Origin of the sequence: Nakamurella aerolata (genome assembly GCF_013002705.1) — a bacterium.
Classification (GTDB): Bacteria; Actinomycetota; Actinomycetes; order Mycobacteriales; family Nakamurellaceae; genus Nakamurella; species Nakamurella aerolata.
This window is the reverse complement of record NZ_JABEND010000002.1, coordinates 115,344-171,543: the sequence shown is the minus strand read 5'-3', so window position 1 is coordinate 171,543 and position 56,200 is coordinate 115,344. Positions and strand designations below refer to the sequence as shown.

Annotated in this window: 57 protein-coding genes (2 of these 57 only partly in view); 18 read left to right on the top strand and 39 right to left on the bottom strand. The window is 70.1% G+C overall.

Annotated features, from left to right (window positions below; genetic code table 11):
• The 9 genes from HKD39_RS04040 to HKD39_RS04000 form a co-directional block, all read right to left on the bottom strand.
• Positions 1 to 52, bottom strand: the start of a protein-coding gene (locus HKD39_RS04040; RefSeq protein ID WP_171198564.1) for an MFS transporter. It extends 2,153 nt beyond the left edge of the window; only the first 52 of its 2,205 coding nucleotides appear in the window; the start codon lies at positions 50 to 52; the stop codon falls past the left edge of the window.
• Positions 52 to 738, bottom strand: a complete 687-nt coding sequence (locus tag HKD39_RS04035; protein WP_171198563.1) for a hypothetical protein — start codon at positions 736 to 738, stop codon at positions 52 to 54. The genes HKD39_RS04040 and HKD39_RS04035 overlap by 1 nt, the downstream gene beginning before the upstream one ends.
• Positions 739 to 807: 69 nt before the next feature.
• On the bottom strand, positions 808 to 3,699 hold the full coding sequence (topA, locus tag HKD39_RS04030) for a type I DNA topoisomerase (protein ID WP_171198562.1): 2,892 nt from the start codon (positions 3,697 to 3,699) through the stop codon (positions 808 to 810).
• A 141-nt stretch (positions 3,700 to 3,840) separates the two neighbouring features.
• On the bottom strand, positions 3,841 to 4,506 hold the full coding sequence (locus HKD39_RS04025) for a hypothetical protein (protein ID WP_171198561.1): 666 nt from the start codon (positions 4,504 to 4,506) through the stop codon (positions 3,841 to 3,843).
• A 95-nt stretch (positions 4,507 to 4,601) separates the two neighbouring features.
• Positions 4,602 to 5,426: a hypothetical protein gene (locus HKD39_RS04020; RefSeq protein WP_171198560.1), complete on the bottom strand. Its 825-nt coding sequence runs from the start codon at positions 5,424 to 5,426 to the stop codon at positions 4,602 to 4,604.
• A gap of 64 nt (positions 5,427 to 5,490) precedes the next feature.
• Complete coding sequence (locus HKD39_RS04015; protein WP_171198559.1) at positions 5,491 to 6,264, bottom strand: hypothetical protein; 774 nt, start codon at positions 6,262 to 6,264, stop codon at positions 5,491 to 5,493.
• 79 nt (positions 6,265 to 6,343) lie between these two features.
• On the bottom strand, positions 6,344 to 7,090 hold the full coding sequence (locus HKD39_RS19925) for a hypothetical protein (RefSeq protein WP_171198448.1): 747 nt from the start codon (positions 7,088 to 7,090) through the stop codon (positions 6,344 to 6,346).
• A gap of 131 nt (positions 7,091 to 7,221) precedes the next feature.
• A complete protein-coding gene (locus HKD39_RS04005) occupies positions 7,222 to 8,037 on the bottom strand; it encodes a hypothetical protein (RefSeq protein ID WP_171198558.1) in 816 nt (271 codons plus the stop codon).
• A gap of 168 nt (positions 8,038 to 8,205) precedes the next feature.
• A complete protein-coding gene (locus tag HKD39_RS04000; RefSeq protein ID WP_425488421.1) occupies positions 8,206 to 10,467 on the bottom strand; it encodes a sodium-translocating pyrophosphatase in 2,262 nt (753 codons plus the stop codon).
• A 192-nt stretch (positions 10,468 to 10,659) separates the two neighbouring features.
• Between HKD39_RS04000 and HKD39_RS03995 the strand changes: the two genes are divergently transcribed.
• Positions 10,660 to 13,107 (top strand): DEAD/DEAH box helicase, encoded by a 2,448-nt coding sequence (locus HKD39_RS03995; protein WP_171198556.1) that lies wholly within the window; start codon positions 10,660 to 10,662, stop codon positions 13,105 to 13,107.
• Between the two features lie 187 nt (positions 13,108 to 13,294).
• Here the strand turns inward: HKD39_RS03995 and HKD39_RS03990 are convergent, their stop codons facing one another.
• From HKD39_RS03990 to HKD39_RS03950, 9 genes are all read right to left on the bottom strand, one after another.
• On the bottom strand, positions 13,295 to 13,501 hold the full coding sequence (locus HKD39_RS03990; RefSeq protein ID WP_171198555.1) for a hypothetical protein: 207 nt from the start codon (positions 13,499 to 13,501) through the stop codon (positions 13,295 to 13,297).
• 5 nt (positions 13,502 to 13,506) lie between these two features.
• Positions 13,507 to 13,869: an Rv3654c family TadE-like protein gene (locus tag HKD39_RS03985; protein WP_212753926.1), complete on the bottom strand. Its 363-nt coding sequence runs from the start codon at positions 13,867 to 13,869 to the stop codon at positions 13,507 to 13,509.
• Positions 13,866 to 14,201, bottom strand: a complete 336-nt coding sequence (locus HKD39_RS03980) for a TadE family type IV pilus minor pilin (RefSeq protein WP_171198554.1) — start codon at positions 14,199 to 14,201, stop codon at positions 13,866 to 13,868. Before HKD39_RS03980 ends, HKD39_RS03985 begins: the two co-directional genes overlap by 4 nt.
• Positions 14,202 to 14,269: 68 nt before the next feature.
• Positions 14,270 to 14,440 carry a DUF4244 domain-containing protein gene (locus HKD39_RS03975; protein ID WP_425488420.1) on the bottom strand — a complete coding sequence of 57 codons (171 nt, stop codon included), beginning with the start codon at positions 14,438 to 14,440 and terminating at the stop codon, positions 14,270 to 14,272.
• Between the two features lie 204 nt (positions 14,441 to 14,644).
• Complete coding sequence (locus tag HKD39_RS03970; RefSeq protein ID WP_212753924.1) at positions 14,645 to 15,397, bottom strand: type II secretion system F family protein; 753 nt, start codon at positions 15,395 to 15,397, stop codon at positions 14,645 to 14,647.
• Positions 15,394 to 16,221, bottom strand: coding sequence for a type II secretion system F family protein (locus tag HKD39_RS03965; protein WP_171198553.1), 828 nt, complete (start codon positions 16,219 to 16,221; stop codon positions 15,394 to 15,396). The genes HKD39_RS03970 and HKD39_RS03965 overlap by 4 nt, the downstream gene beginning before the upstream one ends.
• Positions 16,215 to 17,381, bottom strand: a complete 1,167-nt coding sequence (locus HKD39_RS03960) for a TadA family conjugal transfer-associated ATPase (protein WP_171198552.1) — start codon at positions 17,379 to 17,381, stop codon at positions 16,215 to 16,217. The genes HKD39_RS03965 and HKD39_RS03960 overlap by 7 nt, the downstream gene beginning before the upstream one ends.
• Positions 17,378 to 18,469, bottom strand: a complete 1,092-nt coding sequence (gene ssd, locus HKD39_RS03955) for a septum site-determining protein Ssd (RefSeq protein WP_171198551.1) — start codon at positions 18,467 to 18,469, stop codon at positions 17,378 to 17,380. The genes HKD39_RS03960 and ssd overlap by 4 nt, the downstream gene beginning before the upstream one ends.
• An 829-nt stretch (positions 18,470 to 19,298) precedes the next feature.
• Entirely contained in the window at positions 19,299 to 20,132 is an 834-nt protein-coding gene (locus tag HKD39_RS03950) for a hypothetical protein (RefSeq protein ID WP_212753923.1), read from the bottom strand.
• A gap of 202 nt (positions 20,133 to 20,334) precedes the next feature.
• Between HKD39_RS03950 and acs the strand changes: the two genes are divergently transcribed.
• The 4 genes from acs (at position 20,335) to HKD39_RS03930 (ending at position 24,876) form a co-directional block, all read left to right on the top strand.
• Positions 20,335 to 22,335, top strand: coding sequence for an acetate--CoA ligase (gene acs, locus HKD39_RS03945; protein WP_171198550.1), 2,001 nt, complete (start codon positions 20,335 to 20,337; stop codon positions 22,333 to 22,335).
• Between the two features lie 109 nt (positions 22,336 to 22,444).
• Positions 22,445 to 23,620: an LCP family protein gene (locus HKD39_RS03940; RefSeq protein WP_171198549.1), complete on the top strand. Its 1,176-nt coding sequence runs from the start codon at positions 22,445 to 22,447 to the stop codon at positions 23,618 to 23,620.
• Positions 23,621 to 23,714: 94 nt separating this feature from the next.
• Positions 23,715 to 24,350, top strand: coding sequence for a methyltransferase domain-containing protein (locus tag HKD39_RS03935; RefSeq protein WP_171198548.1), 636 nt, complete (start codon positions 23,715 to 23,717; stop codon positions 24,348 to 24,350).
• Positions 24,331 to 24,876 carry a VTT domain-containing protein gene (locus HKD39_RS03930; protein WP_171198547.1) on the top strand — a complete coding sequence of 182 codons (546 nt, stop codon included), beginning with the start codon at positions 24,331 to 24,333 and terminating at the stop codon, positions 24,874 to 24,876. The genes HKD39_RS03935 and HKD39_RS03930 overlap by 20 nt, the downstream gene beginning before the upstream one ends.
• A 28-nt stretch (positions 24,877 to 24,904) precedes the next feature.
• Here HKD39_RS03930 and HKD39_RS03925 read toward each other — a convergent pair whose 3' ends face one another.
• The 7 genes from HKD39_RS03925 to HKD39_RS03895 all read right to left on the bottom strand — a co-directional run bounded on the left by HKD39_RS03925 (position 24,905) and on the right by HKD39_RS03895 (position 34,885).
• On the bottom strand, positions 24,905 to 25,645 hold the full coding sequence (locus HKD39_RS03925) for a MerR family transcriptional regulator (RefSeq protein WP_171198546.1): 741 nt from the start codon (positions 25,643 to 25,645) through the stop codon (positions 24,905 to 24,907).
• 15 nt (positions 25,646 to 25,660) lie between these two features.
• Entirely contained in the window at positions 25,661 to 27,631 is a 1,971-nt protein-coding gene (locus tag HKD39_RS03920) for an HNH endonuclease (RefSeq protein WP_171198545.1), read from the bottom strand.
• A gap of 379 nt (positions 27,632 to 28,010) precedes the next feature.
• Positions 28,011 to 28,994, bottom strand: coding sequence for an alpha/beta fold hydrolase (locus tag HKD39_RS03915; protein ID WP_171198544.1), 984 nt, complete (start codon positions 28,992 to 28,994; stop codon positions 28,011 to 28,013).
• Between the two features lie 35 nt (positions 28,995 to 29,029).
• On the bottom strand, positions 29,030 to 30,910 hold the full coding sequence (locus tag HKD39_RS03910; RefSeq protein ID WP_171198543.1) for an alpha-amylase family glycosyl hydrolase: 1,881 nt from the start codon (positions 30,908 to 30,910) through the stop codon (positions 29,030 to 29,032).
• A gap of 3 nt (positions 30,911 to 30,913) precedes the next feature.
• On the bottom strand, positions 30,914 to 31,786 hold the full coding sequence (locus HKD39_RS03905) for a sugar ABC transporter permease (RefSeq protein WP_212754055.1): 873 nt from the start codon (positions 31,784 to 31,786) through the stop codon (positions 30,914 to 30,916).
• Between the two features lie 59 nt (positions 31,787 to 31,845).
• Positions 31,846 to 33,453, bottom strand: coding sequence for an ABC transporter permease subunit (locus tag HKD39_RS03900; RefSeq protein ID WP_212753922.1), 1,608 nt, complete (start codon positions 33,451 to 33,453; stop codon positions 31,846 to 31,848).
• A 7-nt stretch (positions 33,454 to 33,460) separates the two neighbouring features.
• Positions 33,461 to 34,885, bottom strand: coding sequence for a sugar ABC transporter substrate-binding protein (locus HKD39_RS03895; protein ID WP_212753921.1), 1,425 nt, complete (start codon positions 34,883 to 34,885; stop codon positions 33,461 to 33,463).
• Between the two features lie 168 nt (positions 34,886 to 35,053).
• On the opposite strand from HKD39_RS03895, the gene HKD39_RS03890 reads away from it, so the two are divergent.
• The 3 genes from HKD39_RS03890 to HKD39_RS03880 all read left to right on the top strand — a co-directional run bounded on the left by HKD39_RS03890 (position 35,054) and on the right by HKD39_RS03880 (position 37,743).
• On the top strand, positions 35,054 to 36,124 hold the full coding sequence (locus HKD39_RS03890; protein ID WP_171198541.1) for a LacI family DNA-binding transcriptional regulator: 1,071 nt from the start codon (positions 35,054 to 35,056) through the stop codon (positions 36,122 to 36,124).
• 122 nt (positions 36,125 to 36,246) lie between these two features.
• Complete coding sequence (locus tag HKD39_RS03885; protein ID WP_343074583.1) at positions 36,247 to 36,774, top strand: phage holin family protein; 528 nt, start codon at positions 36,247 to 36,249, stop codon at positions 36,772 to 36,774.
• Positions 36,775 to 36,789: 15 nt separating this feature from the next.
• Positions 36,790 to 37,743: an alpha/beta fold hydrolase gene (locus HKD39_RS03880; protein WP_171198540.1), complete on the top strand. Its 954-nt coding sequence runs from the start codon at positions 36,790 to 36,792 to the stop codon at positions 37,741 to 37,743.
• Positions 37,744 to 37,748: 5 nt separating this feature from the next.
• On the opposite strand, the gene HKD39_RS03875 is transcribed toward HKD39_RS03880, so the two are convergent.
• The 5 genes from HKD39_RS03875 to nth all read right to left on the bottom strand — a co-directional run bounded on the left by HKD39_RS03875 (position 37,749) and on the right by nth (position 41,572).
• Positions 37,749 to 38,279, bottom strand: coding sequence for a DinB family protein (locus HKD39_RS03875; RefSeq protein ID WP_171198539.1), 531 nt, complete (start codon positions 38,277 to 38,279; stop codon positions 37,749 to 37,751).
• A gap of 62 nt (positions 38,280 to 38,341) precedes the next feature.
• Positions 38,342 to 38,560: a type II secretion system protein gene (locus HKD39_RS03870; protein WP_171198538.1), complete on the bottom strand. Its 219-nt coding sequence runs from the start codon at positions 38,558 to 38,560 to the stop codon at positions 38,342 to 38,344.
• A 182-nt stretch (positions 38,561 to 38,742) separates the two neighbouring features.
• The gene (locus HKD39_RS03865) at positions 38,743 to 39,933 is read right to left on the bottom strand and encodes a MarP family serine protease (protein WP_171198537.1); all 1,191 of its coding nucleotides are present in this window, start codon (positions 39,931 to 39,933) and stop codon (positions 38,743 to 38,745) included.
• 2 nt (positions 39,934 to 39,935) lie between these two features.
• The gene (locus HKD39_RS03860; RefSeq protein WP_212753920.1) at positions 39,936 to 40,742 is read right to left on the bottom strand and encodes an NUDIX hydrolase; all 807 of its coding nucleotides are present in this window, start codon (positions 40,740 to 40,742) and stop codon (positions 39,936 to 39,938) included.
• Positions 40,739 to 41,572, bottom strand: coding sequence for an endonuclease III (gene nth / locus HKD39_RS03855; protein ID WP_171198536.1), 834 nt, complete (start codon positions 41,570 to 41,572; stop codon positions 40,739 to 40,741). Before nth ends, HKD39_RS03860 begins: the two co-directional genes overlap by 4 nt.
• A gap of 102 nt (positions 41,573 to 41,674) precedes the next feature.
• Between nth and HKD39_RS03850 the strand changes: the two genes are divergently transcribed.
• The 3 genes from HKD39_RS03850 (at position 41,675) to HKD39_RS03840 (ending at position 44,038) form a co-directional block, all read left to right on the top strand.
• Positions 41,675 to 41,890, top strand: a complete 216-nt coding sequence (locus tag HKD39_RS03850) for a hypothetical protein (RefSeq protein WP_171198535.1) — start codon at positions 41,675 to 41,677, stop codon at positions 41,888 to 41,890.
• A 200-nt stretch (positions 41,891 to 42,090) separates the two neighbouring features.
• A complete protein-coding gene (locus HKD39_RS03845) occupies positions 42,091 to 42,765 on the top strand; it encodes a cyclic nucleotide-binding domain-containing protein (protein WP_171198534.1) in 675 nt (224 codons plus the stop codon).
• Positions 42,766 to 42,784: 19 nt separating this feature from the next.
• The gene (locus tag HKD39_RS03840) at positions 42,785 to 44,038 is read left to right on the top strand and encodes an amidohydrolase family protein (protein ID WP_171198533.1); all 1,254 of its coding nucleotides are present in this window, start codon (positions 42,785 to 42,787) and stop codon (positions 44,036 to 44,038) included.
• Positions 44,039 to 44,101: 63 nt separating this feature from the next.
• Here the strand turns inward: HKD39_RS03840 and HKD39_RS03835 are convergent, their stop codons facing one another.
• From HKD39_RS03835 to HKD39_RS03820, 4 genes are all read right to left on the bottom strand, one after another.
• Positions 44,102 to 45,766, bottom strand: coding sequence for a glucose-6-phosphate dehydrogenase (locus HKD39_RS03835; RefSeq protein ID WP_171198532.1), 1,665 nt, complete (start codon positions 45,764 to 45,766; stop codon positions 44,102 to 44,104).
• Positions 45,767 to 45,852: 86 nt separating this feature from the next.
• Positions 45,853 to 46,713 carry a methyltransferase domain-containing protein gene (locus HKD39_RS03830; protein WP_171198531.1) on the bottom strand — a complete coding sequence of 287 codons (861 nt, stop codon included), beginning with the start codon at positions 46,711 to 46,713 and terminating at the stop codon, positions 45,853 to 45,855.
• Entirely contained in the window at positions 46,706 to 47,605 is a 900-nt protein-coding gene (locus HKD39_RS03825) for an MBL fold metallo-hydrolase (RefSeq protein ID WP_171198530.1), read from the bottom strand. The genes HKD39_RS03830 and HKD39_RS03825 overlap by 8 nt, the downstream gene beginning before the upstream one ends.
• The gene (locus HKD39_RS03820; RefSeq protein ID WP_171198529.1) at positions 47,602 to 47,880 is read right to left on the bottom strand and encodes a hypothetical protein; all 279 of its coding nucleotides are present in this window, start codon (positions 47,878 to 47,880) and stop codon (positions 47,602 to 47,604) included. Before HKD39_RS03820 ends, HKD39_RS03825 begins: the two co-directional genes overlap by 4 nt.
• Between HKD39_RS03820 and HKD39_RS03815 the strand changes: the two genes are divergently transcribed.
• Positions 47,864 to 48,913, top strand: a complete 1,050-nt coding sequence (locus tag HKD39_RS03815) for an aminotransferase class V-fold PLP-dependent enzyme (RefSeq protein WP_171198528.1) — start codon at positions 47,864 to 47,866, stop codon at positions 48,911 to 48,913. The genes HKD39_RS03820 and HKD39_RS03815 overlap by 17 nt on opposite strands.
• Here the strand turns inward: HKD39_RS03815 and HKD39_RS03810 are convergent.
• Positions 48,906 to 49,217 carry a 4a-hydroxytetrahydrobiopterin dehydratase gene (locus tag HKD39_RS03810; protein ID WP_171198527.1) on the bottom strand — a complete coding sequence of 104 codons (312 nt, stop codon included), beginning with the start codon at positions 49,215 to 49,217 and terminating at the stop codon, positions 48,906 to 48,908. The genes HKD39_RS03815 and HKD39_RS03810 overlap by 8 nt on opposite strands.
• A 30-nt stretch (positions 49,218 to 49,247) precedes the next feature.
• On the opposite strand from HKD39_RS03810, the gene HKD39_RS03805 reads away from it, so the two are divergent.
• A complete protein-coding gene (locus HKD39_RS03805; protein WP_212753919.1) occupies positions 49,248 to 49,925 on the top strand; it encodes a P-loop NTPase family protein in 678 nt (225 codons plus the stop codon).
• Here the strand turns inward: HKD39_RS03805 and HKD39_RS03800 are convergent.
• Entirely contained in the window at positions 49,828 to 50,541 is a 714-nt protein-coding gene (locus HKD39_RS03800) for an NUDIX domain-containing protein (RefSeq protein WP_171198526.1), read from the bottom strand. The two genes, HKD39_RS03805 and HKD39_RS03800, sit on opposite strands and share 98 nt — an antisense overlap.
• A 147-nt stretch (positions 50,542 to 50,688) precedes the next feature.
• Between HKD39_RS03800 and HKD39_RS03795 the strand changes: the two genes are divergently transcribed.
• On the top strand, positions 50,689 to 51,027 hold the full coding sequence (locus HKD39_RS03795; protein ID WP_171198525.1) for a hypothetical protein: 339 nt from the start codon (positions 50,689 to 50,691) through the stop codon (positions 51,025 to 51,027).
• Positions 51,028 to 51,042: 15 nt separating this feature from the next.
• Here HKD39_RS03795 and HKD39_RS03790 read toward each other — a convergent pair whose 3' ends face one another.
• Positions 51,043 to 51,516 (bottom strand): RidA family protein, encoded by a 474-nt coding sequence (locus HKD39_RS03790; protein WP_171198524.1) that lies wholly within the window; start codon positions 51,514 to 51,516, stop codon positions 51,043 to 51,045.
• Positions 51,513 to 51,686, bottom strand: a complete 174-nt coding sequence (sp36, locus tag HKD39_RS03785; RefSeq protein ID WP_171198523.1) for a Sp36 family protein — start codon at positions 51,684 to 51,686, stop codon at positions 51,513 to 51,515. The genes HKD39_RS03790 and sp36 overlap by 4 nt, the downstream gene beginning before the upstream one ends.
• Here sp36 and HKD39_RS03780 point away from each other — a divergent pair.
• The 3 genes from HKD39_RS03780 to bagB are packed head-to-tail and all read left to right on the top strand — an operon-like array spanning position 51,685 to position 54,193.
• Positions 51,685 to 51,996, top strand: a complete 312-nt coding sequence (locus HKD39_RS03780; protein WP_171198522.1) for a hypothetical protein — start codon at positions 51,685 to 51,687, stop codon at positions 51,994 to 51,996. The genes sp36 and HKD39_RS03780 overlap by 2 nt on opposite strands.
• 11 nt (positions 51,997 to 52,007) lie before the next feature.
• Entirely contained in the window at positions 52,008 to 53,060 is a 1,053-nt protein-coding gene (gene bagA, locus HKD39_RS03775; protein ID WP_484549463.1) for an ATPase BagA, read from the top strand.
• Positions 53,057 to 54,193, top strand: coding sequence for an ArsA-related P-loop ATPase (gene bagB / locus HKD39_RS03770; RefSeq protein ID WP_171198521.1), 1,137 nt, complete (start codon positions 53,057 to 53,059; stop codon positions 54,191 to 54,193). The genes bagA and bagB overlap by 4 nt, the downstream gene beginning before the upstream one ends.
• Before the next feature lie 11 nt (positions 54,194 to 54,204).
• Here the strand turns inward: bagB and HKD39_RS03765 are convergent, their stop codons facing one another.
• Entirely contained in the window at positions 54,205 to 54,585 is a 381-nt protein-coding gene (locus tag HKD39_RS03765; protein WP_171198520.1) for a WhiB family transcriptional regulator, read from the bottom strand.
• A 250-nt stretch (positions 54,586 to 54,835) separates the two neighbouring features.
• Between HKD39_RS03765 and HKD39_RS03760 the strand changes: the two genes are divergently transcribed.
• Positions 54,836 to 56,200, top strand: the 5' portion of a protein-coding gene (locus tag HKD39_RS03760; protein ID WP_246232086.1) for a transglycosylase domain-containing protein. The gene runs 966 nt beyond the window's last position; the window shows 1,365 of its 2,331 coding nt (coding positions 1-1,365); its start codon is at positions 54,836 to 54,838; the stop codon falls past the right edge of the window.

Below are 56,200 nucleotides of genomic sequence, written 5' to 3'. Positions count from 1 at the left end.
ACGGCTGTCGGCCGGCTGCGGCGTCACCGGTGGAGCTGGGCGCGGCGCCCACTAGCGGTTTCCGAACAGGTCGCCGAGCAGCCGCAGCAGCTCCTGGCCGGCCCCTGAGCCGAACAGAATGACGAGCAGGAAGATCAGCGTCCCGACGATGTTGCCGATGCCGGTCTTCTTCGGCCCGGTCTTTCCGGCTGACCCGGACCGGGCGCGTTGTCCGGTGTCAGCCCTGGCCGCCCGGGCGGCGGTGATGATGCCGGGCGGCTGCGCTGCCGACGGTGCTGACTGGGCCGGCTGTGTTGACCGGGCCGGCGGTGTTGACTGGGGCCGCTGTGCTGACTGCCTGGCGGCGGGTGGGGCGGCCGGGCGGGCCGGCGGCCGGGTCGCTGGCGGTTGGCTGGGCCGAGCCGGCGCGCGCACCGCTGCCTTGGCTGCCGCTTGCGCCGCCGCCTGCGCGTCCCGCACGGTGGCCGCGGCCACCGCCTGCGCTTCCCGGCCGGCCCTGGCCGCCGGATCCGCGCCGCCGGGAGCAGCATCCGGAGCGGCCCCGCCGGCCCGCGCCGATCCGGCACCGTCCAGCGGCAGGAACCGCACGCTCAACGCATCGCCGAAGGCATCGGCCGGCGCCACCGCAGCGGTGCCGTCCGGGCCGGTGAGCGCGTCGGTGAAGCGGGCACCGCGCAGAGCCCGCTCGGCACGCTCAGCCCGCTCGGCACCCGCTTGCGTGCCCACCGGTGTCGTCATGGCTCGATGGTAAGAGGCCGGACCGCCGCCACGGGCAGGGACAACCCCACAAGCACCCTGATTTCGGCGCTAACTGCTCTTCTTGGCGGTGGTCTTGCGGGTGGTGGCGCGTTTGGTCCCGGTCTTGGTCCCGGCCTTCGACGCCGCGGTCTTGGTGGCGGTCTTGCGGGTGCGCTTGGGAGCCGGCCCGCGGGCCCGCCGCTCGGCCAGCAACTCGGCCGCGCGTTCCACCGCGATCGACTCCACCTCGTCACCCTTGCGCAGCGAGGCGTTGGTCTCACCGTCGGTGACGTACGGTCCGAACCGGCCGTCCTTGATCACCATCGGCTTGCCGGTGGCCGGGTCGGCACCCAGTTCCCGCAGCGGCGCGGCGGCCGCGGCCTGCCGGCCCCTGGTCTTGGGCTGGGCGTAGATCGCCAGCGCCTCGTCCAGGGTGATGGTGAACATCTGTTCCTCGGTGGCCAGCGACCGAGAATCGGTGCCCTTTTTCAGGTACGGCCCGTACCGGCCGTTCTGCGCGGTGATCTCGTCGCCGGACTCAGGGTCCTTGCCGACCACCCGCGGCAGCGACAGCAGCTTGAGCGCGTCGTCGAGGGTGACCGTCTCCAGCCGCATGTCCTTGAGCAGTGAACCGGTGCGCGGCTTGGGTCCAGCCACCTTCTTGGCGCCCTTCTTCGGCGCCTCGGCACCCTCGGGTTCGGGCAACACCTCGGTGACGTACGGGCCGTAGCGCCCGTCCTTGGCGACGATGACGTGCCCGGTGGCCGGGTCGGTGCCAAGCTCGCGGTCGCCGGCCTCGGCCCGGCTGAACAGCTCATCGACGGTCTCCGGGGTCACCTCGTCCGGCGCCAGGTCGTCCGGCAGGTTGGCCCGCTCGGTCTGCGGCGCGGCTTCCCCGGCCTCACCCCCGCCCCCGGCGGCGGCATCGGCACTGGTGTCGGTGCTGGCCAGCGCGGCCCGCTCCAGGTACGGCCCGTAACGGCCGACCCGCACGAACACCTGCCGTCCGGCGGCGTCCTTGAGCAGCGGCAGCGAGTTCACCTCGCGGGCGTCGATCTCCTCGAGGTTCTCACCGACCAGCTTCTTCAGCCCACCGGCCTTGCCCACCCCGCCGGACGGGCCGAGGTCGCCGCCGAAGTAGAAGGAGGTCAGCCACGGCACCCGGCCGATGTCGCCGTTGGCGATCTGGTCGAGTTCGTCCTCCATGGCCGCGGTGAAGTTGTAGTCGACCAACCGGCCGAAGTGCCGTTCCATCAGCCCGACAACGGCGAAGGCGATCCAGCTCGGCACCAACGCCTGGCCCTTGCGCCAGACGTAGCCGCGGTCGGTGATGGTGCGGATGATGCTGGCGTAGGTGGACGGCCGGCCGATGCCGGTGTCCTCCATCACCTTGATCAGGCTGGGTTCGGTGTACCTGGCCGGCGGGGTGGTGGCGTGCTGTCCGGGGATCAACTCACGGATGTCGAGCTGGTGGCCGACTTCCAGCTTGGGCAAACGCTTTTCGGCGTCGTCGGCCTCGCCGCCGGCCTCGGCGTCGACGGTCTCGACGTAGGCCCGCAGGAAGCCGGGGAAGGTGATGGTGCGGCCGGAGGCATTGAAGACGCAGAGCGTGCCATCCACCGCGACCTCGGTGGCGCCGGTGGTGGCGTTGATCCGCACCTGCAGCGTCAGGCCCTTGGCGTCGACCATCTGGGAGGCGATGGTGCGCTGCCAGATCAGCTCGTACATCCGGAACTCGTCGGACGAGAGCTTGCCGGTGAGCTCGCCGGGCGTCCGGAAGCTGTCTCCGGCCGGACGGATCGCCTCGTGCGCCTCCTGGGCGCTCTTGACCTTCTTGGTGTACTGCCGCGGCGCGTCCGGCACGTACTCGTTGCCGTACAGCTGCCGAGCCTGCGACCTGGCGGCGTCCAGCGCGGTCTGGCTCAACGTCGTCGAGTCGGTACGCATATAGGTGATGTATCCACCCTCGTACAGCCGCTGCGCTGTGCGCATCGCCCGCTCGGACGAGAAGCCGAGCTTGCGGCCCGCCTCCTGCTGCAGGGTGGACGTCATGAACGGCGGATAAGGCTTGCGGGTGTACGGCTTTTCCTCCACCGAGCTGACCTCGGCGGTGCCGGCCAGCAGCCCGTCGATGAGCTGCTGGGCGCCGTCGCCGTCCAGCAGCAGCACGTCGGAGGTGGCCTTGACGGCGCCGGTGGCGTCGTCGAAATCCCGGCCCACCGCGAGCCGCTTGCCGTCGACGGTGGCCAGGCTGGCCGCGAACGGCTGCGCAGCACCCTCGGCACCGGATTCCGGCAGCCGCCGCGCGAACTGGGCGTCGATGCCCCAGTAGATGCCGGAGACGAACGCCATCCTGGCGCGCTCCCGCTCCACCACCAGCCGGGTGACCACCGACTGCACGCGCCCGGCGGACAGCTTCGGCATCACCTTCTTCCACAGCACCGGAGAGACCTCGTAGCCGTACAGCCGGTCGAGGATGCGGCGAGTCTCCTGCGCGTCGACCAGGTGATCGTTGATCGACCGCGGGTTGTCGACCGCGTGCTGGATCGCCGACGGGGTGATCTCGTGGAACACCATCCGCTTGACCGGCACCTTGGGCTGCAGGGTCTGCACCAGGTGCCAGGCGATGGCCTCGCCCTCACGGTCCTCATCCGTGGCCAGGTAGAGCTCGGTCGCGCCGGAGAGCAACTTCTTCAGCTCGGCGACCTTGCCCTTCTTCTCCGGGCTGACGACGTACAGCGGCTCGAAGTCGTGTTCGGTGTTGACGCCGAGCCGGGCCCACGGCTGGCCTTTGTATTTGGCCGGGACGTCGGCCGCGCCGCGCGGCAGGTCTCTGATGTGCCCGACGGACGAGTCGACGACATAACCGTCGCCGAGGTAGCCCGCGATGGTCTTCGCCTTGCTGGGCGATTCGACCACCACCAGCCGAAGCTGGCCGTCGGGTGCCTTGCGTGCTGCCATGTCGTACGTCCTGTCGTCCTTCGTGAGATGCCGAGCCGCGCTGCCGGAGCGCGTGCGGCCGGACACCGAACGCGGTAGTGCTGTCGGCGCATGATGCCACGTGCCGCCGCGAAACGCCGAGCCAGGGCAAACGGTGCCGGATCAGCGGGAGGCCTGCTCGACGGCCGGGAACGCCCCCACCGTCAGGCCCGCCGGCGCCGTCCCGAGCAGTTCGACCAGGCGGCGCAGTCGCCGCCTGCCGACAATACGCACCCCGGGGCCACCCCCTCGGGAACCGAGGATGGAACCGGTGAGCCCGATCGCCGAGAGCGCCGCCGCCAGCGGTGGCAGCAGCTGTTCGGCCTGCGGGTCGGTCCGCAGCAGATAGCCGGCCGGCTCGCTGTGCCCGGCCGCCAACGCCCAGCAGCGGAGAAAACCGCCCGGCGGCGCCGGAAATTCCGGGACCCGTTTCACCGAACCGCGGGTCCAGGCGTCGGCGAGCGCATTCAGCTCCGGCAGCCGGTCCGTACTGACCAGCACCCGGTCACCCTCGATGCTCCGCTGCGCGCCGATCCCGCGCCGGTCACACTCGGCGACCAGCGCGTCGGCGCGCGCCAGCACCTCGTCGGTGTAGTCGGCGTCGGTGGAGCCGGTCTCGGCGGGGCCGGTGCCGGCGGCGCTGGTCGGGCCGGTGGCTGGGCCGAGCAGAATGGACAGCCGGGTACCCGCCGCTCCCCTGGCCAGTTGACCGTTGGCGGCCAACAGCCCGCCGAGGTCGTCGAGCAACGGCTCGGCGACATCAGCGGCGAACAGCGAGATCTGCTCCACCCCGGCAGCGTAAGCCAGCCCCCGTGCCCGACAGACGCCGACGGCCGGCACCCCTGGCGGGGAGCCGGCCGTCGAACCGACGCGTGGTCGGGTCGTCAGCTGTTGTTCAACTTCTGGCAGGCCGGGATGCTCCTGACGACGTCGTTGACGGCCTTGTCGGTCTGCATGCCATCGAACAAGCTGCCCATCTCCTGCATCTTGGCCGGGAAGCTGGTGGCAGCGCTGGTGTCACCGGCGGCCAACTTCTCGGCGGTGGAGCTCATCTCCCCGCCGATCTTGCTCAGCCCGTCGGTCATCTTGGTGGCGAGCGCCTCGCCACCTTCGAAGCTGGGGGGGTCCAGGTTCTTCAGCTTGTCGGCGGTGTCCGTCATTGCCGAGCCGAGCTTGCCCAGTTCGTCGCCCATGGTCTTCATCGAACCCTGCGGATCCTTCGGGTCCACCTTGGACATCAGCGAGGAGGCGTCGATCGTGGTGATCGGCGTGAGACCCTCGCACATGGTGGTGAGCCAGGTGACGGTGGCCTCGTCGGCCGTCGCGCCGGCACCGACCGTGGTGGTCGGGGTCTGCGACGTGGTGCTGTCCGAGCTGTCGGCACCGGACGCTTCGCCGCCGCCGGCAGCGCCCGCCGCGGACGATCCGGCCTCGTCGGTGGAACCCGCACCGGCGCTGTCGGTCGCCCCGGCGTCCTCCGAGGAACCGGCGCCATCGGTGCTGCCAGCGGTGTCCGAACCGCCGGCGGTGTCGCCGGCGGTGGCGCCGCTGTCGGAAGAACCGGCGGCGGCGCCGTTGTCGGTGGTCTGCTCGCTGGTGGTGGACGTGGTGGGCGCCGAGCTGGCGGTGCCGCTGTCGTTACTGCAACCGGCCAGGACGATGCTGGCAGCCGCGGCCGCGGCCACCACAACGGTGATGCGCTTGCTCATGGTGCTGCTCCTTGGGGGTCGGGGGGGCGGTACGTCCCACGCATCGGGACGTCGGCGGCAGGAATCAGCCGCCCATGGAGGACGTCAGGTTCTTGCAGGCCGGGATCGACTGGATCACCTTGGTGGCGGCCGGATCGGCGCTCATCCCGGAGAACACCTTGCTCAGCTCCGACATGGTGGTCTGCATCTCGGAGAGCTTGGCCACGTCACCGCTCTTCATGGCGTCGGCGGTCTCGGTCATCTTGCCGCCGACCTGGGTCAGCGCGTCGATGGCGGTGGTGGCGAAGTTCTCGCCGCCGGAGAACGTGGGTGCAGGCTTGTCCTTCAGCGCGGTGGCGGTGTCGGTGAAGGCCTTGCCCATGTTCTCGAAGGTGCCGCCCATCTTGGTCATCATGGCCTTCGGGTCGGTGCTGCCGCCGCTGGCGGCGCTACCGATGTTCTTGACCTCGTCGAGACCAGGCTTGATGCCCTCGCAGTAGGTGGTGAACCAGCCGACGGTGGCCTCATCGGCCTCGGCCCCTGCACCGACGGTGGTGGTGGGCGCAGCCGATCCCATGGCACCGGTGGCATCCGAACCAGCGGTGTCCTCGCCGCCGGCGGTGGTGTCGCTGCCCGCGCCGGCGGTGTCCTCGCCGTCTGCGGTGGTGTCACCGCTGGCGTCGGCGCCGTCACCGGCGTTGGTGTCGGTGGTCTGTTCGGTGCCGGTCTGCTCGTTGGTGGTCTGCTGGTTGGTGGTGGGGGACTCGCCCGAGGCGTTACCGGACGTGTCGTTGCTGCAGCCGGCCAGGATGAAGGTCGCCGCTGCGGCAGCAGCCACAACGCCCGTCATGCGCTTCATGGATAAGAGCTCCTTGTTTTGGTGGTACCTGGTCATGGGCGGTACCCGGTTTGGCGTCGGTCCGGACGGACCGGGAGGATCAACCGCCCATGGCGGTCTTGATCTCCTTGCAGGCCGGCACCGAGAGGAACACCTTCTGGGCTGCGGGGTCGGTGGTGACTCCGCTGAAGGTCTTGCCCAGGTCGGTCATGGTGCTCTGCATCTCGGCGACCTTAGCCATGTCACCGTTCTTCATGGCAGTGGCGACCTCGGTCACCTTGCCTCCCATGGTGCCCATCCCGTCGACAACGGTCTTGGCGAACGCCTCGCCACCGGAGAACGTGGGCGCCGGTTTGTCCTTCAGCGCGGCCGCGGTGTCGGTGAACGACTTGCCCATGGTCTCCATCGGGCCGGCCAACTTGGTCATCATCGATTTCGGATCGGTGCCGCTGGCGCTGGCCGCGCTGCCGAAGTTCTTCATCTGCTCCATGCCGGGCTTGATGCCCTCGCAGAAGGTCGTCATCCAGGCGACCGTGGTCTCGTCGGCCTGCGCGTCGGCGCCGAATGTAGTGGTCGGGGCATTCGCCGACGCGCCGCCGCTCGATTCCCCGCCAGGGAGCTGCCCGCCGCTGGACTCGCCGCCCGTCGAGTCACCGCCGGTCGAGTCACCGCCGGTGGAGCTGTCGGTGCCGCCGGTGGTCTGTTGGTCAGTGGTCTGCTGATCGGTGGTCTGCTCGTTGGCGGCTGGGGACGCACCGGACGCGTTGCCGCTGGTCTCGTTGCCGCATCCGGCCAGGATCACAGTGGCGGCCGCGGCCGCGGCCACGACACCTGTCATGCGCTTCATAGACGAAGACTCCTTGTCGAGGGGTGCGGCCCGCGGATCGGGCCGGCGCCGCTGTCAAACGCAGCGACATCACCTGCTCGGACGAAGACAGTAGCCGATCGGTTCCCCTGCCGTTGACCATCGCAGGATTGCTACGTGCTGCCCTTGACCAGCGGGGCACACGCCGGAACCGACGCCAACCGCTGCCGCGTCGCGGCGGAGTTGAGCTGCCCGGAGAATTGGTCGAGGGTGGCCTGCTGGGCCTGCATTGTTGTCAGCGTGTTCTGGACGGTGCGGCGCACCGCGTCGCCGCTGGTGGCGTTGCCGAGCGCACCGATTCCGGTGCGGGCGGCCTCCGCGATGTTGGCGTAGGCCGTCCTGGCCGAGCGGGCCAGCGCAGCGCCGTTGCTGACGGCCGGGTTGCCGGCCTTGGTCATGGCGGCGGCGGCCGCGTCGTACTGTTCCGCCGCCGACGTCAGCGCGCTGCTGGCACTGGCGCGGTCGACCTCACCGGATGCCGCCTTGAGCTGCTGCGTCAGATCACTGTCCAGCGGGGCGCAGAACGCGGCGAAGAAGGCGGCGTCCTTGCCGGTGAACGGCGCCGGCGCGGTGGACTTGCTGGTGCTCGGCCGCGCGGTGCTGGTGGCGGTACTCCTGGTGCTGCCGGACTTGGTGCTGCCGGCGGCGGAGCGACTGCCCGACGCCGCTGAGCTGCTGCTGGTGCCGGTGGACCCTGCCGTCGTCCCGCCCGCCGAGGCGTCCGACAATCCGGCCGCAGCGGCCGACCCGCTGGCGGCGCTGGAGGCGGCCCAGCCCATCGACTGCGGATCGCTGGAGTCGGTGCCCGAGGTGGACTTGGTCGGCGCGCACCCCGCCAGCAGCACCGTCACCATGGCGACGGCACCGGCCAGCCCAGCGGCAGGACGAGCGCGAGCGGCACCGCCGGCCGGCGCGGGGAATCGGGACAAGAACCACCTCTGGGGTGAAGCGGCTGGGGATGAGGCAACCGCAATGACGTCGCACTGAGGTGAACGGCCGCGGCGCAGCGGCCGTTCACGTCAGCGCCTACCGTACCGGCGTCGCCTGGACGGGCGGCGCCCATCGGCAGCCCCTTGCGGTATGTGGGCGCCGTCCGGTCAGGCGGCCTTGGCGGTGCTGGTCGGCGCGTCGTTCAGCCGGCTGGCCCGCCGCTTGGACACCACAACGGCCGCGACGATGATCGCCACCGCCACCAGCGCGATGATGACCCGCACGGCCGGGTTGTTGCCGTCGCCGACCGACAGTGCCACCACGGCCGGTGCGATGAGCACGCTGACCAGGTTCATCACCTTGATGAGCGGGTTGATGGCCGGGCCGGCGGTGTCCTTGAACGGGTCGCCGACGGTGTCGCCGATGACGGTCGCGGCGTGCGCTTCCGAACTCTTGCCGCCGTAGTGGCCGTCTTCCACCAGCTTCTTGGAGTTGTCCCAGGCGCCACCGGAGTTGGCCAGGAACACCGCCATCAGGGTGCCGCAGGCGATGGCGCCGCCAAGGTAACCGGCCAGCGCGCCGGTGCCGAGGCCGAAGCCGACGGCGATCGGCGCGAACACGGCCAGCAGACCGGGGGTGGCCAGTTCACGCAGCGAGTCGCGGGTGACGATGTCGACCACCCTGCCGTACTCCGGGCGCGAGGTGCCCTCCATGATCCCGGGGATCTCGCGGAACTGCCGGCGCACCTCCTGCACGACGGCGCCGGCCGCGCGGGAAACCGCATTGATGGCAAGGCCGGAGAACATGAACACCACGGCGGCGCCCAGCAGCACGCCGACCAGCACGTTCGGCACCGTGATGTCGGTGATGAACGCTCGGCCCAGGTCGCCGGCGGCGGCGCCGGCCTTGATCAGGGCGTTGGTGATGGCGTCGCGGTACGAGCCGAACAGCGCGGTCGCGGCGAGCACGGCGGTGGCGATCGCGATGCCCTTGGTGATGGCCTTGGTGGTGTTGCCGACGGCGTCAAGGTCGGTGAGGGTCTGCGCGCCGGCCTCCGACACCTCGCCGGACATCTCGGCGACGCCCTGGGCGTTGTCGGAGATCGGGCCGAAGGTGTCCATCGCGACGATCACGCCGACGGTGGTCAGCAGACCGCAACCGGCCAGCGCGATCGCGAACAGCGCCACTGGCAGGCTCGCCGAGAGCAGGAACGCGCCGAATACTGCCGCGCCGATCACCAGCGCGGTGTACACCGCCGACTCCAGGCCCAGCGAGATACCGGACAGCACAACGGTGGCCGGGCCGGTGACGGAGGTGGCGGCCACGTCCTGGGTGGGCTTGCGGTTGGTGTCGGTGAAGTAGCCGGTGAGCCACAGGATCACCGCGGCCAGCACGATGCCGATGATCACCGCGATGAAGGCGATCAGCGCAGGATTGCCGCCCTCGTCGGGGATGCCGAGGCCGGCGAAGCTGCTGGGCAGGTAGACGAATGCCGCCACCGCGCAGAGCACCGCCGAGATACCGGCGGCGATGTAGAAGCTGCGGTTGATGGTGACCAGCCCGGACTCGCCCTGCCGCGGCTTGGTGATGTAGACGCCGATGATGGCGGTCAGCACGCCGATGGCCGGCACGATCAGCGGGAAGATCAGACCTTTGGTGCCGAAGGCGGCGCTGCCGAGGATCAGGCTGGCCACCAGGGTGACCGCATAGCTCTCGAACAGGTCGGCGGCCATACCGGCGCAGTCACCGACGTTGTCGCCCACGTTGTCGGCGATGGTGGCGGCGTTGCGCGGGTCGTCCTCGGGGATGCCCTGCTCCACCTTGCCGACCAGGTCGGCACCGACGTCAGCGGCCTTGGTGAAGATGCCGCCGCCGACGCGCATGAACATGGCGAGCATGGCGGCACCGAAACCGAAGCCCTCCAACACCTTCGGGGCATCGCCGACGTACACCAGCACCACAACGGCGGCGCCCAGCAGCCCGAGGCCGGTGGTGGCGAGGCCGACGGTGCCGCCGGTGCGGAAGGCGATCTGCATCGCCCGGTCGCGGCCGGCGTGGTCGCCCTGGGCGGCGGCCGCCGCGACGCGCACGTTGGCGCGGGTGGCCAGCCACATGCCCAGGTAGCCGATACCGGCGGAGAAGCCGGCACCGACAAGGAAGAAGATGCTGCGTCCGATCCGTTCGCCCGCGCTGTCAGCTGGCAGCGCGAACAGCAGCGCGAACACGATCACCACGAAGATCGCGAGGGTGCGGAACTGCCTGGTCAGGTAGGCGGCGGCACCCTCCTGGACGGCCGCCGAGATCTCCTGCATCCGCTGGCTGCCCTGCCCGGCGGCCAGCACACCGGCCCGCAGCACGAAGGCGATGGCCAGCGCTACCAGCGCCACTACGCCGACGATCACCACGATGGTCTTGTCGCCGCCGCCCATGGTCAGGTCGGACGAGGCGGCCAGCTGCTGGGCCTGGTGCAGAACGGGCTCGGATAGTCGAGCTGTCATTACGGCGCTCCTGGGGAGGGGTAGGCGCTCGCCACGGAGCGCGTCGCTGTGCTCGCGCTCACCCTAGATCACGCCACCGCCGGTGGCCGTCATCGGCTCCCGCGCGCTGCCTCACCCTGGGTAATGACCCGGCTGTGTCGGTGCCGCGTCGCACAATGGGTGTCTGTGACTGCCGGACTGGACGCCCCAGCAACCACCGCGCGCGATCCGCTCGCGGTGATTCGCCGTGCGGTTCCGGCCTGGGAGAACCCGATCACTCACGTCGAGGAGCTGCCGGCGCGGGCCGGCAGCGCGGTGCCCTGGCCGGGCTTCGTGCCGGACGAGCTACGCGATGCCCTGCGGCGCAAGGGGATCGAGCGCCCGTGGCGGCATCAGGCGCAGGTGGCGCAGCTCGCCGCCGCCGGCACCGACGTGGTGGTGGCCACCGGAACCGCATCGGGCAAGTCGCTGGCGTTCCTGCTGCCGACGCTGTCGGCGCTGCTGGACGATCCGCGGGCGACCGCGCTGTACCTGTCCCCCACCAAGGCGCTGACGGCCGATCAGCTGGGCGCGGTCGAGTCGCTGGGGCTGCCGGGGGTGCGGCCGGCCGGCTACGACGGCGACACCCCGATCGACGAGCGCGACTGGGTGCGCGAGCACGCCAGGTTCGTGCTGACCAACCCTGACATGCTGCACCGCGGAGTGCTGCCGCAGCACCACCGTTGGACCAGGCTGCTGCGCCGGCTGCGCTACGTGGTGGTGGACGAGTGCCACGCCTACCGCGGGGTGTTCGGCTCGCACGTCGCCCTGGTGCTGCGCCGGTTGCGGCGGCTGGCCCGGCGGTACGGCGCCGATCCGGTGTTCGTGCTGGCGTCGGCGACGGTGTCCGACCCTGGGCCGGCCGCGGCCCGGCTGATCGGCAACCCCGATCCGGTGGCCGCCGTTGTCGACGACGCCGCCCCGCGCGCGGGCCGGCGGTTCGTGCTGTGGGAGCCGCCGCTGCTGCGGGAGTCGGAGACCAGCGGCGACGGCGGGTTCGGTTCCGGCGCGCCGGTGCGCCGTTCCGCCCCGGCCGAGGCTGCCAGGATGCTGGCCGATCTGGTGTCGGCGCGGGTGCGCACGCTGGCCTTCGTCCGGAGCAGGCAGGGCGCCGAGCAGGTGGCGCTGACGGCGCAGCATGCGCTGGAGCGCACCGACCCCGAGCTGGCCGGGCGGGTCGCGGCGTACCGCGGCGGGTATCTGCCGGAAGACCGGCGGGCGCTGGAACGGGCGCTGGATTCCGGGGAATTGCTGGGAGTGGCGTCCACCAACGCGCTGGAGCTCGGCATCGACATCGCCGGGCTGGACGCCGCGCTGCTCGCCGGGTTTCCCGGGACGCTGGCGTCGATCTGGCAGCAGGCCGGACGTGCCGGACGTGCCACCGGCAGCTCGGACGGCACCGGCAACGAGGCGCTGGTGGTGTTCGTCGCCCGCGACGACCCGCTGGACACTTACCTCGTGCATCATCCCGATGCGGTGTTCGGCGGCTCGGTGGAGGCGGCCGTGATCGACCCGGAGAATCCGCATGTGCTCGGCCCGCATTTGCGCTGTGCCGCAGCGGAACTGCGCCTCACCAACGACGAGCTGGCGCTGTTCGGTGCCAGCGAGCGGGTGCATTCGGTGCTGGCGGAGCTGGTGCGCGGCAAGCAGTTACGGTCTCGCCCGCAGGGCTGGTACCACACCGAGCCTGGGCATCCTGCGGCCGAGGTGGAGCTGCGCGGCACCGGCACCCAGGTGGCTATCGTCGAGTCGGACACCGGGCGGGTGCTCGGGACGGTCGGGGCATCGAGGGCCCCCGGCTCAATGCACCCTGGGGCGGTGCACCTGCATCAGGGGCGCAGCTATCTGGTGGACGAATTGCATCTGCCCGCCGATCCCGCCGCCGACGGCGCTGCCGGCATGGGCGCCGGCGGGATCGCCCTGGTACACGCCGAAGACCCGGACTGGACCACCAGCCCGCAGACGATCTCCAGCGTGCAGATCACCGGAACCACGCGGTCGCAACACTTTCCGGGCGTGACGGTCTCGTTCGGCCCGGTGCTGGCCACCGAGCAGGTGGTCGGCTATCAGCGCCGCCGCAAGCGCGGCGAGCTGCTGGACGTCGTTGAACTGGACATGCCGGAGCAGCAGCTCTCGACCATGGCGGTGTGGTACACGCTCGACGACAACCTGTTGCTGCGCAACGGATTACCCGAGGAGGCGTTCGCCGGTGCGCTGCACGCCGCCGAGCACGCCGCGATCGGCCTGCTGCCGCTGTTCGCCGGGTGCGACCGATCCGACATCGGCGGGCTGTCCAGCAATCTGCATCCGGACACCGGCCTGCCGACGGTGATCGTCTACGACGGCCATCCCGGGGGTGCGGGCTTCGCCGAACGCGGCTTCGGCGTGATCAGCCAGTGGCTCGCCGCCACCAAGGATGCGATCGCCGCCTGCGGCTGCCGCTCCGGTTGCCCGTCGTGCGTGCAATCCCCCAAGTGCGGCAACGGAAACCACCCGCTGTTCAAGGACGGCGCCGTGGTGGTACTGAACCAGGTGCTGGCCGCGATCGGCTGACCATGCCCGAACACGACGAGCTGGCGTTCTTGATGTCGGTGAGCTCCGCGACCGAGTACTCGGCGTTGGCCGGGCGGCTGCGCGCGGCCGGGTGGAGCGACTGCGGGGCCGGCGACTGGGCCTTTGCGCTGCGGTCGCCGCAGGGTGGATATGCCGCTCGCATCAGCCCTTTCGATCCAGCCGCCCGCTACACGGCGTTGCTGTACAGCAGGGCGGCAGGCACCCGCCAGGTGCCTGCGCTGGTGGCGCAACGTTCGCTGGCCGGTGGTGCCGAGTTGACCGTGATGGAGTTTCTGCGGCCGGTGCCGCAGGCCACCGCCGCGGAGTTCCTGCGGGCGATCTCCCGACGCAGCGCTGTCCGAAGACTCATCTCGGCGCTGACGAATCCGATCACCGGCCTCAGCCGAACGGTTGCTGCACCGGACCGGCCCGGGCCCGCCCCACGGCCGACGACGCCACCGGACCGAGGTGCACCGGTAGCTGCACGGTGACGAGCACATCCATGTCCTGCCAAGAACAATCGGCAACAGTTGCACCGTTCTGGTTGGCGATCGCCGCGGCTGCGGCGCAGCCGGCCTCCGGCCCGAGCAGCAACTGCCCGGCGCCGGCCAGCGCCGCCAGATCGGCGGCGGTCTCGGCCCGGTGCCGGGCGATCACCGCGCCGGTCACCTGCAAACCCAGGGTGAGCAGCACCAGCATCGCCGCCAACCCCACCGCCGCAAGGATCGTCGCGGACCCGGAGTCCGCAGGGCGGTTGCTCACGGCAGCGCACCAGGACTCGCGGCGGCATCGGGCTCCTTTGCGGCGACCGCGGTGGCGGACAACCGCACACCCGGCAACAGTCCGCCGACCGGCGTCACGGTGACGGATGCCGTCACGGTAGTCCCGCCGGTGCCGACGCTGATGCTCGCTCCTGACGGCGCAATCCGTTGTGCCGCAGCGATTGCGCCGTCGTCGCCGCGAGCGGCGAGCCTGGCGGCCTCCCGCGCGGCGTCAACACATTGGATCTGCGCAACCGCGCACCCGACCCCGGCGAGGCAGGCCGCCAGCACCACCACGATCACCGTCAGCGAGAGGGCGGCCTCCACCGTCACCGAGCCGCTCTCCCCCGTTCGGCCGTCGCGAGCGTGCGGCCGCGCCGGTAGCCGGGGCCGGGCCGCGGTCACACCACCGCCAGTGCCCGGTTGACCAGATTGGTCAACCCCGTGAGTACCGATTCGCCGGTGACGATCTGGTACAGCACGGCCGCGAGCGCCGCGGCGACCAGGGTGCCGACGGCATACTCCACCGTCGTCATCCCGGCATCGGCCCGCGTTCGCGCCCGCCGCAGCAGCGCCCGCCCGAAAGCGACCGCGCCGCGTCGGCATCGACGGCTGATCCGTTGTGTCACAACAGTTCCCCCTCTCTCTGACGGCCGAGCCCTTTGCTCGACCTGGTCCTTCGACCATGGCTGATCGCGGCGAACTCGTCAGCAGTGGACGACAGAATGTGGATGCCGAAACCGCCGGTGGACAACTCTGTCCACAACGAGCACGGCTCACAGCGGCAGCCGCTCCAACAGTCCGACCACCGCGGGTGCCAGACCCAGGCACAGGAACGCGGGCAGAAAGCAGGCGCCCAGCGGAGCCGTCATCAACACCCCCGCCCTACCGGCAGCGCTCTGCGCAGCAGCGGCGTTCTGCCGACGCAGCAGCACCGCCTGCTCGCGGAACGCCTCGGCCAGAGTTGTTCCGCCACTGGCAGATCGGCGCGCGGCGGCGGCAACCGAGGCAAGGTCGGGATGCTCGGCAGCGGGCCGCCATGCGGTCTCCGGGTCGGCACCGATCGCCAACAGCGCCGCTGTTTGATCCAGTGCCATCGCGCCGGCGCCGGCCGATTCTCCCGCGTCCGCAACGTCCCCCGCACCAACGGATTTGATGGATTCGCGCACCGCTGCGAGCGCGCCCGCGATCGGCAGCCCGGACTGCAGACACGCAGCCACCAGGTCCAACTGCGCAGCCAGCTCGGCCCGCTGCCGCACCACCGTCCGCGCCGGAACCTTGACGTCCTGCCGCAGCGACCACCAGGCCGCCAACGCACCCGCCGGCACCCCGAGCCACCAGTAGGCCGGCGCCAGCACCGCCACCACAGCGCACAATCCGGCTGCTACCGCCGTCGCACGCCAACGGGCCGACACCGAGACCTGCTGCCGCGAAGGGGGTTTCGCGGCGCGCAGACCCGGCGCCGGCCAGCTCAGCACCGCCAGCGCCAACAGCAGCGCCACCAGCGGGCCGTCCGAGTGCGGCATCATCGCGCGGTGATGCGCGCCGACCAGAGCAGCCCGGCGCAGCAGAGCAGCACCCCGACCGGCAGCAGCACCCCGCCGGGTGCCGGCCCGAGCAACACCGCAAGCGGGTCGGCGCCGATGCCGGCGCCCAGCAGCAGACCGAACACCGGCAGGGCCGCCAGCACATAACCGGAGAACCGCGGACCGGCGACCTGGGCGGCGCGGTCTTCGGCCACCCGCACCCTGGCGTCGATGTCGACCGCCGCGGATTCCACCAACGCCGCCCACGGCACCCCGCTCCGGACGGCCAGCCGCAGACCCGCCGACAACTGCCGACCGACAGCGCGCACCGGCGCCGGGCCGCCGATGGGCCGCTGCAGCCCCCACCGCGCCTGGGCCGCCAGCTGGTGCAGCTGCTGCGCCACGTCGGCACCGGCACCGGCGGCCACCAGCTCGGCAGCGGCCGCCGGCGGTGAACCGCTGCGCAGTTCCCGGGTCAGCATCCGGACCCTGGCGGCCAGCTCGGCCCACAGCCGACGCTCCCGCCGGGCGCCGCGGAACCCGCGAATCAGCGTCGCGGCGGTCGCGGCGATCAGGCCGGCGGCTATCGCCGGGAGCGCGCCGAACAGCCACCAGGCCGACGGCGCCGCGAGCAATGCAGCTCCCAACGGCAGCGGAAGTCGTTGCCAGCCAGCAACAATGCGGGCGCTCGGGCGGCTCGCACCGGCTCCGGTGCCCAGCGGCGGCAATGTCCCGGTCAGCCGGCGCCAGCGCCGCAGCGCCGGTTGTTCCGGCCACAGCACCAGCGCTGTCGCCACCACCAGCAGGGCCAGCAGTGGCCTCACCACGGCGGGTTCACCCCGCGCGCCTGCAGCAGTTCCCGCAGCATCGGGCCGCCGGGTGGCACCACCACCCCGTCGCGCACCGCAGGGACCACCCGCACCCCGCCGTCGTCCCGGCGCTGCAGCACCCCGACCTCGGCAACCCGGCGAAACCCCTTGTGGCGCCGCAGATGCAGCACCACCTGGATGGCGCCGGACAGTTGCGCCTGCGCCGCGGCGCGTTCCATGCCACCGGCGGCGGCCAACGCCTCGACCCTGGCCGGCACGTCGGCGACGGTATTGGCGTGCAGGGTGCCGGCACCGCCGTCGTGCCCGGTGTTGAGCGCGGCGAGCAGCTCGATCACCTCGGCGCCGCGCACCTCGCCGACCACCAGCCGATCGGGCCGCATCCGCAGTGCCTGCCGCACCAGCTGCCGCAGGTCGACACCGCCGGCACCCTCGATGTTGGGCGGCCTGGCCACCAGCCGGACCAGGTGCGGGTGCGGCGGCCGGAGCTCTTCGGCATCTTCCACCACGACCAGGCGCTCGTCGGCGGCCACCTCGGTGAGCAGCGCCGACAACAGCGTTGTCTTGCCCGACCCGGTACCGCCGGAGACCAGAAAGGCCAGCCGCGCCGCCACCACTGCTGGCAGCAACTGCGTGCACACCCCTGGTAGCGCACCGGCGGCGGCCAACTGCGCCAGGGTGTGCCGCACCGGCCGGAGCACCCGCAGCGACAAGCAGCTTCCGGAGGCGGCCACCGGCGCCAACACCGCGTGCAGCCGGGTGCCGTCGGCCATCCGGGCGTCGACGTACGGGTGTGCCTCGTCGAGCCGGCGATCGGCGGCGGTGGCGAGCCGGCGCGCCAGCCGCTGCACCGCGGCTTCGTCCGCGAAGCTGACGTCCGCGGTTTCCCAGCCGTGCCCGCGATCCACCCGCACGTCGCCAGGGCCGTTCACCACCACATCGGTGGTGTCGGCGTCGGCCAGCAGGTCGGCCAGGGGGCCGGCACCGACCAGCTCACGCTGCAGCACGTGCAACAACCGCAGCATTTCCGCATCGCTGACCAGCGCGCTCGACTCCGCGCGCACTGCCGCCGCCAGGGCCGCGGGGGTCGGCTCGCTGCGCTGGTCGGCCAGCCGCGCCTGCACCTTCTCCACCAGGCCGGTGGGCAGCGTTGACGTCATGCCGCGGCCAGCTGCTGCACTCCGGCCAACACCCGCTCGGCGGCCTTGGCCAGCTGCGAGCGCCGCTCCAGACCGGGTGGCCGCCCGTTGTCGAGTTCGGTGGCGAGCCTGGCCTGCGGACGCATGGTGGCCAAGACGTCGAGCCCGAGGGCCTCGCCGATCTCGTCGGCCGTCAGCCCGCCGGGCGCCGGCCCACGCACCACCAGCGCCGCCGGGACGCCGAGATCGGCCAGCCGTTGCCGTTGCCGCAGCGCTGCATAGGTGGAGCGGACGTCGGCGGGAACCACCAGCACCGCCAGCGCGGCCAGTCCGAGCACCCGGTCGGCGACCGGTTCAGGGGTGCGCGGCAGGTCGACGACCGCAAGCTCACCGGCCTGCCGGACCGAGGTCAGGACCACGTCGACCACATCCGGTGACACCTGCCGCTGGCTGCCGGTTCCGTACGTCAGCACCGGCAGTTGGTCGCGGCCGACGGTCAGCCACGGCAGGGCGCGGCGCAGCGCCGCCGTGGCGAGCCGGCCCGCCGGCGCCTTAAGATCTCGCCAGTGCAGACCGGTGTCGGGTTCGATCCCGAGCACAACGTCGAGCCCGGCACCCCACGGATCGCAGTCGGCCAACAGGGTGCGGCGGCCGGCGCGCTGCGCTGCGATGGCTGTCGCCGCTGACAGCACCGTCGCGCCGGCGCCGCCGCAGGCCCCGAGGGTGGCGACGATGGCGCCGCCCTCACCGACGGAGCTGGTCAGCCGGGAGAACCGCTCGACCAGCACCTGCTCGGCGTCGACCGCGTCGGCACTGCTGGCGGGGTGCAGGAGCACCTGTTCAACACCCAGCCGCACGCAGTGCTGCCAGGCAGCCTCGTCCGGCTGGGCACGGGCGATCGCGATCAACGCGTCCCGGCGCGGGAAGCCGGCGCCGAGCGCTCGCGGGATCTGCGGCAGGTCGATGACGATCAACGGGGCGGTCCGCCAGGCACCCCGGTTGATCGGTTCGGCCTCGTGCTGCAGTTCGACGCCGGTGGCAGCGGCCATCCGCAGCACGTCGTCGAGCAGATCGGGGTCGGACGTCACGATCAGTGGGCGATGTTCCATCGGTCCATCGCAGCGGGCAGTACCGGCGGCGTCGAGCAGCCGGCCGGAAATGTGGATCGAAATCCGGGGTGTGGACAACCCGGTGTGGACAAGCCGGTGTCGACACGGGTGACGGCAAGGGCCAGCGGACGAGCCGCGGTGGGAGAACCCGCCGGAGATAAGGGGCGGCCCCCGCCAGGGGGGAGGCGGGGGCCGCGGGGGTTCAGTTCCGGGGGGTTGAACTGAACCGGGTGGTCGGTTCCGGGGGGGATGAAACCGACGCCTCAACGATAGCGCTTCCATCCGGCGGGCGTCACCCCGCGCCGATAGTGATTCGTCAATTTTCCGTGTAGCGGAAGCCGATGTGACATGTCGCGCAAAGGACTTTACGCCGGACGGGTGAACATGGGACGAAACAGCGGCTGCCGGCCGGGCGCGAGATCGGGGTCGGCTGACGGTCCGCCGCGAACCCCACCCGATGAGCTGGTCCGGCCCACTCCCGATGACGCAATACCGTTGCAACTCTTGTCTTTTGGCTGCTCCCGGAGTATCACTACTGACACGGATCCCCGTTCCGGCCACAGTCGCGGTGGAAGAGAAATCGCGGCACACCCCGGGTGCGGAGAGTCCGTCGCGAATCGCCGGTACCCACTCACCGCCAACGCCGCGGAAGGTGCGCCGCCAGGGCCGTTCGGGAATCACCCGCTGGTCCGCTACGGCGACGAGAACTCGGTGCAGCTTGCTCGCCGGTCGTCATTCGCGTGGACGGCGCCCGGCGGTTTCGACCGCCGAGCGCCGTCTTCCTTTTCCGGTGGTTCGGACCCGGCGGCATGCGATCCGTCGGCCAAATTCACCCGTTCAGCCGTGCGATGGACTGACCCTCGGCCGCCCCCAGCTGCCACCAGCGGGCATGCTCCAGCAGCCAGCTCACCCCCGCCTCATCATCAGCCGCCCCGTCACCAGCCGGCTCATCATCGGCCGGCTCGGCGGCAGCGTCGAGATGGAGCGCACCAGCGGCGTCCCGCCAGCGCCGGTAGCCCGCACCGGCCCGCAACGCGCCCACCTCCGGGACGCACAGCCCCCTCGGGTCGAGGCCGCTGCTCATCGCGGTGAGCCGGGCGGCGGCCCTGGCGACCACGCCGTCCGCGGTGCCGAACATGCTGCCGCGCAGCAGTTCCGCGTGCACCAGTCCCACCCGCAGCAATGCCTCGACAGGATCGTTGGCGTCGCCGAGCGCCACCAGCTCGGTCACCGACGCGGCGGCGGCCCCGGCCGCCGCTCCCGCTGCCGGCCGTCCGAGCTGGTCGTCGTCGGCAACCAGATCACGGGCGGCCAGCACATGCAGCCGGGCCAGCACCTGCCGCGGCGATCGCGGCCACACCCCGACCAGCGAGCCGAGCGCCGCTGACACCCTGAGCGCCCCGGCCAGCACCGGGTCGGCGATCGACTCGGCCTCGGCGTCCAGCCGCGGATCCCCGCCGTCCAGCGCGGCGGACGCCCTGGCCGCGCGCACCGACGCGGCCGCGGCCGACCGCGCCCAGCCGCGCATGTTGCTGCGGTGGGTGTGCACGGCCCGCACCGCCGTCGCCACCCCGGCGAGCTGTTCGGCCACCTGCGGCCGGGCCGCCAGTCGCCGCAGCCGCGGCAACGCCGCCGCCATCGGAGATCCGGAAGGTGAACTCATCCGCTCAGGCTGTCACAGCCGAACCGGACCGCTGCGGGGACGGACAGCTGCGGCGGCTACCGCTGGACCCGCCCTGGCAGCGGCATCGACGGGCGGCTAGTTTCGAGCCTGCGGGCTCGCCCTGTCGGCGACCAGGCATCGACGCCACCGCCCGCACGGCAGCACGGCTGCCGCAGCGCACGTCCATCGCACAGGAGACATCGTGGTCCACAACCAGCAAGCCGCCGCTCTGGACAATCTGTTCACCGAGCAGCGCAGCTTCCCGCCGCCGCCGGGGTTCGCCGAGCAGGCCAACGTCACCGCCGAGGCGTACCAGCGGGCCGACGACGACCGCGACGCTTTCTGGGCAGAGCAGGCGAACCGGCTGGACTGGCAAACTCCCTTCTCTCAGGTGCTCGACTGGTCGGATGCACCGCACGCCAAGTGGTTTGCCGACGGCAAGCTGAACGCGTCGGTCAACTGTGTGGACCGGCATGTCGACGCCGGCCACGGCGACCAGGTGGCGATCCACTGGGAGGGCGAGCCGGGCGATTCCCGCACCATCACCTACGCCGAGCTCAAGGACGAGGTGTCCAAGGCGGCCAACGCCTTCACCGAGCTCGGCCTGAAAGCCGGCGACCGGGTGGCGATCTACCTGCCGATGATCCCCGAGGCCATCGTCTCGATGCTGGCTTGTGCCCGGCTCGGCCTGACACATTCGGTGGTGTTCGGCGGATTCTCGTCCGAGGCGTTGCGGTCCCGGATCGCCGACGCCGAGGCCAAGCTGGTGATCACCGCGGACGGTCAGTTCCGTCGCGGCAAGGCCATGCCGCTGAAGCGGGCGGTGGACGAGGCGGTAGCCGGCGACGACTCGCCGGTCGAGAACGTACTTGTGGTGCGCCGCACCGGGATTGACGCCGATTTCGGCGACAAGGACATCTGGTGGCACGAGTTGGTGCAGCGCCAGTCGGCCGAGCACACCCCTGAGTTCTTCGATGCGGAGCATCCGCTGTTCATCCTGTACACCTCCGGCACCACCGGTAAGCCCAAGGGCATCCTGCACACCACCGGCGGCTACCTGACCCAGGTGGCCTACACCCACGACGCGGTGTTCGATCACAAGGCGGGACAAGACGTTTACTGGTGCACCGCCGACATCGGCTGGGTGACCGGACACAGTTACATCGTCTATGGGCCGCTGGCCAATCGAGCGACCCAGGTGGTGTACGAGGGCACCCCGAACTCCCCGCACGAGGGCCGGCACTGGGAGATCGTCGACAAGTACAAGGTCAGCATCTACTACACCGCGCCCACCACGATCCGCACATTCATGAAGTGGGGCAAGGACATTCCGGCCCGCTACCAGCTCGACTCGCTGCGGGTGCTCGGCAGCGTCGGCGAGCCGATCAACCCAGAGGCCTGGATGTGGTACCGGGAAAACATCGGGCGGGGCAGGTGTCCGATCGTCGACACCTGGTGGCAGACCGAGACCGGCGGCATCATGATCTCGCCGCTGCCGGGCGTCACCGACACCAAGCCGGGCTCGGCGATGCGCCCGCTGCCGGGGATCAGCGCCGCCATCGTCGGGGACGACGGCCAGCCGGTCGGCAACGGCGGCGGCGGTTACCTGGTGCTGGACAAGCCGTGGCCCGCGATGCTGCGCACCATCTGGGGCGACGACGAGCGTTTCCGCGACACCTATTGGTCGCGGTTCGCCGAGCAGGGCTACTACTTCGCCGGTGACGGCGCCAAGTATGACGACGACGGCGCGATCTGGCTGCTGGGCCGGGTGGACGACGTGATGAACGTGTCGGGCCACCGCATCTCCACCACCGAGGTGGAGTCGGCTCTGGTGTCGCATCCGTCGGTCGCCGAGGCCGCGGTGGTCGGCGCCACCGACGAGACCACCGGGCAGGGCATCGTGGCGTTCGTCATCCTGCGGGGCGAGGCGGCGGCCGCGGCCAAGGAGGGCGACGACGATGCCGCCGCCGCACACATCACCGAGTTGCGCAACCACGTCGCCAAGGAGATCGGTCCGATCGCCAAGCCGCGACAGATCATGGTGGTGGCCGAGCTGCCGAAGACCCGGTCGGGAAAGATCATGCGCCGGCTGCTGCGCGACGTCGCCGAGCAGCGCCCGGTCGGCGACGTCACCACGCTCGCGGATTCGACGGTGATGGATCAGATTTCCAGCGGGCTCACCTCGGGCGGATCGAGCGAGTAACCGGTAGCGATCGACCGATAAGCGTCGACCAGGGCAGCCATGTCCGTTACTCTGTGCACATGAGCATTAGCCCGTTTGGGCTACTGTGCGAGCGCACGCGGGAGGTCGCATGTCGGAGAGCGGATCGCCGGGCCGGTCGTCCGGTCGCCGTGCGGCCGTCGTCACGCTCCGCAGCGTGCTCGCGGTGGTGGCGGTCGCGGTGCTCGCCGTTGTCGGGGTGAGCTGGGGCTTCAAACACCACGCCGAGAACGAGTTGGCGGCCCGCCAAGTCGACGCTCTGGTGCCGGACGACCCGAACATCCGGCCGGCCGACGGCGGGCCGGCGGCCGGCAACGGAGCCGGCGGTGCGGCGGGCGCCGGCAGCGGCGCAGGCGCCGAAAACGGAACCGGCACAGAGCCGAGTGCCGGGCGGCCCGCGGGCGGCGCCACCCTGCCGCCGCTGAACAGCGCGGCCGGTACCGCGCCCGAGAACATTCTGGTGCTCGGCGTCGACACCCGTGGCGACGCGACCAACGGCGTCGGCGAGGGCACCAGCCAGTCCGACGTGATCATGCTGGTGCACCTGCATGCCGGGCACCGCAAGGCCAGCGTGCTGTCCATCCCGCGCGACACCTACGTCGCGGCGCCGCAGTGCCATAACTGGGACAACGCCACCGGCAAGGTGTCGAATCAGATCTTCCGCAGCGCGGCCACCCAGTGGAAGATCACCAATGCCTACGCCGTTGGTGGGCCGCGCTGCTCGGTGCAGGCCGTGCAGGCGCTGACCGGGCTGCGCGTCGATCGGTTGATCACCTTCCAGTTCGACGGTTTCGGAGCGATCGTCAACAGCCTGGGCGGGCTGCGGATGTCGTTCCCCGGCCCAGTGATCGACAAGAACCAGGGCACCGTGATCGCGAAGGCCGGCGTTCAGCAGATCGACGGTGCGACGGCGTTGAAGCTGGCGAGATCCCGCATTGTGCAAGGCGATCCGACCGGCGACCTGGGTCGGGTCAAACGCCAGCAGCAGTTGATCGCGGCGATGATGCGCCAGTTGTCGAGCTCCGGCATGCTCAGCGATCCGGCGCGATTGAACCGCACCGTCGACACCTTCATCCAGAACTCCACCACCGCGAACGTCAGCGTTGACGGTCTGCTCGATCTGGCCCGCCAGTTGGGCGGCGGTGCCAGCTCGGTAAGTTTCTCGACCATCCCGACGACACCGTCCACCTCGTCCGACGGGCTGAATGCCGCGCCAGGTGCCGCCGACATGTTCGCCAAGCTGCGCAACGACCAGACCCTCGGCTGAAGTCCGCGCTGAACCCCGGGCCGCCGGTCGGCTCCCCGCGCCGGGCATTGGTGATAGTGTCGCTATCGATAGCGTCGATGTCGATAGGATCGTGATGACTCAAGCCCTTGATCGTTGGATCTACGCCGGCCAGGCCCGGCGGCAGCCCGCCGCCATCGGCTCGGTCACCCCGAGCGGACGCCAACTCGCCGCCCGGCTCGCGTTGCCTGCGGCCGAGCTGCCGGCCGGCGGACGCATTCTCGAGGTGGGTGCAGGCACTGGAGCGGTGACGCGGATGCTGCTGCGGCGTGCGCCGCGGGCCAGCGTCACCGCCGTGGAGCCCAACCAGCGGTTCGCCCGGCTGCTGGCGCAGCGCTACCCGCAGGTCAGCGTTTATCCGGCGGCAGTGCAGGATGCCGCGCTGAGCGGCGGCCCTTTCCCATTCGTCGTCTGCGGCATACCCTTTGCCAATCTTCCGACCGCCGAGGTGCGGGCCGTGCTGGGGTGTTTGCGGCGCCAGCTGGCCGATGGCGGCACCCTGACGTGGTTCCGCTACCTGGGAGCGGTTGCCACCGATCGGGTGCTCGGCAGACGAACCCGGGAACGGCGCGCGGCGAACCGGGTGCTGCTGCAGAACTTCTGCCGCGAGTTCCGGACGGCCCATCGGGCGGTCGTTGCCAGCAATTTGCCCCCGGCAGAGGTATTCACCTTGCGCGGTCGAGGACTCGCCGGTGCTGGCCGGATGGGCTGACGCGGTCGGGTCCTGGGGCCCGTGGGTGATCGCGGTGCTCGCCGTCACCTGCTTGGTGGCGGAAACCAGTTCTCCTGCAGGCATTCTGATGCCAAGCGCCGCGCTGCTGCTGATCCTCGGCGGGTTGACCGTTGGCCGACCGACGTTCTGGGTGGTGCTGGCGTGCTGCGTTGCGGGGTGCGTCGCCGGCGACCTACTCGGTGTGTTTCTCGGGCCGCGGTTGCGAGTGCCGGCGGCGATGCGGACCACGCGGCTATCGGCACCCAAGCGCCGACCGGCGGGACGACCCGCACGGCTGCGAGGAGCGATGGACAGGGCCGACGCCTTCGCCGCACGTCATGGCTGGTTGGCCGTCGGGCTGGCACGGTTTGTGCCGTACCTGCGGTCGGTGGTGCCGAATGTGGTGGGGCGCAGAGGTTCTCGACCATGGCCGGTAGCTGCCGCGTCGGTGCCGGCCGCGACCGTGTGGGTGACGTTGGAGCTGACGCTCGGGGGTTCGGCCGCTCGTCTGCTCGGTGGCGGGTAGCAGGGAGCTGCGTCGGCGGACGTTGGCGCTAGTGCCGGCGTCGCGCCAGTGCCCGCCGGCTGTGTGCTTCTGCCGCGAGGCGGCGCATGGCTGCGATCATGCGGTCGCCAAGCACGGTGCCCGCGACGACCCGCTCGATGATCTGCTCCTTCGCCACTCCGTGTTCCCCTGGTGTTGTCACATCGCCGAGGGTGACTGCGATGTCGGCGGCGGCGGCCGTTTCGGCAGCCTGGGCATATGCCGGCAGCAGTGGCAGCAGGTCTTCTCTGCCGATGCGGATCAAGGAGGCGATCGCCTCGACGAGTGCGCCGTACGCAGCATTCTTCTTTTTGGCTTGCCAGCCGTTGTCGGAAACCAGTTGGTTGGCGAGGTCTTTGGCGCGGCGTTCCGCATCGTCGTTGTGCAGCTCCCGATGCGCGATGGTGCCCTGCTGTGCGACGCCCATCAGGTGGAACAGGGAAGCATCATCGGCGTCGAGCGTGCTGAGCACCTCGCGGACCACGGCAACGGGCAGGCCGCCAATGTCGATCAGCGTCCGCACCAGCCGCAGCCGGCGCAGGTGGGCGTCGGTGTAGTCGACTTGGTTGTAGCCGGTGGATTCACCGGCGGGCAGCAGACCTTCCCTGACGTAGTACTTGATGGTCGCGGCCGGCACTCCGGACTGCTTTGCCAGTTCACCGATGCGCATGAAAGTAAGACTATCGATAGCGCCAAGGCCGAGCCAGGTCGATGACGTGGAGCTGCGCTCACGCGTCACCGGCAGAACCACGATGTGACGGCCCGGCTACAGCCGCCAAGCCTTGGGCGGCAGGCCCAATGGCGGGGTGCGTTCGGTGAGATATCGGTGCCCGGTTGGCGTGGTGACGACCGTGCCCTGGCGCCGCCGCTCGGTGCGCCAACCCGGGATCTCTTTCACGTAGTTGCCGGACGCGCACAGGCCCTGGCCGTTCTCCAGCGTGGTGGTACCGCCGGCGGCGTAGGGCACAACATGGTCGGCATGGCGGGACCGTGCGGAGCAGAATGGTTGGGCGCATTGCGGATCGCGATGCAGCACCAGCTCGCGCAGCACGCCGGTGAAGTCGCGGCGGCGGGCGTCCATGCCCACCGGGACGCCGTCGATGGGGTCGACGAGCATCCTGGTGAGCCGCACCTTGGCCCGCCGCCAGCTCTTCGCGCTGCCGAGTGCGCCGTTGCCGTCTACGACGGCGCTGTTGTCTTTGCTGTCTGCGGGACTGCTGGCTGCGACGGCGCTGTTGTCTCTGCTGCCCACGACGGCGCTGTTGTCTCTGCGGTGCAGGGAGTCTCCGGAGGCGAAGTCGCGAGCCAGTTCAGCCGGGATGGGTCCGTAACCGTCCAGCTTGGCGGGCCGGTCGCTGTATCCGAGCAGGGTGTCTGCCGTCATCACGATGACGAGGTGCACGTCGAGATTGGGCGGCCGGGGAACCGAACCCTCGGCCGATGCGAGCGGTGTGGCTTGGGCATCGCCGAAGCGCTCGTACAGCGGGGATCTGCGCCGTAGACGTGGTGGATCATTCTCGCCCGCAGGTGGTTCGGCGGGGTCGGAGCGCCGGGCGGTGGGGTGTGACGCCGGGGCCTCAGGTTTTGCTGTCGCAGACTCTGTCTCAGGTTCTGCTGTCGCAGACTCTGAGGTAGCACCACCATGATGCGCCGGCGGGATCACGGAAACCGACGTATCGGAATCTGATGAACGTCTTCCCGGCGTGCGGTCGGCCCGGTGAGCACGCTGACCAGGCGCGTCCGAGCGGGCTTGGCAGGCCGGATCGGAACCGGGCTCAGAGTCGTTGGCATGCGCAGCGTTTCGACCACCGCTTGCGTCGCTCTGCTTCGGAATGTGAGAGCCACTCACCTCAGCGTCTTTGACAAGGGTGAGGCCAGCGGCAGGTTCATGTGCTGAGCTGAGCAGCCGCTCGGCGAGCGCGTCGGCCCGGAGTTGATCTTTGGTGCGTTCGTCGCCGACGCCGATCGCATGCTCGGCCTGCCGGGTGAGGCTGGTCCAGATGCCGACCCCGAGCTCCATCGGAAGTAGCGCGGAGATCATCGTCATGGCATCGGGTAGTGGTCGAATGGTGACCCGTCGTTGCTTGGCCGCTCGCGCTCGCCGGTCGACGCTGCCGTGCGGATCGAGCGTGTAGACCGCCTGGCGCACAGCTTGTTCGGTCTGTTGCAGGCTCCAGCCATGCAGCTGGCCGGCAAGTCCGTTGTCGATGAGCCGAGCCTGCTCATCTTCCAGCGAAGAGCTTTCACGGCAGACGATCTGGCATTGGGCCAAGGACAGCTCCCCTTCCCTGAGGCGCGCAAACGTCTGCGGCAGCCGATCGCGCAGGGCGCGGGCGACGCCGAGCTGGTGACTTGCCGCGGCGGGCGACATCCTGCGCGCAAAGGCAATCTGCTCGGCCACTCCGCGGCCGAGCTGGCGGGAGGAGACGCCGGCGGCGACCTGTCTGGCGCGCTCGGCCTCGGCAAAGGCCAGTGACTGAGCGGCGATCGCGCCGTTGGCCGCACCGACCAGTTGCTCGAGAGCGGCGAGCCGGTCGACAGCTGCCGCCCGGTCCGGTGACGCTGCGGCACCGGCCAACAATGCGGTCAACTCCGCGCAGGCTTGGGCGATGGCGTCGGCGGCCGCGCCGGTGTCAGCAGCGGCGGGTGGGCTGGCACTGGACATGCCGAGCCCCTCACCCGAGTCGCGCCGCACGCAAGCGGAGCCGGCTTGCATCACGTCCGCGATTGCCGCCATGAGCCCTCCCCTCACCGCATCCCAGTCTCGCCTTTCTTCCCTCAGTCTACCGAGGGCAGCGGAGTCCCGCATAAGTTATAACCCAGTTTTTCGAACTTTTCTTCGAATGCCCGCACCGGCCGCTCGGATGGGGGTCGGCCGCCGCCCACCGAACGACGGCCGCACAGCCAGATGCAGGGTCGCGGCACTCAACACGAACAGGTCAGGGGGTCGGGAGACCGAGAACTCGCCGTCGGGCTCGTAGGCCACGTTCCACCAGGGCCAGCATGCTGTCGCACGATCAAACCCGTTGCCAGTTAAGCGATTCCGGGCCGATTGAGCGATTCCTGCCACCCTCTTAGCCGTCTCGCTAATCGATGGCGCACTCACAGATGGGGCTCTAAAGCAGTTGCGCAGCGTCGATCCGGTCGGCGTGCGCGTTGTTCGCAGCGCACCAAGCGTGGACCATCTCTGGGCCGCCATGGCCTTCAGACTCTTCGACGTGGAGTTCGCTGCCTGGCCAAGCTTGGTGAAGTCGCCAGGCCACAACGGCCGGCCCGCTCACATCCCGGCGACCATGGATCAGCGTCCCCGGGATTCCGCGCAGGGCGTCCATCCGCTGAAGAACCGGTGGGTCCAGAAACGCGTCGTGTGCCCAGTAATGCGTGACCAGCGTCGCAAAGACTTGCCGGTGGTCGGCATCGTCGAACCGAGGGTCTCTGACGATTCCGTCAGTTCCGATCGAAACGTGGTGCTCTTCCCAGTCCCGCCAGGCGATGGCGGCGGTATCACGGACGAGCGGGTCTGGGTCGGTCATCAGCTGGGCGTAGGCCTCGACTACCCGGCCCGTCCCACGGCGATAGCCGATTCCGGCCCGTTCGGCGTGGTCGGCCAGCCGATCCCAAGCCTCGGGAAAGATGGCACCGATATCTTCGGTGATCCAGTCCACCTGGAAGCGATCAGTGGTCGTCACTGCCATGAGCACCAGCCCAAGCACCCGGTCCGGGTGCGCCTGGCTGTATGCCAGCGCGAGCGTCGTGCCCCACGACACGCCGTTGACGAGCCAACGATCGATACCCAGGTGTTTGCGCACTGCTTCGATGTCATCGATCAGGTGCTGCGTAGTGTTCTGCCTCAAGTCGTAGCCGGGCGCTGTCACGTGCGGACGGGATCGACCGCAACCACGCTGATCGAGCCCGATGATCCGAAATCTGGCCGGATCGAACTTCCTTCGGTAGGCACCCGCGCCCAACGTGCCTCCCGGGCCGCCATGCAAGTAGAGGGCAGGGATCCCGTGCGGGTTACCGGCCTCCTCCCAATAGATCTCATGCACAGCGTCAACCGACAGCAGCCCAGAATCGCGCACTTCAGACTTGACGAACACGACCGGTGACCCTACCGAGGACGACACGTCGGCCGTTAGTGCAACCGCCAGACCCCTAGCCCCGGTCCGCCGGCCGGCACCGCCAGCGCCCCGTACGAATCGAGCAGATCAGTTCCGCCGTATAGGGTTTCGGCGGCCGACCCGAGCGCAGCGGGCAACGCGGCGCCGTCCCAGGCGGCCCTGGCAGCGACCACCAGGATCCGTTCCCGCGGGGTCTCCCGGAGAAAGGCGATCACGTCACCTTCGGCCAGCAGCCACCGCAGCCCGCCCCGGCGCAGCGCCTCGACCGACCGCCGCAACGCGATCAGCTCGGTGAACATGGACAACCGCGCGATGTCCCACTCGGCGCGGCGGTCCCACGGCAGCGGCCGGCGAGCGTCCTCGCCGTTCACGCCGCGCATGCCGATCTCGGCGCCGGCGAAGATCATCGGTACGCCGACCATGGTGAACAGCAGCCCGATGCCGACCTCGGCGACAGCCGGGTCGGTGGCGATCTCGACGAACCGCGGGGTGTCGTGCGAGTCGAGGATGTTCCAGTTGCGTTGCTGCACCGTCCACGGCACCAGCGCGTCGAAGTCGCGCATGGTGCCGGTGATCGCCTCGGCCGGCCGGCGCGGGATACCCCCTGGCACACCGAGGAATTGGCCGCCGATGTCGGTGCCGCCGGTGAGCCAGCTCCACACCGGCCTGGTGAAGCCGGCGTAGTTCATGGTGGCCTGCCAGCCGTCGCCGACCAGGTCGGCGGTGTAGTCGTGACCGTGCTCGGCCATCAGCAACGACTCCGGCCGGTCGGTGTCGATGCGCTGCCGAATGCCACGCGCCACGTCGAGGGTGTAGTCGTCGGCGGCGTGCCGACCGGTCATGTTCGCCACATCGACCCGCCAGCCGTCCAGCTCGAACGGCGGTCGCAGCCACCGCCCGATCATCGAGTCCTGGCTGCCGTACAGGTCTTCCCGCAAGGCTTTCGACCCGAAGTTCAGCTTGGGCAGCGAAGCGACGCCCAGCCAGGAGATGTAGCTGCCGTCGTCGGAAAGGTAGTAGCGGCCCCGCGCCTCGGCGGAGGCATCGACTGCCCGCGCCGCCCGGAACCACGGGTGATCGTCGCCGGTGTGGTTGGTGGTGATGTCACCGATCACCCTGATGCCCTGCCGGTGCGCCGCATCGGCCAGCGCCGCCAGCGCCTCGTCACCGCCCAGCAGCGGGTCGACCTCGGCGAATGTCGAGGCGTTGTAACGATGATTGGACCTGGCCGGGAACACCGGGGTCAGGTACAGCAGCGTCACGCCGAGCGCCCGCAGGTGGTCGAGGTGCTCGCGGACCCCGTCCAGATCGCCGCCGTAGAACTGCAGCGGCGTCTGCGGGCCGGTGCCGATCACCGGGTCGTCCCACTGTGCCGGGACGGCCCAGTCCGGGGCGATCTCGGCGACCGCAGGGGCGCCGGCGCTGCGGGCGAAGCGGTCGGGAAACACCTGGTACACCACGTCGTCCAGCGCCCAGTCCGGGCCAGGGTCGTTGGTACTGATCCGGAAGTCGTGGTAGTCGGGTACGTCGCGAGCGATCAGACCGAACTGGTTGAGCCACACCGGTTCCAGCGGCTGTCCGGCCGCGTCGGCGCGTTCCAGCAGGAAGCGGTAGCGGGTGACGGGCCCGGTGATCGGCAGCTCCCCGGTCCACCAGCGCTGGCCTGCCGCATCGGACCCGTCCGTGGTGAACGCGCCGCTAACCCAGCGCGGCTCACCGTCGGCGACGGTGCGCAGATGCACGCCGGTGACGCTCGGGTCGCTGACCAGCACCCTGACCGGGACGGTCGAACCGAGTACCGGAACACCTTGCGGCACATACAGTTCGGAACCGTCGTGATGCGCCGCCGGCAGGCCGATGGTGGGCAGGCCGGCCGCCGGCGGGACGTCGGACATCGCTCAGCCCTTGACCGAGCCGGCAGTCAGGCCGCCGACGATGTAGCGCTGCAGGAACTGGAACAGCAGCACCACCGGCAACGCGCCGAGCACCGAGCCGGCGGCGAAAATGCCCCAGCGCTGGCTGAACTGGTTGGACACGAAGGAGTAAAGGCCAACCGCAAGGGTCTGCGACTGCGGATCGGTCAGGGTGATCGAGGCGATCACGAAGTCGTTGAGCACTCCGACGAACGACAGCAGCGACACCACAGCGAGGATCGGTGCAACCAGACGCAGCGTGATGGTGAAGAACACCCTGGCGTGCCCGGCGCCGTCGATCTTCGCCGACTCGTCGATCTCCTTCGGCACGGTGTTGAAGAACCCGTACAGCAGGTAGGTGTTCACGCCGAGCGCTCCGCCGAGGTAGACGCAGATCAACCCCCAGCGGGTGCCGAGGCCGATCGCCGGGAACACGTCCTGCAGCCCGGACAGCAGCAGGAAGATCGCAACGAACGCCAGCAGCTGCGGGAACATCTGGATCAGGATCAGCGACAGCAGCCCGGCGCGGCGGCCACGGAACCGGAAGCGGGAGAAGGCATATGCCGCCAGCGCCGATAGGAACACCGTCGCCACTGCGGTGACGACGCCGATCCACATGCTGTTCAGCCACCACCAGCCGTACGGGTTCAACGGGTCGTTGAACAGCGCCTTGTACGACGCCAGCGTGAAGCTCGAGAACAGCGCGTTCGAGCCGGTCAGTGTGGCCACCGCCGAGAACGACGCCGACAGCACGAACACCAGCGGGAAGATCGCGAACACCAGCGCCACCAGGCCGACCAGATGCCGCCAGCCGGTGGCCTTGAACCAGCGCCCGAAGTTGAAGGGACGCTTGCTCATTGACACCGAGTCGTCCGGGACTGCGGCCGGGACCTCCGGGACGGGAGCGACGACGCTCATCAGTTCAGATCCTCCAGCGCTCTGGTGCGGCGGAAGGAGATCGCCGAGATGAGGGCGACCACCACGAAGATGATGATGGCGATGGCACTCGCCAGGCCGTACTGCTTGTTGACCCCGCCGAACGCCAGCTTGTACACGAACGTGATGAGGATGTCGGTGGATCCCACGTCCACCGACGCCGACAGGTCTTTCGGCCCGCCGCCGGTCAACATGTAGATGGTGTTGAAGTTGTTGAAGTTGAAGGCGAACGAGGTGATCAGCAGCGGTGCCAGCGAGACCATCAGCAGCGGCAGCTTGAGTCGCCGGAAGATCTGCCACGGGGACGCACCGTCAATGGCGCCGGCCTCGGTGATGTCCGCCGGGATGGCCTGCAACGCGCCGGTGGCCACCAGGAACATGTAGGGGAAGCCGAGCCACCAGTTGACGATCAGCACCGACAGCCGTGCCATCCACGGGTCGCCGAGCCAGTCGACGTCGGCGCCGCCCAGCAGCACCTGGTTGATCCAGCCGAAGTCCTTGTTCATCAGGCCCTGCCAGACCAGCGCGGACAGGAACGCGGGAAACGCATACGGCAGCAACAGCAATGAGCGGTAGATGCGCCGGCCGCGCATCCTGGTGTCGTTGAGCACCACGGCCAGGAACAACCCGATCACAAAACTGCCGAGCACGGTGAGGATGGCGAAGACGAAGGTCCAGACGAACACCCCGAGGAACGGCCCGCGGATCGACTTGTCGCTCAACACGTTGATGAAGTTCGAGAAGCCGACCCCGGTACGCCAGCCGGGTTCAAGAACCTGCCCGTCCGGCGCGACGAAGTTGCCGGTGTCGCCTGCCCGGTACACCGTTCCGGTGGCCGAGTCGGTGAGGGTGTCGGCCGCCGCGTTGTAGCTCAGCGTCGACCGGTACACGTATGCCGTCTGGCCGGTCTGGGTGCGGATCGACCCGTCTTCCGGCTTGTCGGAGATCGGGACCCGCAGCTGGGTCAGCTGATTGGTGAAGGCCTGCCCGCGTTGCAGCATGTCGACCAGCCGCAGCACCTGCCAGCCCGGGTACGCCGTCACCCTGGTACCGGAAACGGTGGCACCGGTGGCCGGCTGCAGCGGCTCGTCCGCGGTGCCGATCTCCGGTTGTTTGGTGCCGGGGTCCAGCACCAGGAAGGCAATCTTGTTGCCCTGCACGGCAACCGTGAGCGGGTACTCGGCCGAGTCAGGTACCCGCTGCTCGCTCTGGGTGAGCAGCGCGGCGACCGCGTCCTCCTTGGTGGAGTTGTGCCCGTCGCCGTAGTTGGTGAACGCCAGGTAGCCGGAGTACAGCACCGTGAAAACCTGGTAGACCAAAAGGAAAATCAGCCCGGGGACCAGGTACTTGCTGGCCGTCAACCGCGGGGTGAAGTAGACGATGTTCACGACGATCAGCGCGACGATCATCAAGATCATCGGCACCCAGGAGTGCTGGCTGCCGAGCGCGATGATGCCGTAGAGTCCGAGGGCGTCGACCACCGCCATCAAGACCAGCTTGACGTAGAAACCCTTGCCGGCCGAAGCCGCAAGACCGACCCCCCGGCGCCGGCCGGACCGCTCCGGCGCCGGGGTCTGCTGCACGGTCACGGCTGGGTCAGCCGGCTGCGATCTTGGACTCGATCGAGGCGCACATCTTGTCCCACAGCGCCTTCGGATCGCCCTTGCCCTGGATGATCGCCAGCTCGGTGGTGCCCCAGTCGCTCCACACCGCGTCCATCGCCGGGATGTTCGGCTGCGGGGTGCCCTTGGCGCCGACGGCACCGAACTGCGCGACCACCGGGTCGCTCTTGATCTTGTCGAAGGCCGACTTCAGCGCGGGGGCGCGGCCGCCGGACTTGTACAGGTCCAGCTGCACCTGCTCGGTGGACAGGTAGTCGAGCACGAAGCTGTTGGCCAGCAACGCGTTCTTGCTCTTGGCCGAGACGAAGAAGCCCTGCACGCCGACGAACGGCTTGGCCGGCTGACCGCCGGCGGACGGCACGTCCTCGATGGTGAACTTGATGCCGGCCTTTTCGAAGTCGGGCGCGTTCCACGGTCCGGTGACGATGTACGGTGACTGGCCCTTGGCGAAGGCGTCCTTGGCGATGTCCTGCGAGATGGTGCCCTTGAAGACTCCGGCCTTACCCTGCTTGGCCAGCCACTGCGCGAACTTCACGCCTTCAGGGCTGTTCATGGTGAGCTTCTTCGGGTCGAACCCGCCATCAGGAGTCGAGGCGAAAACCGGTGCGCCGAAAGAGGTCTGGAACGGGTACATGTGGTACGGGTCGCCGCCCTTGGCGTCCTGCTGCACCAGGAACGGGAACTTGGCCTTGCCGTCCTTGACCAGCTTCTGGCCGGTGGCGACGGCGTCGTCGAAATCCTTGGGCTTGTCGGGGGCCAGCGCGGTGTTGCGCACCAGCGCGATGTTCTCCACCGCGTAGGGCAGGCCGTAGACCTTGCCGTTGTACGTCATCGCCTTGATGGTGACGTCTTGGAACTGAGAGGCCTTGTCCCCCAACTCCAATGGCGCAACGACGCCGTTCTGCACCATCTTGCCGAGACCGTCGTGCGCGGTGACGATGATGTCGGGGCCCTTACCGGTCGGCGCCTGGGCGATGAAGTCGTTGGTGATCTTGCCGAAGTCCTTCTGCTGGATCACCACTTTGGCGCCGGTGTCCGCCTCGAACTTCTTGGCGATGTCGGTCAGCGGCTTGGCGCGCAGCTCGTCGGCCCACACGGTGATGGTGGCGCCGGAACCGGCGACGGCGCCGCCGCCGGCCGCGGTGTCTGCGGCGCTGCCGGCCGGCTGCGAGGCGGCAGCACCGCTGCCCGCGGCACCGCCCTGGCTGGCAGCGGCACCGCCGCTGGCCCCGGCCGCACCGGTGTCGCCGGTGGTGGCACCGGCACCGCCGGCAGTGGACTCGGACGATGCGCCGGAGTTGTTGTCGCTGCTGCAGGCGGCCAGGCTGACGGCCAGCATGCCTGCGGTGAGTGCGATGCCGGCCGACTTGGCGGCACGGGCGGTTACACGGAGCTTCATTGCTCTCCCTGGGGTGAGGCACCGGGGTCGGTGTCGGTCGTCACAAACGAGTTGGCACGAAGCCAGAACGAGTTGCAAGGACCATAGCAAGAACTTTCAGCAACCGAAAGGGCTTGCATTCGGCCGAAAGCCTTTGCAAGGGAGCCGGCAGACCGTACTGTCCTCGCCATGACATCGCGGTTGTCGGACATCGCTGCCCACGCCGGGGTCAGCACCGCAACCGTCTCCCGGGTGTTGAACGAGCGCTCCGGCGTCTCGGAACAGAGCAAGCGCGCCGTGCTGACCGCACTCGACGTGCTCGGGTACCAGCGTCCCGCCCTGCTGCAGCGCCGGCACACCGGCCTGGTCGGGGTGATCATCCCGGAACTGGACAACCCGATCTTCCCGATGTTTGCCCAGGTCATCGAGTCCGGGCTGGCGCAGCAGGGCTTCACCCCGCTGCTGTGCTCACGCATCCCCGGCGGCATCAGCGAGGACGAGTACATCGATCTGCTCGGCGACCACGGGGTGGCCGGAATCATCTTCGTCTCCGGCTTCCACGCCGACACCACCGCGGATCTGTCCCGGTACTCCCGGCTGCGCGAATCCGGCCTGCCGCTGGCGTTCATCAACGGCTACACCGACCGGATCGACGCGTCCTTCGTCTCCGACGACGACGCCGCCGCCATGGACCTCGCCGTCGGGCATCTGGTGTCGTTGGGCCACACCGCCATCGGGTTCGCGGTCGGGCCACAGCGATTCGTCCCGGCGCAGCGCAAGCTGGCCGGTTACCGCGCCGCCGTCCGCCGGCATCTCGGCGCCGACGCCACCGAGCAGGTGTCCGTCACGCTGTTCACCGTCGAGGGCGGCCAGGCGGCGGCAAACGTTTTGCTGGACAAGGGTTGTACGGCGTTGGTCTGCGGCTCCGACCTGATGGCGCTCGGCGCGATCCGAGCCGTCAAGGCCCGCGGGCTGCAGGTACCGGGCGACGTCTCGGTGATCGGCTACGACGACTCCATGTTGATGGGCTACACCGATCCGCCGCTCACCACCATCCGGCAGTCGGTGCTGGCCATGGGCATGGCGGCGGTGCAGGCACTGGCCGACGAGATCGCCGGCCACCCGCCGCACCGCACCGAACTGCAGTTCCAGCCGGAGCTGGTGGTGCGCGGGTCGACCGGCTCCGGCCCGCGAGTGGTGCCGCCGCGCGCCGCCGCTTCCCCTTCGGTGCCCGACCGAACCGTAAGCATGCGAGGATGATCAGCGCTCCGGTGGCAGCACTCGCCGCGGGCACACTGAAGCAGGAACCGACCGGAACCAGAACGACTCGCCACTTCGGGCCCGCAGCCAACGGCAGGTCTCGAACGGCATAAGGAGGGACCGTGGCAACCCCCGGAAACCCACAGTCCAGCAGCCAGCCCGACCTCACCAAGCGCTCCGACATCCCGCTGGTGGCCGAGCGCGACGTCGACCGCAGCGCCTCCATGGGCAAGCTGGTGGCCGACGCCACCTCCAGCATGTCGACGATGATCCGGGGCGAGATCGAGCTGGCCAAGGCCGAGATCACCCAATCGGTGAAGCAGGGCGCGGTCGGCGCGGTGTTCTTCATCATCGCCGGGGTGGTTGCGCTGTTCTCGCTGTGGTTCTTCTGGTTCATGATCGCCGAGATCCTGTCGATTTGGCTGTGGCGCTGGCTGGCGTTCACCATCGTTTTTGTCGCAATGCTGTTGATGGCGGCGGTGTTCGGCTTCTTGGGCTGGCGCAAGGTGAAGAAGGTCAAGGCGCCCGAACACACCATCGCCGAGCTCAACCAGACCAAACAGGCGCTGACCGGCGCCGTCAAACCGCACAACCCCGGTGGTTACCCGGCGGCTGCCCCCGGACCGGTGGCACCGCTGGAGCGCCGCTGAGGCACCTCGACCGCGATGCTGGCGGCGGGCCAAGGCGGTGCCGCACCGGACTCCGGTGACGCCGGCGGGTTCGACGTTCGTCATGAAGGGCCGTGGCGGCACCACACGGTGTCGGCCAACGGCATCAGCTTTCACGTCGCCGAGGCCGGTAGCGGCCCGTTGGTGTTGCTGCTGCACGGTTTTGGTCAGTACTGGTACTCGTGGCGGCACCAGCTCCCGGCGCTCGCCGACGCCGGATTCCGGGCCGTTGCGGTGGATCTGCGCGGGCACGGCGGCACCGATGCGCCACCACGCGGCTACGACGCCTTCACCCTCACCGAAGACACCAGCGGGTTGATCGGCGCGCTCGGCGAGCGCAGCGCGGTGCTGGTCGGGCACGGGTTCGGTGGTCTGACGGCGCTGAACACCGCCCTGCTCGAGCCGGAGCGGGTGCGCGCGGTGGTCGCGCTGGCCGCGCCCAACCCCGCCGCACTGGCGACTCCCGGATCGTCGCTGCGGGTGGACCGGCACGGCCGGATGCTGCTGGCCGCCGCGTTGCCGACGTTCCTGCCGATGCGGCTGCGCCGGCACCACGGGGTGCTGCTGGAGCGGATCGTCCGCAAGCACGCCGGCACCGCATGGAAGCGCACCGACGATTTCGCCGACGCCGTCGGCAAGTTGCGCCGCGCCATCGAGTTGCCCGGCGCGGCCAGGGCCAGCAGCGAACAGTTGCGCTGGCTGGCTCGCTCGCCCTGGCGGGCCGACGGTCACCGCCATCGCGATGCCCTGAGCCGGCTGCAGATCAGCGCGCCGGTGACCCAGGTGGGCGGCCAGCACGACGCGTTCGTCCCGGTGGAGCGGTTTGTCGGCACCGAACGGCACTGCGCCGGCGACTACCGCAGGGTGGTGATCGGTGACATCGGCCATTACGCCGCCGAGGAGGCCCCTGACCAGGTCAACGAGCTGATCGTGACGGCGTCCTCCGGCTGATCCGGCTAGTCCAGCACCACCCATTGGCGGCCGTCGATCAGCTCGCGGGCGGCGTCCAGTTGACCGGCGTGGTTGGCGGTCTCCAGCAGCAGATGCATCATGATCGATCGCAGATCGGGATAGTCCCGCCCCCAGTCGGCCCATTGCGGGTCGGGCAGCGCGGGCGGGTCGTCAAGGGAATGCGCGGCCACCACAGCGTCGGCCTCCGCTACCGCGTTCCGGTACTCATCGATGACGTCCGCTGCCGGCTCGTCGTCGGCGACCAGCCAGTCGCCGCGCGGTTCGTCCGGCCAGGTCAGCGGTTGGCCGCCCATCACGTGGCACAGCCAGTAACGCTCGTCCGACAGCGTCAGGTGCCGGACCAGCCCGAGCGGATGCCAGCCGGACGGCAACGTTGCGGTGCGCAGCTGGGCTGCGTCAAGGCCGTCCAGCGCGCCGAGGATGCGCTGCCGCTGACTGGCGAGGGCGCCCAGCAGCACCTCGCGCTCGCGGGCGTGCACGTGGTCGGTCTTCGAGGACGGTGAAAGTGGTGTCATGACCCTAGATCGGAGCCGGGGCCGAGCCGTTCGACATTGCGGCGGAATTGATGCCGGGCAACTCAGGTGGGCCGTGGATCCTGCCGCGGGGCCGCGCTCAGCCCGGCCGGCAGGTGCGCCTTGTCGCGGGCGGTGTGCGCCAGCTGACGCAACCCGGCGACGGCGGCCTGTTCGGCGGCACGCAGTTCGCGCAGCTGCAGGCGATGGTGCCGGACCAGCCAACTGCCGAGCCCGCTGGCGAGCAGCGCCACTACACCGAGCACGATGAGTGCTTCGATCACGAGGTTTTTCCTTACTGCCGAAACTGCCGAAACTGCCGAAACTGCCGAAACTGCCAATCCTGCCGGAGCTGGCGTTACCGGATCGTTGCTTTGCCTTGACGCTACCTCAGACGCGGCGGCCCGCCGGCCCGTTGCGCCGGACGCTCACCGACTTCCCATGCCGAGTCCGACCGATGCCGACGTCAGGCGGCGTCCGGGAGGCAGGCCCCGGTATCTGCCCTGCTGGTATCGGTCAGGCCAGCGGTGTATTCGCGCTGGATCTCGGCACCGGTGAGCGCGTAGCCGACACCGCTGACGTCGGGTGCGGTGCCGAAGATCAGCCCGATCACGGTGCCGTCGGAGGCGAGCAGCGGGCCGCCGGAGTTGCCCGGCTTCACCACCGCGCGCAACGTGTACACCTCGCGCTGCACGGTGCTGTCCTGATAGATGTTCGGGCCGCGGAGCTCGAACATGGTGGACACTCGCGCCGGCACAACGGTGTACGGGCCGTTGAGCGGATAGCCGGCCACCACCGCGCTGGTCCCGGATTCCCGGGGCGCCGGGTCGAAGGTGAGCGCCGGGGCGGTGAGCCCGGGAACCCGAAGCACCGCCACGTCGATGTCCGGCTCGTACCGCACCACGCTGGCGCGGTACTGCTGCCCGTCGATCGACACCGAGGTGGTGTTGGCGCCGGCCACCACGTGGGCGTTGGTCATCACCTGCTCGGGGGCGATCACCCAGCCGGTGCCCTCCATGCCGCGGTTGCACTGTTGGGCAGAGGCCAGCACCTTCACGATCGAGTCGGACGCGGTCTGCACCTGCGGGTCGGCGGCCACGCCGGTGTCGGGCGCCGGCACGTCCTGAGTGGGGGTGCGGTCCAGCGGCGACAGGATCGAGGGGAAGCCGGAGGCGTTCAGCGCCCGGCCCAGCGCCGAGGAAATGTTCTGTGCCCCTTCGGGCATGGCGTCGTCGATCTTCTCCAGCACGGCCGAGCCGCGCACCGCGGACGACAGCCACGGCATCGGCGCTGAGGCCAGCGGGATCGCCACCAGCCAGGTGATCAGCACCACCGCGAGGGTGTGCCCGATCAGCCCGAGACCGCGGTCCACCGCCACCGCGGGCGTCCAGGTGATGGTGGACGAGATCTTGCGGCCGATCCATGAACCGAGCAGCTCACCGAGGCCGACCCCGACAATCACGCAGGCGACGCCGAGCGCCACCCGCGCGCCGCTGTCCGCGAGCCGGTCCATCACCAGCGGGGCCAGCCGCAGCGCCAGGATCGCCCCGCCGACCGCGCCGATCAGCGCCAGCCCGGCCGTCACCAGCCCTTGCCGCAGTCCGGTCACCGCGGCCCAGATCAGCAGCACGACGATGATCGCGTCGATGAACGTCACGGTCAGCTCTGCTGGGTCTGGACAGCCGGACGGGCACCGGCGTCGGCGGCCGGACGGGCACCGGCGTCGGCCGACGGCAGGGTGAGGGCACGGCCCGGCAACCACGGCACGTTCCAGCCGGCCATGGTCAGCACGGCGTCCAGCAGCAGTCCGGTGAAACCCCACACCACAAGCCCGGCGGCGGAGAAGGCGGGGCCGCGATAGCCGCCGGACAGGCCGACCCAGCCGCGGTTGGCCGGGTCGGTCAGCTCGCCGACCGGCACCCAGGCCACCGCGGACGTCTCGGCCGGGTCGACGACGCGCACCGCGGCCGGGTGCTGCTGCACGGCCAGCACCGGCGTCACCAGATGTCCGGAGAAGCTCAGCGGCAGCGGGCGCAGCAGCGCGATCGGTTGTACCTGCGCCGGGTCGAGGCCGGTCTCTTCCTCGGCCTCGCGCAGCGCGGTCTGCACCGGCGTTTCGCCGGGGTCGGCACGGCCGCCGGGGAACGCGGGCTGGCCGGCGTGCGACCGCAACGTGCTTGCCCGCGCGGTCAGCAGCACCTGCGGCTCGGGGTCGGCCGCCAGCAGGATCAGCACGGCGGCCGGGCGGGACTGTTCGGCAGCCGACTCGGCCGGTGGCTCGGAGACGGCGGAGTCGTCCGGGTCGTCCTGCGCGGTCGCCACCGGCTGCCGGCCGGTGAGTCGGCCCAGCGGGCCAGGCAGCGGACGATCGACGGCGGCAAGCAGCGGCCGGACGAAATCGGGTGCAGCGGCGGCACCCGGCAGCCGGGTTCCCGCTGCGTCGCTCCGCAGATCGGGTTGGCTCACGTGACGGCCCCGGCGCCGGCTCCGGTGCCGACCGGCAGCCCCTCGGCGTCAAGGCCCACCAGTGCCAGCAGGTGGTCGCGTTCCGGTCCAGTGATCAGCGCGGCGGCGACCGTCGGCTCCGTCGGGCCGGTGCCGTAGGACGGGCACAGCGGGGCCAGCAGGCAGGCACCGCAGGCCGGCTTCTTGGCGTGGCAGATCCGGCGGCCGTGGTAGATCGCGCGGTTGGAGAACTCGGTCCACATGGCGGCGGGCAGCTGGCCCGCCAGGTCGCGTTCGGCCTTGACCGGGTCGGTGGCGTCGGTCAACCCCCAGCGCCGCAGCAGCCTGCCGAGGTGGGTGTCGACAGTGATGCCGGGTTTGCCGAAAGCGTTGCCCAGCACCACGTTTGCCGTCTTGCGGCCGAAGCCGGGAAGCGTCACCAGCTCGTCAAGGGTGTCCGGGAGCACCCCGTCGAAGCGCTCGACAAGCGCCTGGCCGAGGCCGATCAGGGAGTTGGCCTTGTTGCGGAAGAAGCCGGTTGACTTGATCAGCTCTTCGAGTTCGGCACGGTCGGCGGCGGCGTACGCGGCGGCGTCGGGGTACTTCGCGAACACCGCGGGGGTGACGAGGTTGACCCTGGCGTCTGTGCTCTGCGCCGACAGCACGGTGGCCACCGCGAGTTCCAGCGGCGTGGTGAAGTCGAGTTCGGCCGGCGCCTGCGGGAACTCCTCGGCCAGCAGCCCGGCGATCTTGCGGGCCCTGCGGGTGCGGGCCAGCGGGCTGGCGGGCACGCTCGCCGGCTTGCGGGTGCGCGGCCGGCTGGTCCGCTGTGGGGCAGGGCGGTCGGACATGCAGTCAGGTTGCCACAGCTTGCTGACAAGCCCGCCGGAAAGGGCTGTGCGCTGCGAGCCTGGCTCGCGCGGGCCTGCCGATGGGCCACAATGAGCAGCGCTATGGAGTTCCTCGTGCTGCTCATCCCGGTCCTGCTGCTGATCTTCGCGCTGCTCATGGAGCGGGTGGAGAGCCGGCTGCACCGCGCATCGGTCAGCGAGGAGGAGGTCGAGCAGTTCCTGGACAGCGCCCGCCCTGACGAGGTGAACACCTTTATCCGCGAGGGCTGGTCGCGCGCCCTGCCGCGTTTTCGGCGCCGTCGCCGCGCTGGTCGGTGACAGGGTCCTTCCTCGGCACGCCGGTCTGCCGGGCGTGGGGGCCGATGCCTAGACTGTGCTGACCAATAATTGTGACGAACAACCCACTGGTCGCCCGCGCCGCGGGTGCGGTGGGCGAGTTCTGTGCCGCAGGCGGGCCGCTTCGCACCGGCCGGCGCTACCGAACGCGACAAGTTCGACGGGAACGACGGGAGAATCTGGTGGAAGAGAACCTCGCGAAGGCAGGCATCTTCCAAGGTGTCGACCCCGAGGCGGCGAACGAGCTCGGCGACCAGTTGGAGACGGTGGATTACCCGCGGGGCAGCTCCATCTTCTCCGAGGGTGAGCTGGGCGATCGGCTCTACATCATTCTGGCCGGCAAGGTGAAGCTGGGCCGGCACTCCCCCGACGGCAGGGAGAACCTGCTGGCGGTGATGGGGCCGTCCGACATGTTCGGTGAGCTCAGCGTCTTCGACCCCGGCCCGCGCACGTCCAGCGCGACGGCCGTCACCGACGTCCGGCTGGCCACCATGGACCGGGCCAACATGCGCGGCTGGATCGGGCAGCGCCCCGAGATCGCCGAGCAGTTGCTGCGGGTGCTGGCCCGCCGGCTGCGCCGGACCAACAACAACCTTGCCGATCTGATCTTCACCGACGTGCCCGGCCGGGTCGCGAAGGCGCTGCTGCAGTTGGCCAGGCAGTTCGGTCAGCAGGAGTCGGGGCAGCTGCGGGTCACCCACGATCTCACCCAGGAGGAGCTGGCCCAGCTGGTCGGCGCGTCCCGCGAGACGGTGAACAAGGCGCTGGCCGATTTCGGCCATCGCGGCTGGCTGCGCCTCGAGGGCAAGTCGGTGGTCATCCTCGACCCGGAGCGGCTGTCCCGCCGCGCCCGCTGAGCCGGCGGGCCCCGCCGAGATGCTGCTGCGCGAGGTCCGGCCGTGGGGTGGTCCGGCCGCCGACGTGTTGCTCCGCGACGGGGTGATCGCCGAGATCCGCCCGCACGCTGCCGGCGCCGGCGGGCAGCGGTCGCAGGTGGACACGGTCGACGGCGCCGGCCGGCTGCTGGTGCCGGCGTTGGTGGACGCGCATGTCCATCTGGATTCGAACCGGCTCGGCCTGCCCTTCCGCGAGCACACCGCCGGCACCGCAGACGCGCCGGCCACCCTTGCGCAGCTGATCGGTAACGACAGGGCGCACTGGCGCGAGGACCCTCCGGTCGCCGAGCGGGCGGCCACCGCGATCGGGCTGGCGTTGGCGCGGGGCTGTACCCGGTTCCGTTCGTACGCTCAGGTCGACACCGACTGCCGGCTGGAGCGGCTGGAGGGGGTGCTGGCGGCGGCGCAGCAGTTCGCCGGACGGGCCGAGGTCACGGTGATCGCGTTCCCGCAGGCCGGGGTGATCACCGACCCCGGCGTCGCCGATCTGCTGGCCGCGGCGCTGCAGGCCGGTGCCGGGATCATCGGCGGGATCGACCCGTGCGGGCTGGATCGCGACCCGGCCGGCCAGCTCGACGTGGTGTTCTCCCTCGCCCAGCGCCATCAGGTACCTGTCGACATCCACCTGCACGAGCGCGGCACCCTCGGTGCGTTCTCGATGGAGTTGATCGCCGAGCGCACCAAGTCGCTCGGCATGGCAGGTCAGGTCACCATCTCGCACGCCTTCGCGCTGGGCGCGAGCAACGATGACGCCACCGTCGGCCGGCTGGTGGAGCTGTTGACCGACAACGACATTGCCGTCGCGACCGTGGCGCCGGCCGGTACCGGGACGCTGCCGCTGCGGCGACTGACCGACGCCGGTGTCAGGGTCGGGCTTGGCCAGGACGGCATGCGCGACTACTGGTCGCCCTACGGCGATGCCGATCTGCTGGACCGCACCTGGCAGCTGGCGTTCACCCAGAACTACCGAGCCGACGCATTGATCGACTATGCGTTGGCGGTGGCGTCCATCGGTGGCCGCAGCGTGCTCGACCCGCAGGCGCCGCGGCTGGGCGGTGTGCACGACCGGCCCGGCCTGGCCGTTGGCGACCCTGCCGAGCTGTTGGTGATTGACGGCGATTCGGTGACGGCCGCGGTGATGGACCGCTCCGGCGACCGCACCGTGCTGCACCGCGGCCGGGTGGTGGCCGACGGACTGGCGCTGGTCGGCCGCCGGTACCGCACCGGGCACTGACCCGGGACTGCGTGCCCGCCGCCGATGCTGACAGGCTCGCCGATGACGACAGGCGCTTGCTGACTACGACAGCGGCTCGCTGATCGGCTTGGCGCCGACCGTCGGCCAGCTCTTGGGCCCCGCGCTGCCGGCCGGGTAGGTGTCCAGCGGCACCTTGTCGGCCTTCCAGGCGTTCAGCACCGGCTGCACCACCCGCCAGCAGTCGACGGCGGCGTCGCCGCGCACCGCAAGGCTGGTGTCGCCGGACAGCACGCTGGAGATCACCTCGCCGTAGGGCGACAGTTGACCAGGGCCGAAGTCGGCCGTCATCACCGCAGGGTCGATCTCCAGGTAGTTGCCCGGCCCGTTGACGTTCAGGTTCAACGTCATGAAGGCCGGGTCGATCCCGATGAAAAGCCTTTCAGGGATCCAGGTTCCGGTGAAGCCGTCCGGCACCCGCGGCGGCGGTTTGAAGGTGACGATGATTTGTTTGTTGCCGGTGCCGAGGGCCTTGCCGCTGCGCAGCGTCACCGGCACGCCGGCCCAGCGCCAGGTGTCCACCTCGACGGTGATCTCGGCCAGCGTCTCGGTCTTGCGGGACGGATCGACGCCGGGCGACTGGGCGTAGGCCGGGAACGTGCGGCGGCCGACGCTGCCCGCGGTGTACCTGGCCCGGTGCGAGGAGCCGACCGGATCGTCGTTCCAGATCTTGGTGGCGCGCAACACTTCCGACTTGCGGTCGCGCAGATCCGGTGCCGTCAGGGTCGGCGGCGCGTCCATCATCAGCACCGACATCACCTGCAGCAGGTGCGACTGGATCATGTCCACCAGCGCACCGGCGCCGTCGTAGTAGCCGGCCCTGCCCTCAAGGCCGAGTGCCTCGTCGATGATGATCTCGATCTTCTCGACGTGCTCGGCATTCAGCACCGGTTCCAGCAGTCGGTTGGCGAAGCGCAGGCCGAGAATGTTCAGCACGGTCGACTTGCCGAGGAAGTGGTCGACCCGGAAGATCTGCTCCTCCGGCACCACCTTCTGCAGCAGCGCGTTGAGCTTCTCGGCGGACGAAACGTCGGTGCCGAACGGCTTTTCCAGCACCAGCCGCAGCCCGGCAGGCAGCTCCATGGTCGCCAGGGTCTGGCACACCTTGGCGGTGACGGCCGGCGGCAGCGCGAAGTAGATCGCCGTGCTGCCTTCGGATTTGGCCAGCAGCGCGGCCAGTTGTTCGGCATCGGTCACGTCGGCTTGGACGTACTCGGTGTCGGCTGCGGCGGCGCGCACCAGCGGGCCGCTGTAGTCGGCAAACGCCTTGCGTACCCGGCTGTCCCACTTGCTCGCCGACCAGTCCTCCATGCCGGATCCGATGAGCTTGAGCGGCGTGCCGTGGTCGCTGGCCAACAAGCTGCCGAGACCTGGGAGCAACAGCCGCCCGGTCAGGTCGCCGCTGGCGCCGAGGATCAGCAGGGTCTGCCGCTGCGGCGTGCGGCCGCGGCCCTTGCCAGCCGAGCGGGTTGAACGGGCCGAGCGGGCCGGCCGGGCCGACGTTGCGGAGCGGACCGGGCGAGTGGACCCGGACGTGGCCCGTTGGGCAGACACCTTTGCCGTTGACGTCTTGCTGGACGTCTTGCTGGTGGACGTCTTTCTGGTGGACGTCTTGTTGGCGGACGCCCTCTTGGCGACCGGCTTCGCGGCGGACGTCCCCTTGGCCGCCGGCTTCTTGGCGCCGGTCCTGCGGGAGCTGCTCTGTGCCATGGTGAACAGGGTGCCAGGTGGCTCGGCGGACCGCAGCCGCCACCCCGATCCCGCGGCTGCTTTTGTGCCGGGAATCGGCGCGACGGTCAGGCCCGCTGCCAGCTGCCGACGGTGACGTCGGCGGTCACCGTCACCGGGTCTGCGAGGGTGGCAATGGCGGCGGCGAGCTGCTCGGCGCTGCGGTGCCGCGCGGTCGGGCCCATGCCGACCAGGTGCTCGATATCGTTGTGCGACAACGTCATCGGAAACCTGACACGGGTGGCGTCCCGGGGCGTGAACGCACCGGCGGCGTCGTCGGCCAGCCGCTGCGCCTTGCCGGCGTCGACGGCGAGCAGGCCGAGCGGCTCGCGAAGTTCGGCAAGGTGGTCCGGTTCCGGGGTGACGGTGACCAGCGTTCCGCCCGGCCGCAGGATGCGCGCCAGCTCGGCGGGCGCCCGCGGGGCGAAGATGACGGTCGCCGCGTCGGCGGCGGCGTCGGCCACCGGGAGCCGGCGCCAGACGTCGGCCCGGACGGCGGCATGCGGCGGCGAGCCGCGAACCACCTGCCGCAGTGCATGATCGGAGTTGTCCAGCACCAGGCCGACCTCCGGGGCCACCGCGCGCAGATAGTGGCCGGTGCCTCCGCCGACGTCGACGGCCACTCCGGCCCCGGGAATCGCCGCAGCCACCGCCGCCATGATCGGCCCGTAGTGACCGGCGTCCAGGAAGGCGACCCGGTGGGCCACCATGTTCGCGGAGTCGGCGGTGCTGCGGTTGGCCTTGGCGTCGAACAGGGTGAGGTAGCCGTACCGGCTGAGATCGAAGGGGTGCGGCCGCGGCCCCGCGCAACTCACGGTGCGGTGGGTGCCCGTCACCAGGGCGGCGCCGCAGTGTGGGCAGCGCAGCAGCTCGAACGCCCGGCGCAGCGCTGCCGGGAGTGCGCTCGAACCTTTCGCCGAGTCAGTCACGAGCACTGAGGCAGCCGTGTTCGGCCAGGTAGTCCAGTTGCGCGGCAACGCTTTTCGCCGCAGCGGCCCGTACCCCGTCGGCAATGTCGGTGTACACCGCGTCGACCACGGTATCGATCACCGCCGTTCTGGCCCGCGGATCGTCAAGGCTGGAGAGATCGCCGAGTTGGTCGCACACCGCGGCCACCTGGGCCAGGCGTTGCTTGCGGTGTTCGCGGTACTGCCTGCACACCGCAGCCAGATCGCTGCGGCGATCGCCATGGGCGGGCAGTACCGCGACGTTTCCGTAGCTTTCCAATCTGTCCAGCGTGCCGAAGTAGTCGGCGAGGTTCCCGTCGGGGTGGGCGATCACGGTGGTGCCGCGGCCGAGAATGGTGTCGCCGGTGAGCATCGCGCCGGTGGTCGGGGCTGTGTCTTGCTCGAAGTCTTGCTCGAAGTCTTGCCCGATGCCTTGCCCGATGCCTTGCCCGAAGTTTTGCCCGAAGTCGTGCTCGAAATCCGGCACCAACAAGCTCACCGAGTCGTCGGTGTGACCGGGGCTGGCGACCACCTCAAGGCGCACCCCTGCGGTTTCGGCGACGTCCAGCATCCCCGACGTCAGCGGCGCCGCGCCGTGGCAGTGGTCAGGGTCGACCGCGCGCACCGGCACCGACGTCCACTCGTGCAGCCGGGCGGAACCGGCGGTGTGGTCGGCATGCCGATGCGTGATCAGCACCAGCGCAAGGTCGCGCTGGGCCAGCGCGCGCAGGTGCTCGTCGTCGTCCGGCCCGGGATCGACCAGCACCGACGGGCCGGACGCGTCCGCCGCGATCAGGTAGCTGTTGGTGCCGTCCAAGGTCATCGGGCCCGGGTTGTCCGCCCGGATCGTAGTGATGGCAACGGATGTGGTCATCCGGATTCCGTTCGGGTGGCGCGGTTGATCCAATGCGCACGTCCGCGCTGTCGATCCGGGCCCGCGTCGACGACGGCGACGGCGACGGCGACGAAGTAGCGCAGGCGCAGCATCGAGACCTCGTCGAGCACGGCCGCACTGCTCATAGCCGCCAGCCTATTCGACCCGTTCGCGATCGCCGGGCTGTCCAGCCATACGGTGATCGAGTTCGTGCCGTCCCGCACGTCCGACCGCTGGCCTTCCGGATAGTTTGAGCAGATGATCCCGATCGCCAAGGCTCAAGAGCAGTTCGCCCCGGCGGGCGTCTACCTCAACAGCGCGACGGCGGGTTTGCTGCCCACTGCCGCGTTCGACGCCGTCACCGCGGCGCTGGCGGCGGCTCGGGCCGGCACCGCTCAGGCCGCCGACTACGACGCCCCACTGGAGCAGGCAAGAGCCGGATTCGCTGCTGTCGCCGGCGTTGCGGTGGACCGGGTGGCGGTCGGCAGCCAGGCGTCAGGGTTCGTCGGACTGGTGGCGGCCGCGCTGCCGGACGGCGCCGAGGTGGTGGTGCCAGAGGGCGAGTTCACCTCGGTGACCTTCCCGTTCGCCGCGCAGGGCCGGCTCACGGTCACCGAAGCGCCGCTGGCCGAGCTGGCCGGCGCGATCGGCCCTTCGACCGCCGCCGTGGCGGTCGCCGCGGTGCAGTCGGCGGACGGCACCATCGCCGACCTGCCGGCGATCGCGGCGGCTTGCAGGGCCAACAACACCCTTTCGGTGATCGACGGCACCCAGGCCTACGGCTGGTATCCACTGTCGGCTGGCGAGTTCGACGTCACCGTGTGTTCGGGATACAAGTGGCTGCTGGCGCCACGCGGCACCGCCTTCATGACGGTGCGACCGGAGGTCGCCGAGCGGCTGATCCCGTTGTCCGCCAACTGGTACGCCGGCGCCGACCGCTGGTCCAGCATCTACGGCCTGCCGCTGCGACTGTCCGACGACGCCCGCAGGTTCGACCTGTCGCCGGTGTGGCACTCCTGGGTGGGGGCGGCGCCGGCCATGGACCTGCTCACCGAGGTGGGCGTGCCGGCGCTGCACCAGCACGCGGTAGGGCTGGCCAGGCGCTTCTGCGCCGGCGTCGGGCTGCCCGAGGGCGACAGCGCCATCGTCAGCGTCGACCTGCTGCCCGGCGGCGCCGAAGCGGTCGCCGCGGCCGGCATTGTCGCCGCGGTCCGCGCCGGGCGCCTGCGATTGTCGTTCCACCTCAACAACTCCGAGGCGGACGTCGACACTGCCGTCGCCGCCTTGGCTCGGTTCGTCGCTAACTGAGCCCCAACTCGGCCGCGGCCCGCGAGATCTGCGCGGCCAGCTTCGCATCCCGCCGGCTCAGGCCGCCGATGTCGTGACTGGACAGCCGCACCGTGACGCTGCCGTAACGCAGGTCGACGTCAGGGTGATGGTTCGCGGCCTCGGCCAGCTCACCGATCTTGTTCACCAGCCGCAAGCCGGTGGCGAAGTCTTTGGTGGCAAACTCGGCCGTCACGCCGGCCGACTCGGCTGAGCCCGCAGCCACGGTCCAATCGGCCACCCCGTCGCTGTCGCTGAACTCCTGAGCAGTGATGGCATCTGTCATAACCGGTCACGCTAGCCGTAGTCTGCTGCGGTGGCTCGGTCCGATCGCAGTGCTGCAGCGTTTCCGACGTTCGGTCCGAGCGAGGCACTGCCAGGCCGGCCGCAGCGCGTCCTGGTGGCGGGAGTCAGCGGTAGCGGCAAGACCACCCTCGCCGGTCGGATCGCAACGCAGCTCGGCATCGAGCACACCGAACTCGACGGGCTGTACCACGGGCCGCGCTGGCAGCCACGTGTCGAGTTCGTCGAGGAGGTCACCGCGCTGGCCGACCGGCGGCACTGGGTCACCGAGTGGCTGTACCGGCCGGCCCGGCCGCTGCTGGCTGCCCGCGCCGACCTGCTGGTCTGGCTGGATCTGCCAATCGCCCGTTCGCTGGCGCAGGTGGCCAGGCGAACCCTGCGGCGCCGGTTGCGCCGAGAAGTGTTGTGGAACGGGAACATCGAGCCGCCGCTGTACACACTGTTCACCGACCGAGAGCACGTATTGCGGTGGGCATGGACCACCAGGCACAAGTACCCCTCGCTGCTCGCCAGGGTCGCCGCCGAGCGCCCTGACCTGCCGATCGTCCGGCTGCGCAGCCACGCCGCGGCTGACGCCTGGTTGGCCGGGCCGCTCAGCGCGGCGACATCGGAACGCCCAGAGCCGGATACTCCCGACCACCGGCCGCCACCCGCAACTGCTCCCCGGGAGCCGACACCACCCGCGGGGTGATCGCCGGGATCGGGCCGGCGGAATCGGCGGCAGCCAGCGCGGCTGCGACGCTGTCGGCATCCTGCAATCCGGTGAGCAGCGCGACGGTCGGCGGCAACATCGCCACCGCACCGGACCTGGCCTGCCGCAACGCCTCCGCGGGCCGCAGCCATCGAACGAGCTCCGCCTCGGCGCCGCGTGACACTGGTTCGGCGGACGACGGGCAGCGGGCCAGGAAGAAGAAGGTGTCGTACCGGCGCGGCTGGCCCTGCGGGGTGATCCACCTGGCCAGCGGATGCAGCGCCTCGGCATCCAGCCGTACCCCGGTTTCCTCATCCAGTTCCCGGACGGCAGCGGCCAGCACGGCGGCAGCGTCGCCAGCATCGATGCCGAAGCGCTCGGCGGTGCGCTGGGTGCTGGCCGGCTCCGGCAGCACCGCCGGGTCGGGCTGGTCCGTTGTGCCGTCGAAGGTCTCCACCCCGCCACCGGGAAACGCCGTCATCCCACCGGCAAACACCATGCCGGCCGCCCGTTGCAGCACGAACACCTCGGGCCCAGCGGCGGCGCCTCGCGCTCCGGGCGCGCCGTCCCGCAGCAACAGCACGCTGGCGGCGCGGCGGATCGGCTGCTCTGACACCGCTGGAGCGTAACGCCGCTGCCCGCGCACACCATCCGAACATTCTGAAACAACATTTCTGGATCTCTTGACATCGTTGTCAGGTGGGAGTGAACTTCAGTCTCAGTAAGCCGCTGTCTCACTACCGGCGACATCTTCAGCTACGCCGTGTATCCGCAGCTGACCGGCGGGCCGATCGCCGGCAACGTACAGAACGCCAGCCGCTCGGTGGCCGTCGATCTGCTGTTCACCGACGGCAGCCGGTTGTCCGACACCGGCGTTGTCGCCAACAACGGCGCCCCGCTCGATCCGCGCGCGCAGGCCGGCAAGCTCACCGGGCAGGCCTGGAACACGGTGCGGGCGACGATTCCGGCGGCGGCCGGCGGCAAGATGGTGAAGTCGGTGCTGCTGCACTTCGGCAGCGACGTGATCGCCACCGCCGGCAACAAGGACGGCTACCTGCGGGGCTGGATCGACGACGTCGCGCTGCTGCGTCCCACCGGTTGAGCCACGTCCGCACCGTCAGGCGCGTACCTCGACGATGGCCTCGACCTCGACCGGCGCATTGAGCGGCAGTTCGGCGACGCCGACCGCGGACCTGGCGTGCCGGCCTGCCTCGCCGAACACCTCGGCGAGCAGGTCGGACACCCCGTTGATCACACCCGGCTGCCCGGTGAAACCCTCGGCGGACGCAACGAACCCGACCACCTTCACCACCCTGGCCACGTTGTCCAGCCCGACCTCGGAATCGATGATGGCCAACAGGTTCACACCGGCCTGCCGCGCCACCCCGCGGGCGTCCTCCGGCGAGACCTCGGCACCGACCTTGCCGACCGCGACCAGCTCGCCGTCGGCGAACGGCAGTTGACCGGCGGTGTACAGGTAGTTGCCGCTGCGGACCGCGGGCAGGTACGAGCCGGCCGGCTTCGGCACCGACGGCAGCGTGATGCCGAGTTCGGCCAGCCGGTCGGCGACGGAGCCGTCGGCCGCGCTCATGCCTTCGGCCGTTTCAGGTAGGCGACCAGCTGCTCGGGATTCGGGCCGGGGATCACGGCGACCAGCTCCCAGCCGTCCTCGCCCCAGCTGTCCAGAATCTGTTTGGTGGCGTGTGTCAGCAGCGGCACCGTCGCGTACTCCCACGCGGTGCGCCCGTTCTCGGCGGTCATGCGCGCAACTGTATCGCCAGCCCTCGCGCGCGGATCGCACACCGCCACCTATCTTGAGGGCATGGATTGGTGGCGTTGGCTCGCGGCAGTGGTGGAAGCCGTGCTGCTCGGGATCCTGCTGCTGCTCTGGTACGACACCCTGCGCGAACGCCCCGGCTGGAGCTGGCAGCAAGCCGCGCGGCGCCCACTGATCGGCGCCATCGCGATTCCCATCGGCTTCCTTGCGTGCCTGTTCCTGCCGTGGTGGCTGGTGCTGATCATCGTGGCGATCCCGGCGTGCGCGGTGATCGCGATGGCGCTGGCGAGCTGAACGGACCGGCCGTGACCTCACCCACCACCACTGCTGCCCCGCCGACCACGAGTTGGCCGGACAGCTGCGCAATGGCCAGGCTGCACATCGTCACCGGCAAGGGCGGCACCGGCAAGACCACCGTCGCCGCCGCGCTCGCCCTTGCACTGGCCGTCGGTGGCCGGCGGGTGCTGCTGGTGGAAGTGGAAGAGCGGCAGGCGCTCGCCCGGCTGTTCGACCTGCCGCCGCTGCCCTACGCGGAGACCAAGATCGCCGTCGCCGCCGACGGTGGGCAGGTCCGGGCGCTCGCCATCGACGTCGAAGCCGCGCTGCTGGAGTACTTCCAGATGTTTTACAACCTCGGCATCGCCGGCCGGGCGCTGCGCAAGCTCGGCGCCGTCGAGTTCGCCACCACCCTGGCTCCAGGACTGCGGGACGTGCTGCTGACCGGCAAGGTCAAGGAGACCGTCACCCGGACCGACCCGCGCACCAAGCGCCGCGCCTACGACGCGATCGTCGTCGACGCGCCCCCCACCGGCCGGATCGTTCCGTTCCTCAACGTCACCATCGCGATGGCCGACCTGGCGCAGCGCGGGCCCATCAAGAGTCAGTCGGAGGGAGTGGCTGCGCTGCTGCATTCCCCGCAGACCGCCGTGCATCTGGTGACGCTGCTGGAAGACCTCCCTGTTGCCGAAACCCTTGAGGCGGCAGCCGAATTGCGCGAGGCGAACCTGCCGATCGGCTCCATCATCGTCAACGACGTCACCGATCCGCTGGTGCCCGCTGACGCGCTGGACGCCGCCGCCACCGGCCAGTTGGACCAAGCGGCCATCGCCACTGCGCTCGCCGGTGCCGGGCTCAGCTATCCGCCCGGTCAGGTCGATGGGCTGCTCGCCCAGACGCGGGACCATGCCAGGCGCGTGCTCAAGGAGTACGACCTGGAAGCCACCCTGGCCGGCACCGGGTTGCCGATGCTCACGCTGCCGCACCTGGTGGACGGCGTCGACCTTGGCGGGCTGTATGAGCTGGCGGCCATGCTCACCGATCAGGGTGTGCGACCGGCCGCCACGGAGCTGCTGCCGTGAACCCGCCGCCGCTGGACCTGCGCGCGCTGGTCGCCGACCCGACGGTGCGGGTGCTGGTCACCTGCGGCTCGGGCGGCGTCGGCAAGACCACAACGGCCGCCGCGCTGGCCGTCGCCGCCGCCGACGCCGGCCGCAAGGCCGCTGTCCTCACCATCGATCCGGCCAAGCGGCTTGCGCAATCACTCGGCGTCGGCGAGCTGGACAACACCCCGAGGCGGGTCGAGCTCGACACCGCCGGCGCCGACCATAGCGGCGAACTGTGGGCGATGATGCTGGACACCAAGCGCACCTTCGACGACATGGTCGCCGCGCACAGCACGCCGGAGCGGGCCGCCGAGATTCTGGAAAACCCTTTCTACCAAGCCATTTCCACCTCGTTCTCCGGGACGCAGGAGTACATGGCGATGGAGAAACTGGCGAATCTGGCCGCCACCGGGGAGTACGACCTGATTGTTGTCGACACGCCCCCCAGTCGGTCGTCACTGGACTTTCTTGATGCGCCGCAACGGCTTTCGGCCTTCATGGACGGCCGGATGATCCGGATGCTGCTCACCCCCGGTCGCGGGGTGATGCGGGTGGTTGGCGCCGGCCTGACGCTGTTCGCCAGGGCGGTGCGCTCGGTGATCGGCGGGCAGTTGCTGTCCGACGCGGCACAGTTCGTGCGGCTGTTCGAGGACTTGTTCGGCGGGTTCCGTGAGCGGGCCAAGAGCACCTATCAGTTGCTGCGGCAGCCAGGCACCGCGTTCGTGGTGGTGGCGACGCCGGAGAGCGCCGCGCTGCGCGAGGCGTCCTACTTCGCCGAACGGTTGCGGTCCGACGGGATGCCGCTGGCCGGCCTGGTCCTGAACCGCACCCATCCGGTTGACGCGGCGGTGGCCGACCTGCCGGCGGCGTCAGCGGAAACCATCGCCGGACTCGAGTCCGATGCCGAGCGCCCGGCAGCCGAGCTGGCCGGCGCGGCGCTGGCGGTGCACGCGCAGCGAGCGGCCATCGCCGAGCAGGAAAAGCGAATGCTGCTCCGGGTCAGTGCCGCGCATCCGGAGCTGCCGGTGCGGCAGGTCCCTGCGCTACCGGTGGACGTGCACGACGTCGACGATCTGCGGGTGCTCGCCACCCGGATGGGTGACGGCTGACCGGTCGCGGTTCAGCCGGCGGTCGCCGCGGTGGCGTTGTCGCGGGCGGCCAGCAGGACTTCCCGCCAGCTCCGCACATCCGGGCTCTTGCGCAGAATGGCGCGGCGCTGCCGTTCGGTCAGCCCGCCCCACACCCCGAACTCCACCTGGTTGTCCAGCGCATCGGCCAGACACTCCACCTTTACCGGGCAGCCCTGGCACAGCCGGGCGGCCTCCCGCTGCGCAGCACCGGTGACGAACAGCAGGTCAGGGTCTTTGGTGGCACAGACCGCCCTGGTGGTCCAGCTGCGGTCGACGGCGGTCGGGAACAGCGGGGTGCCGGTGTCGGCTGCCTCGTCGACGGCGGGGGTCGGTACCACCCGCAGCGCGCTGGTCTCGGCGTTCTTGCTCATCTCAGGCCCCTGATCTCGTCATTGCCCTGTGGCGTGTCTGACTCGTCCACACCGGGGCGATGCCCGGTGCTTTTCCTCGCTTGTGTGGCCTAGGACGCAGCGCTACGGCCGGCCGTTCCCTGGTTTGTTGTCGATTCGTTGACTCGGTTCGCTGTCCACGGCGTCCGACAGGCGACGCGGGGGTGAGCCGCGCGCCGCGCGCACGGGACGGCGCCCCAGCTCGGGCCGGTAGCCTTTGCCCGTGCGTGCGATGAGCGGATTCGGCCGACTGGTGGTCGGGACGCTGCTGGCCGGGGTGCTGGTGGCCGGCCTGCTGCTGCCCGTCGGCGTCGGGCTCGGACTGGCCTCGAACAAGGTCACCGACACCATCCAGGCCGTCCCCGAGGACGACTTCAACGCGCCGGTGCCGGAGCGTTCGGTGATCACCGACGCCAACGGCAAACCGATCACCTACGTGTTCGACCAGAACCGGGAATCGGTGGAGAGCGGCGACATCGCCGACGTGATGAAGCTGGCCGTCATCTCGATCGAAGACCGGCGCTTCTACAACCACGGCGGCGTCGACTACTTCGGCACCCTGCGGGCGCTGCTCAAGACCAACGCCGGCACCACCCAGGGCGGATCGACCATCACCCAGCAGTACGTCAAGAACTATCTGTTCCTGGTGACAGCCAAGACCGAGGGCGAGCGGCAGGAAGCGATCGCGCAGACGCCGATCCGCAAGCTGCGGGAGGCGAAGCTGGCCCTGCAGCTGGCCAACAAGTACTCAAAGGACGACATCCTCACCCGCTACCTGAACCTGGTGGCCATCGGCCCGTCCACCTACGGCGTGCAAGCGGCGGCGGAGCGCTACTTCTCCACCACCGCGCACGACCTGACTTTGCCGCAGGCCGCGCTGCTGGCCGGGATGATCAACAACCCCAACAAGTTCAACCCGATCCGGCGTCCGGACGACGCGCTGAAGCGCCGCGATCTTGTGCTGGATTCGATGGCGGTGGCCAAGGTGATCACGCCGGCCACCGCGGCCAACGCCAAGAAGGCGCCGCTCGGGTTGAAACCGCAGTTGCCGCCGAACGGTTGCCTCGACGACAGCGCGCTCAACATCAACACCTACGGTTTCTACTGCCAGTACACGCTCGACTTCCTGGCCAACAACGGCATCGACGGCGCCAAGCTGTCCACCGGCGGCTACACCATCAAGACCAACCTCGACCCGAAGGCCATGGCCGACGCCAAGAAGGCGGTCAACGACCAGGCCGATCCGCAGGCCAACAAACGGATCGCCAACGTGCTGACGGTAGTGCAGCCCGGCGCCACCACCCGCCGCATCTCGGCGCTGGTGTCGAACCGATCGTGGGGCCTGCCCAACCCTGGCCCTGACAGCGGCATCGTCAAGGGCGACACCACCCAGAAACTGACCAACACCTTCGCCCCGCTCGGCGCCGGATCCACCTTCAAGGTGTTCACCGCTGCGGCCTCGTTGAACGCCGGGATGGGCATCTACAACGACGTCGAGGTGCCCAAGGAGTACCGCTCGCCGTTGGTGCCCGCGCACCCGTTCACCAACCCGGAAGACTTCCCCGGCTCCATGCAGATGCAGGACGCGCTGGCGCAG

Bases quoted from the DNA above. Each gene is read 5' to 3' on its own strand.
- HKD39_RS04000 (WP_425488421.1), bottom strand. From the start codon at position 10,467: ATGGGCGGCGGCGACAAGACCATCGTGGTGATCGTCGGCGTAGTGGCG.
- HKD39_RS03790 (WP_171198524.1), bottom strand. From the start codon at position 51,516: ATGAGCGCGGCCGACGGCTCCGTCGCCGACCGGCTGGCCGAACTCGGC.
- HKD39_RS03815 (WP_171198528.1), top strand. From the start codon at position 47,864: ATGATCCCGATCGCCAAGGCTCAAGAGCAGTTCGCCCCGGCGGGCGTC.
- HKD39_RS03765 (WP_171198520.1), bottom strand. From the start codon at position 54,585: ATGAGCAAGAACGCCGAGACCAGCGCGCTGCGGGTGGTACCGACCCCC.
- HKD39_RS03850 (WP_171198535.1), top strand. From the start codon at position 41,675: ATGGAGTTCCTCGTGCTGCTCATCCCGGTCCTGCTGCTGATCTTCGCG.
- HKD39_RS03825 (WP_171198530.1), bottom strand. From the start codon at position 47,605: ATGACCACATCCGTTGCCATCACTACGATCCGGGCGGACAACCCGGGC.
- HKD39_RS03995 (WP_171198556.1), top strand. From the start codon at position 10,660: ATGACCCGGCTGTGTCGGTGCCGCGTCGCACAATGGGTGTCTGTGACT.
- HKD39_RS03810 (WP_171198527.1), bottom strand. From the start codon at position 49,217: ATGACAGATGCCATCACTGCTCAGGAGTTCAGCGACAGCGACGGGGTG.
- HKD39_RS03960 (WP_171198552.1), bottom strand. From the start codon at position 17,381: ATGACGTCAACGCTGCCCACCGGCCTGGTGGAGAAGGTGCAGGCGCGG.
- HKD39_RS04015 (WP_171198559.1), bottom strand. From the start codon at position 6,264: ATGAAGCGCATGACGGGCGTTGTGGCTGCTGCCGCAGCGGCGACCTTC.
- HKD39_RS03935 (WP_171198548.1), top strand. From the start codon at position 23,715: ATGACTCAAGCCCTTGATCGTTGGATCTACGCCGGCCAGGCCCGGCGG.
- HKD39_RS04035 (WP_171198563.1), bottom strand. From the start codon at position 738: ATGACGACACCGGTGGGCACGCAAGCGGGTGCCGAGCGGGCTGAGCGT.
- HKD39_RS03880 (WP_171198540.1), top strand. From the start codon at position 36,790: ATGCTGGCGGCGGGCCAAGGCGGTGCCGCACCGGACTCCGGTGACGCC.
- nth (WP_171198536.1), bottom strand. From the start codon at position 41,572: ATGTCCGACCGCCCTGCCCCACAGCGGACCAGCCGGCCGCGCACCCGC.
- HKD39_RS03895 (WP_212753921.1), bottom strand. From the start codon at position 34,885: ATGAAGCTCCGTGTAACCGCCCGTGCCGCCAAGTCGGCCGGCATCGCA.
- HKD39_RS04020 (WP_171198560.1), bottom strand. From the start codon at position 5,426: ATGAGCAAGCGCATCACCGTTGTGGTGGCCGCGGCCGCGGCTGCCAGC.
- HKD39_RS03840 (WP_171198533.1), top strand. From the start codon at position 42,785: ATGCTGCTGCGCGAGGTCCGGCCGTGGGGTGGTCCGGCCGCCGACGTG.
- topA (WP_171198562.1), bottom strand. From the start codon at position 3,699: ATGGCAGCACGCAAGGCACCCGACGGCCAGCTTCGGCTGGTGGTGGTC.
- HKD39_RS03970 (WP_212753924.1), bottom strand. From the start codon at position 15,397: ATGATGCCGCACTCGGACGGCCCGCTGGTGGCGCTGCTGTTGGCGCTG.
- HKD39_RS03910 (WP_171198543.1), bottom strand. From the start codon at position 30,910: ATGTCCGACGTCCCGCCGGCGGCCGGCCTGCCCACCATCGGCCTGCCG.
- HKD39_RS03780 (WP_171198522.1), top strand. From the start codon at position 51,685: ATGCGCGCAACTGTATCGCCAGCCCTCGCGCGCGGATCGCACACCGCC.
- HKD39_RS03835 (WP_171198532.1), bottom strand. From the start codon at position 45,766: ATGGCACAGAGCAGCTCCCGCAGGACCGGCGCCAAGAAGCCGGCGGCC.
- HKD39_RS03875 (WP_171198539.1), bottom strand. From the start codon at position 38,279: ATGACACCACTTTCACCGTCCTCGAAGACCGACCACGTGCACGCCCGC.
- ssd (WP_171198551.1), bottom strand. From the start codon at position 18,469: ATGGAACATCGCCCACTGATCGTGACGTCCGACCCCGATCTGCTCGAC.
- HKD39_RS03905 (WP_212754055.1), bottom strand. From the start codon at position 31,786: ATGAGCAAGCGTCCCTTCAACTTCGGGCGCTGGTTCAAGGCCACCGGC.
- sp36 (WP_171198523.1), bottom strand. From the start codon at position 51,686: ATGACCGCCGAGAACGGGCGCACCGCGTGGGAGTACGCGACGGTGCCG.
- HKD39_RS03920 (WP_171198545.1), bottom strand. From the start codon at position 27,631: ATGGCGGCAATCGCGGACGTGATGCAAGCCGGCTCCGCTTGCGTGCGG.
- HKD39_RS03940 (WP_171198549.1), top strand. From the start codon at position 22,445: ATGTCGGAGAGCGGATCGCCGGGCCGGTCGTCCGGTCGCCGTGCGGCC.
- HKD39_RS03950 (WP_212753923.1), bottom strand. From the start codon at position 20,132: ATGAGTTCACCTTCCGGATCTCCGATGGCGGCGGCGTTGCCGCGGCTG.
- HKD39_RS19925 (WP_171198448.1), bottom strand. From the start codon at position 7,090: ATGAAGCGCATGACAGGTGTCGTGGCCGCGGCCGCGGCCGCCACTGTG.
- HKD39_RS03890 (WP_171198541.1), top strand. From the start codon at position 35,054: ATGACATCGCGGTTGTCGGACATCGCTGCCCACGCCGGGGTCAGCACC.